Source organism: Streptomyces venezuelae (genome assembly GCF_008642275.1).
Taxonomy (GTDB): Bacteria; Actinomycetota; Actinomycetes; order Streptomycetales; family Streptomycetaceae; genus Streptomyces; species Streptomyces venezuelae_E.
On the sequence record NZ_CP029189.1, the window covers coordinates 7611872 to 7669542 of the forward strand.

The 57671-nt window shown below is 73.1% G+C and carries 48 protein-coding genes (2 of these 48 running past the window's edge); 24 read left to right on the forward strand and 24 right to left on the reverse strand.

Annotated features, from left to right (window positions below):
* The 4 genes from DEJ51_RS33755 to DEJ51_RS33770 form a co-directional block, all read left to right on the forward strand.
* Positions 1–623 carry the 3' end of a phytase gene (locus tag DEJ51_RS33755; RefSeq protein ID WP_150261410.1) on the forward strand. It extends 721 nt beyond the left edge of the window, so the window shows 623 of its 1344 coding nt (coding positions 722–1344); the start codon falls outside the window, past its left edge; the stop codon is at positions 621–623.
* Between the two features lie 83 nt (positions 624–706).
* Complete coding sequence (locus DEJ51_RS33760) at positions 707–1534, forward strand: PaaX family transcriptional regulator C-terminal domain-containing protein (RefSeq protein ID WP_150261412.1); 828 nt, start codon at positions 707–709, stop codon at positions 1532–1534.
* Positions 1535–1613: 79 nt separating this feature from the next.
* The gene (locus tag DEJ51_RS33765) at positions 1614–2039 is read left to right on the forward strand and encodes a secondary thiamine-phosphate synthase enzyme YjbQ (RefSeq protein WP_150261413.1); all 426 of its coding nucleotides are present in this window, start codon (positions 1614–1616) and stop codon (positions 2037–2039) included.
* A gap of 126 nt (positions 2040–2165) precedes the next feature.
* Entirely contained in the window at positions 2166–2555 is a 390-nt protein-coding gene (locus DEJ51_RS33770) for a hypothetical protein (RefSeq protein WP_150261414.1), read from the forward strand.
* Positions 2556–2629: 74 nt separating this feature from the next.
* Here the strand turns inward: DEJ51_RS33770 and katG are convergent, their stop codons facing one another.
* Positions 2630–4861 carry a catalase/peroxidase HPI gene (gene katG, locus DEJ51_RS33775; protein ID WP_150261415.1) on the reverse strand — a complete coding sequence of 744 codons (2232 nt, stop codon included), beginning with the start codon at positions 4859–4861 and terminating at the stop codon, positions 2630–2632.
* A 391-nt stretch (positions 4862–5252) separates the two neighbouring features.
* Between katG and DEJ51_RS33780 the strand changes: the two genes are divergently transcribed.
* Positions 5253–5663 carry a Fur family transcriptional regulator gene (locus tag DEJ51_RS33780; protein ID WP_150261416.1) on the forward strand — a complete coding sequence of 137 codons (411 nt, stop codon included), beginning with the start codon at positions 5253–5255 and terminating at the stop codon, positions 5661–5663.
* 24 nt (positions 5664–5687) lie between these two features.
* On the opposite strand, the gene DEJ51_RS33785 is transcribed toward DEJ51_RS33780, so the two are convergent.
* The gene (locus tag DEJ51_RS33785; protein WP_223836102.1) at positions 5688–6254 is read right to left on the reverse strand and encodes a hypothetical protein; all 567 of its coding nucleotides are present in this window, start codon (positions 6252–6254) and stop codon (positions 5688–5690) included.
* 259 nt (positions 6255–6513) lie between these two features.
* Between DEJ51_RS33785 and DEJ51_RS33790 the strand changes: the two genes are divergently transcribed.
* Both DEJ51_RS33790 and DEJ51_RS33795 read left to right on the forward strand, forming a co-directional pair.
* A complete protein-coding gene (locus DEJ51_RS33790) occupies positions 6514–10425 on the forward strand; it encodes a Pls/PosA family non-ribosomal peptide synthetase (protein WP_150261418.1) in 3912 nt (1303 codons plus the stop codon).
* A gap of 95 nt (positions 10426–10520) precedes the next feature.
* On the forward strand, positions 10521–11921 hold the full coding sequence (locus tag DEJ51_RS33795; RefSeq protein ID WP_150261419.1) for a M1 family metallopeptidase: 1401 nt from the start codon (positions 10521–10523) through the stop codon (positions 11919–11921).
* A 49-nt stretch (positions 11922–11970) separates the two neighbouring features.
* Here the strand turns inward: DEJ51_RS33795 and DEJ51_RS33800 are convergent, their stop codons facing one another.
* On the reverse strand, positions 11971–12819 hold the full coding sequence (locus DEJ51_RS33800) for a MurR/RpiR family transcriptional regulator (protein WP_150261420.1): 849 nt from the start codon (positions 12817–12819) through the stop codon (positions 11971–11973).
* 73 nt (positions 12820–12892) lie between these two features.
* Between DEJ51_RS33800 and DEJ51_RS33805 the strand changes: the two genes are divergently transcribed.
* On the forward strand, positions 12893–13750 hold the full coding sequence (locus DEJ51_RS33805) for a DMT family transporter (protein WP_150262314.1): 858 nt from the start codon (positions 12893–12895) through the stop codon (positions 13748–13750).
* Between the two features lie 19 nt (positions 13751–13769).
* Here DEJ51_RS33805 and DEJ51_RS33810 read toward each other — a convergent pair whose 3' ends face one another.
* Positions 13770–14705, reverse strand: a complete 936-nt coding sequence (locus DEJ51_RS33810; protein WP_150261422.1) for a glycoside hydrolase family 16 protein — start codon at positions 14703–14705, stop codon at positions 13770–13772.
* Between the two features lie 873 nt (positions 14706–15578).
* Here DEJ51_RS33810 and DEJ51_RS33815 point away from each other — a divergent pair.
* On the forward strand, positions 15579–17729 hold the full coding sequence (locus DEJ51_RS33815) for a bifunctional polysaccharide deacetylase/glycosyltransferase family 2 protein (RefSeq protein ID WP_223836103.1): 2151 nt from the start codon (positions 15579–15581) through the stop codon (positions 17727–17729).
* Between the two features lie 2 nt (positions 17730–17731).
* Positions 17732–19009 (forward strand): acyltransferase family protein, encoded by a 1278-nt coding sequence (locus DEJ51_RS33820; protein ID WP_223836104.1) that lies wholly within the window; start codon positions 17732–17734, stop codon positions 19007–19009.
* Positions 19010–19021: 12 nt separating this feature from the next.
* On the opposite strand, the gene DEJ51_RS33825 is transcribed toward DEJ51_RS33820, so the two are convergent.
* The 4 genes from DEJ51_RS33825 to DEJ51_RS33840 all read right to left on the reverse strand — a co-directional run bounded on the left by DEJ51_RS33825 (position 19022) and on the right by DEJ51_RS33840 (position 23725).
* Complete coding sequence (locus DEJ51_RS33825; protein WP_150261424.1) at positions 19022–19681, reverse strand: N-acetylmuramoyl-L-alanine amidase; 660 nt, start codon at positions 19679–19681, stop codon at positions 19022–19024.
* Positions 19682–20055: 374 nt separating this feature from the next.
* Positions 20056–21207, reverse strand: a complete 1152-nt coding sequence (locus tag DEJ51_RS33830; RefSeq protein WP_150261426.1) for a sensor histidine kinase — start codon at positions 21205–21207, stop codon at positions 20056–20058.
* A 207-nt stretch (positions 21208–21414) separates the two neighbouring features.
* On the reverse strand, positions 21415–21798 hold the full coding sequence (locus DEJ51_RS33835) for a VOC family protein (RefSeq protein WP_150261428.1): 384 nt from the start codon (positions 21796–21798) through the stop codon (positions 21415–21417).
* A 46-nt stretch (positions 21799–21844) separates the two neighbouring features.
* Positions 21845–23725, reverse strand: coding sequence for a serine/threonine protein kinase (locus DEJ51_RS33840; protein ID WP_150261430.1), 1881 nt, complete (start codon positions 23723–23725; stop codon positions 21845–21847).
* Between the two features lie 378 nt (positions 23726–24103).
* Between DEJ51_RS33840 and DEJ51_RS33845 the strand changes: the two genes are divergently transcribed.
* From DEJ51_RS33845 to DEJ51_RS33860, 4 genes are all read left to right on the forward strand, one after another.
* On the forward strand, positions 24104–26344 hold the full coding sequence (locus DEJ51_RS33845; protein WP_150261432.1) for a CHAT domain-containing protein: 2241 nt from the start codon (positions 24104–24106) through the stop codon (positions 26342–26344).
* Positions 26345–26471: 127 nt separating this feature from the next.
* Positions 26472–27905 (forward strand): lipase/acyltransferase domain-containing protein, encoded by a 1434-nt coding sequence (locus DEJ51_RS33850; protein ID WP_223836105.1) that lies wholly within the window; start codon positions 26472–26474, stop codon positions 27903–27905.
* A gap of 224 nt (positions 27906–28129) precedes the next feature.
* Positions 28130–29914, forward strand: coding sequence for a VanW family protein (locus DEJ51_RS33855; RefSeq protein WP_317852440.1), 1785 nt, complete (start codon positions 28130–28132; stop codon positions 29912–29914).
* A 181-nt stretch (positions 29915–30095) separates the two neighbouring features.
* Positions 30096–32723, forward strand: coding sequence for a SpoIIE family protein phosphatase (locus DEJ51_RS33860; protein ID WP_317852452.1), 2628 nt, complete (start codon positions 30096–30098; stop codon positions 32721–32723).
* Between the two features lie 42 nt (positions 32724–32765).
* Here DEJ51_RS33860 and DEJ51_RS33865 read toward each other — a convergent pair whose 3' ends face one another.
* Both DEJ51_RS33865 and DEJ51_RS33870 read right to left on the reverse strand, forming a co-directional pair.
* Positions 32766–33653, reverse strand: a complete 888-nt coding sequence (locus DEJ51_RS33865) for a S41 family peptidase (protein WP_150261436.1) — start codon at positions 33651–33653, stop codon at positions 32766–32768.
* 43 nt (positions 33654–33696) lie between these two features.
* Positions 33697–34038 carry an antibiotic biosynthesis monooxygenase family protein gene (locus DEJ51_RS33870; RefSeq protein WP_223836107.1) on the reverse strand — a complete coding sequence of 114 codons (342 nt, stop codon included), beginning with the start codon at positions 34036–34038 and terminating at the stop codon, positions 33697–33699.
* A 115-nt stretch (positions 34039–34153) separates the two neighbouring features.
* Here DEJ51_RS33870 and DEJ51_RS33875 point away from each other — a divergent pair, with 115 nt between their 5' ends.
* From DEJ51_RS33875 to DEJ51_RS33885, 3 genes are all read left to right on the forward strand, one after another.
* Positions 34154–35155 (forward strand): RNA ligase family protein, encoded by a 1002-nt coding sequence (locus DEJ51_RS33875; RefSeq protein WP_150261438.1) that lies wholly within the window; start codon positions 34154–34156, stop codon positions 35153–35155.
* A 66-nt stretch (positions 35156–35221) separates the two neighbouring features.
* A complete protein-coding gene (locus DEJ51_RS33880) occupies positions 35222–35746 on the forward strand; it encodes a hypothetical protein (protein ID WP_150261440.1) in 525 nt (174 codons plus the stop codon).
* A 138-nt stretch (positions 35747–35884) separates the two neighbouring features.
* The gene (locus DEJ51_RS33885; protein WP_150261442.1) at positions 35885–36106 is read left to right on the forward strand and encodes a hypothetical protein; all 222 of its coding nucleotides are present in this window, start codon (positions 35885–35887) and stop codon (positions 36104–36106) included.
* Positions 36107–36145: 39 nt separating this feature from the next.
* Here the strand turns inward: DEJ51_RS33885 and DEJ51_RS33890 are convergent, their stop codons facing one another.
* Positions 36146–37000: a hypothetical protein gene (locus DEJ51_RS33890; RefSeq protein ID WP_190620840.1), complete on the reverse strand. Its 855-nt coding sequence runs from the start codon at positions 36998–37000 to the stop codon at positions 36146–36148.
* Positions 37001–37162: 162 nt separating this feature from the next.
* Between DEJ51_RS33890 and DEJ51_RS33895 the strand changes: the two genes are divergently transcribed.
* The 3 genes from DEJ51_RS33895 to DEJ51_RS33905 all read left to right on the forward strand — a co-directional run bounded on the left by DEJ51_RS33895 (position 37163) and on the right by DEJ51_RS33905 (position 39769).
* Positions 37163–37819 (forward strand): DUF4232 domain-containing protein, encoded by a 657-nt coding sequence (locus DEJ51_RS33895; protein WP_150261444.1) that lies wholly within the window; start codon positions 37163–37165, stop codon positions 37817–37819.
* Between the two features lie 146 nt (positions 37820–37965).
* Positions 37966–38316: a hypothetical protein gene (locus DEJ51_RS33900; protein ID WP_150261446.1), complete on the forward strand. Its 351-nt coding sequence runs from the start codon at positions 37966–37968 to the stop codon at positions 38314–38316.
* A gap of 76 nt (positions 38317–38392) precedes the next feature.
* Complete coding sequence (locus DEJ51_RS33905) at positions 38393–39769, forward strand: pyridoxal phosphate-dependent decarboxylase family protein (protein ID WP_150261448.1); 1377 nt, start codon at positions 38393–38395, stop codon at positions 39767–39769.
* Between the two features lie 55 nt (positions 39770–39824).
* Here DEJ51_RS33905 and DEJ51_RS33910 read toward each other — a convergent pair whose 3' ends face one another.
* From DEJ51_RS33910 to DEJ51_RS33930, 5 genes are all read right to left on the reverse strand, one after another.
* Complete coding sequence (locus DEJ51_RS33910; protein ID WP_223836108.1) at positions 39825–41150, reverse strand: cytochrome P450; 1326 nt, start codon at positions 41148–41150, stop codon at positions 39825–39827.
* 110 nt (positions 41151–41260) lie between these two features.
* Positions 41261–43348 (reverse strand): SpoIIE family protein phosphatase, encoded by a 2088-nt coding sequence (locus DEJ51_RS33915; RefSeq protein WP_150261452.1) that lies wholly within the window; start codon positions 43346–43348, stop codon positions 41261–41263.
* Between the two features lie 157 nt (positions 43349–43505).
* Positions 43506–44882: an LCP family protein gene (locus DEJ51_RS33920; RefSeq protein WP_223836109.1), complete on the reverse strand. Its 1377-nt coding sequence runs from the start codon at positions 44880–44882 to the stop codon at positions 43506–43508.
* A gap of 151 nt (positions 44883–45033) precedes the next feature.
* Positions 45034–45465 carry a VOC family protein gene (locus DEJ51_RS33925; protein ID WP_150261454.1) on the reverse strand — a complete coding sequence of 144 codons (432 nt, stop codon included), beginning with the start codon at positions 45463–45465 and terminating at the stop codon, positions 45034–45036.
* Between the two features lie 129 nt (positions 45466–45594).
* Positions 45595–46683, reverse strand: coding sequence for a DUF5954 family protein (locus DEJ51_RS33930; RefSeq protein ID WP_223836110.1), 1089 nt, complete (start codon positions 46681–46683; stop codon positions 45595–45597).
* 231 nt (positions 46684–46914) lie between these two features.
* Here DEJ51_RS33930 and DEJ51_RS33935 point away from each other — a divergent pair, with 231 nt between their 5' ends.
* The 3 genes from DEJ51_RS33935 to DEJ51_RS33945 all read left to right on the forward strand — a co-directional run bounded on the left by DEJ51_RS33935 (position 46915) and on the right by DEJ51_RS33945 (position 49029).
* Positions 46915–47502, forward strand: coding sequence for a hypothetical protein (locus tag DEJ51_RS33935; RefSeq protein WP_150261456.1), 588 nt, complete (start codon positions 46915–46917; stop codon positions 47500–47502).
* 47 nt (positions 47503–47549) lie between these two features.
* Positions 47550–48344 carry an N-acyl homoserine lactonase family protein gene (locus DEJ51_RS33940; protein WP_150261458.1) on the forward strand — a complete coding sequence of 265 codons (795 nt, stop codon included), beginning with the start codon at positions 47550–47552 and terminating at the stop codon, positions 48342–48344.
* Between the two features lie 331 nt (positions 48345–48675).
* Positions 48676–49029, forward strand: a complete 354-nt coding sequence (locus DEJ51_RS33945; RefSeq protein ID WP_150261460.1) for a hypothetical protein — start codon at positions 48676–48678, stop codon at positions 49027–49029.
* A gap of 64 nt (positions 49030–49093) precedes the next feature.
* On the opposite strand, the gene DEJ51_RS33950 is transcribed toward DEJ51_RS33945, so the two are convergent.
* The 8 genes from DEJ51_RS33950 to DEJ51_RS33985 all read right to left on the reverse strand — a co-directional run bounded on the left by DEJ51_RS33950 (position 49094) and on the right by DEJ51_RS33985 (position 57248).
* A complete protein-coding gene (locus DEJ51_RS33950) occupies positions 49094–49705 on the reverse strand; it encodes a TetR/AcrR family transcriptional regulator (RefSeq protein ID WP_150261462.1) in 612 nt (203 codons plus the stop codon).
* Positions 49702–50664, reverse strand: coding sequence for a 3-hydroxybutyryl-CoA dehydrogenase (locus DEJ51_RS33955; protein ID WP_150261464.1), 963 nt, complete (start codon positions 50662–50664; stop codon positions 49702–49704). Before DEJ51_RS33955 ends, DEJ51_RS33950 begins: the two co-directional genes overlap by 4 nt.
* A 129-nt stretch (positions 50665–50793) precedes the next feature.
* Entirely contained in the window at positions 50794–51966 is a 1173-nt protein-coding gene (locus DEJ51_RS33960; protein ID WP_150261466.1) for an acyl-CoA dehydrogenase family protein, read from the reverse strand.
* Between the two features lie 38 nt (positions 51967–52004).
* On the reverse strand, positions 52005–53201 hold the full coding sequence (locus tag DEJ51_RS33965; RefSeq protein WP_150261468.1) for an acyl-CoA dehydrogenase family protein: 1197 nt from the start codon (positions 53199–53201) through the stop codon (positions 52005–52007).
* 43 nt (positions 53202–53244) lie between these two features.
* Positions 53245–55341, reverse strand: coding sequence for an acetate--CoA ligase family protein (locus tag DEJ51_RS33970; RefSeq protein WP_150261470.1), 2097 nt, complete (start codon positions 55339–55341; stop codon positions 53245–53247).
* Position 55342: 1 nt separating this feature from the next.
* Positions 55343–55534 (reverse strand): ferredoxin, encoded by a 192-nt coding sequence (locus DEJ51_RS33975; RefSeq protein ID WP_150261472.1) that lies wholly within the window; start codon positions 55532–55534, stop codon positions 55343–55345.
* Complete coding sequence (locus DEJ51_RS33980; protein WP_150261474.1) at positions 55531–56835, reverse strand: NADH-ubiquinone oxidoreductase-F iron-sulfur binding region domain-containing protein; 1305 nt, start codon at positions 56833–56835, stop codon at positions 55531–55533. The genes DEJ51_RS33975 and DEJ51_RS33980 overlap by 4 nt, the downstream gene beginning before the upstream one ends.
* Positions 56832–57248: a hypothetical protein gene (locus tag DEJ51_RS33985; protein ID WP_150261476.1), complete on the reverse strand. Its 417-nt coding sequence runs from the start codon at positions 57246–57248 to the stop codon at positions 56832–56834. Before DEJ51_RS33985 ends, DEJ51_RS33980 begins: the two co-directional genes overlap by 4 nt.
* A gap of 403 nt (positions 57249–57651) precedes the next feature.
* On the opposite strand from DEJ51_RS33985, the gene DEJ51_RS33990 reads away from it, so the two are divergent.
* Positions 57652–57671, forward strand: partial view of an aromatic ring-hydroxylating oxygenase subunit alpha gene (locus DEJ51_RS33990; RefSeq protein WP_150261478.1) — the 5' end (the start) only. It continues 1300 nt past the right edge of the window; only the first 20 of its 1320 coding nucleotides appear in the window; it begins with the start codon at positions 57652–57654; its stop codon lies off the right edge, out of view.

The window sequence follows — 57671 nt, forward strand, 5'->3', positions numbered from 1 at the left end:
TGCCGAACGGCGCGACCTGGACGCCGTGCGGGGAGCCGGGGGAGCGGCCCCAGGTCGAGGGCATGGTCGTCGACCCCGACACCGGCGACCTCTACGCCGGTCAGGAGGACGTCGGCATCTGGAAGCTCGACGCCGACCTGCGCTCGCCCGCCCGCCTCATCGAGAAGGTCCGCTCCTTCGGCGTGCCCGGCACCTGGAACCCCGGGACGGAGGAGTGCGACGCGGGCGCCGACCCCGGCTTCGGCGGCCGGCACGTCTCCGCCGACGTGGAGGGCCTGACCATCTGGCGTGACCCGAAGCGGCCGGGCCACGGCGGCTACCTGCTGGCGTCCAGCCAGGGCGACGACACCTTCGCCGTCTTCGACCGCGAGCACGGCAACGCGTACGTCCGCGGCTTCCGCGTCGGGGACGGTGCGGCGCCCGGCTCACCGGACGGCTCCCAGGAGTGCGACGGCGCCGCCGTCACCAGCGCACCGCTGGGCAGGAGGTTCCCGAACGGCCTGCTGGTCGTCCAGGACGGCCACAACACCCCCGCGACCACCGGGGCCGACGGCGAGGCCCGCACCGACACCGACTTCAAGTTCGTCGACCTCGGGCTCCTGAAGCGGGCCGCCCGTCTCTGAAACCGCGACAGGGGGCGTGACCTGGGCGGCGCCGCGTTCGCCCAGGTCGATAGGATCACCACCGCACACGACGGAAGGTGATCATGGCGGACAGTCCCCTCAGGCCCAGCTCGTTGATCAACACGGTCTACGGGGCGTTCCTGCGCCGCCTCGGCGGCTGGATCTCCGTCGCCGACCTGATCACCCTGATGTCCGAGCTGGACGTGGACGGCCCGGCGGCGCGCTCGGCGATCTCCCGGCTCAAGAAGAAGGGCGTCCTCGAACCGGAACGCAGGGGCGCCACCGGGTACCGGCTCAGCCCGGGCGCGCAGCCCGTCTTCGACGAGGGCGACCGGCGCATCTTCGGCAGTCTGGAACCGGCGGAGCTGAGCGACGGCTGGGCCATGGCCGTCTTCTCCGTACCGGAGTCCGAGCGCTCCTACCGCTACCAGCTGCGCACCCGCCTGACCTGGCTGGGCTTCGGGAACATCGCCCCGGGCGTGTGGCTGGCGCCCGGCCGCCTCCTGGGCGACGCCCGCGACATGCTCGTCCGGCTCGGGCTCAGCGAGTACGTGCACCTGTTCGCCGCCGAGTACGCCGCCTTCAGCGACCTGCCCGGCACGGTCAGCTCCTGGTGGGACTTCCCGGCGATCGAGGAGCAGTACGCCGGATTCACCGAGGCCTACGGGCCCGTCGCCGCAGCCCTGGCCGAGCAGCCCGCCATCGACGGCGCCGAGGCGTTCCGCCACTACGTCCCGATGCTCACCCAGTGGCGCCGCCTGCCCTACCTCGACCCCGGACTGCCCGCCGAGCTCCTCCCGGCGGACTGGAACGCGGTCGCCGCGCGGCAGATCTTCCAGCAGCTGAACGAGGTGCTCGCGCCGCCCAGCCTGCGCCACGTCCAGGAGGTCACCGGACTGGCCGAGTCCTGACCGTGCCACCCGACCGGCGCCCGGCGAGTCCCGGCCGGGGCTGCGGGACGGCGGGGAGCCCTCGCGCGAGGATGTGGTCATGGCCGACATCTTCGCCTCACGCACCATCGACGTGACGACCGGTGACCGGGAGACCGTCCATGACCTGACCGATGCCTGCGCGTCGTTCCTCGGGGAGGTGGCGCGGGGCCGGAGCGGGCTGCTCAACCTCTTCACGCCGCACGCGACCGCCGGGCTCGCCGTCATCGAGACGGGAGCGGGCAGCGACGACGACCTCCTGGAGGCCCTGGCGTCCCTGCTGCCTGCCGACGACCGCTGGCGGCACCGGCACGGTTCCCCCGGCCACGGCCGGGACCACGTGCTGCCCGCGATCGTCGCGCCGCACGCCACGCTGCCCGTGATCGACGGACTGCTGGAGCTCGGAACCTGGCAGTCCGTCACCCTCGTGGACACCAACCGCGACAACCCCCGGCGACAGGTCCGCCTGTCCTTCTTCGGCTGCTGACCCGCCCTGCGGGCCACAGAGGTGAATACGTGTCAATCATGACAGGTCAGAGGCCGTTTTCGTAGGACCGAGAGCACAGCGGATTGCCCTTGTTCGGACCCCTGTGCGGCTTTGAGAATCACCGTCATGACTTTCTCAGCGCATGCCGGTCACGACGCCGTACTCCGAGCCCGAGTCGCCCTCCTGGGTTCACAGACCCTGCCCGCCCGGCAGGAGGTCGCCGCCTACCGTGTGCTCGTCCAGGTCAGCCCGAAGGCGTATCTGCCCCTGCTGGCCGAGGCGTTGTTCGAGTACAGCCGTCAGGACTTCGCCCATCTGCCCGACACCGCGCTGGCCCTGCGGGCCGAGTCCGTCGCCGCCGCGCGCCGCATGTACGCCATGGAGCCGGCCAGGGACCTCCTGCTCCTCAAGGCGCTGGACCGCTACCGGGAGCAGCTGGTGCTGATGGACCGCAAGGAGGAAGCCGGCGCCGTGGAGCGGGAGATGGCCGAGCTGGCCGCCGGCTCCGACGGGTAGGCGCCACCCCGGCCACGAGGGCCGGCGGGCGCCGCCGGGCCGGCCGCTGGGGCCGGCCCGGACGGCAGGGCCGCTCAGGCGAGGTCGAACCGGTCGAGGTTCATCACCTTGTCCCAGGCCGCGACGAAGTCCCGCACGAACCTCTCCTTCGCGTCGTCGCTCGCGTAGACCTCCGCGAGGGCGCGCAGCTCCGAGTTCGACCCGAAGACGAGGTCGGCACGGGTGCCGGTCCACCGGACCCGGCCCGTGGCCCGGTCGCGGCCCTCGAACGCGTTCGCGTCCTCGGAGGTCGCCGACCAGGTCGTTCCCAGGTCGAGCAGGTTGACGAAGAAGTCGTTGGTGAGCGACCCGGGGGTCGTGGTGAACACGCCGTGCGGGGACTGCTGGTGGTTCGCGCCGAGTACGCGCAGCCCGCCCACCAGGACGGTCATCTCGGGGGCGCTGAGCGTCAGCAGGTTGGCCCGGTCGAGCAGCAGGTACTCGGCGGGCAGCCGGCTGCCCTTCCCGAGGTAGTTGCGGAACCCGTCGTCGGCCGGCTCCATCGCGGCGAAGGACTCCACGTCCGTCTGCTCCTGCGTCGCGTCCACCCGGCCCGGGGTGAACGGGACCTGCACGGCGAACCCGCCGTCCTCGGCCGCCTGTTCGACGGCGGCCGCACCGGCCAGCACGATCAGGTCCGCGAGGGAGATCCGCTTGCCGCCGCTCTGCGCGGAGTTGAAGGACTCCTGGATCCCGGTCAGGGTACGCAGCACCCCGGCCAGCTCGTCCGGGTCGTTGACCTCCCACCCGCTCTGCGGCTGCAGGCGGATCCGACCGCCGTTGGCACCGCCGCGCTTGTCGCTGCCACGGAAGGAGGAGGCCGACGCCCACGCGACGGACACGAGCCGGGACACCGACAGGTCCGAGGCGAGGACCTGCCGCTTGAGCGCGGCGACATCGGCGGCGTCGACGAGTTCGTGCGACACCTCGGGGAGCGGGTCCTGCCACAGCAGCGTCTCGGACGGGACCTCCGGGCCGAGGTAGCGCACGACGGGGCCCATGTCACGGTGGGTCAGCTTGAACCACGCGCGCGCGAACGCGTCGGCGAACGCGGCCGGGTCCGCGAGGAAGCGGCGCGAGATCTGCTCGTAGGCCGGGTCGAACCGCAGCGACAGGTCGGTCGTCAGCATCGTCGGGGCGTGGGTCCTGGACGGGTCGTGGGCATCGGGCACGGTACCCGCCCCGGCGCCGTCCTTCGGCCGCCACTGGTGCGCCCCGGCCGGGCTCTTGAACAGCTCCCACTCATAGCCGAAGAGGATCTCGAAGAAGGTGTTGTCCCAGGTGATCGGGGTGTTGGTCCAGATGCCCTCCAGGCCGCTGGTGATCGCGTCGCCACCCTTGCCGGTACCGAAGGAGCTGCTCCAGCCCAGCCCCTGCGCCTCCATCGGGGCGGCCTCGGGGTCGGCACCCACGTTTTCCGCCGGGCCCGCGCCGTGGGTCTTGCCGAAGGTGTGGCCGCCCGCGATCAGGGCCACCGTCTCCTCGTCGTTCATCGCCATCCGGCGGAAGGTCTCACGGATGTCGCGCGCCGCGGCGATCGGGTCGGGAGTGCCGTTCGGGCCCTCCGGGTTGACGTAGATGAGGCCCATCTGGACCGCTCCGAGCGGGCTCTCCAGCTCACGGTCACCGGTGTAGCGCTCGTCGTCGAGCCAGGTGGTCTCGGGGCCCCAGTAGACGTCCTCGTCGGGCTCCCAGACGTCCGGCCGGCCGCCGCCGAAGCCGAAGGTCTCGAACCCCATCGATTCCAGGGCCACGTTGCCGGTGAGGATCATGAGGTCGGCCCACGAGAGGGTCTGGCCGTACTTCTTCTTGACCGGCCACAGCAGACGGCGGGCCTTGTCCAGGTTGCCGTTGTCCGGCCAGCTGTTGAGGGGGGCGAAGCGCTGCTGCCCGGCCCCGGCACCGCCGCGGCCGTCGCTGATCCGGTAGGTGCCCGCGCTGTGCCAGGCCATACGGATCATGAAGGGACCGTAGTGGCCGAAGTCGGCCGGCCACCAGTCCTGGGAGGTGGTCAGCACGTCCGCGATGTCGCGCTTGACGGCGGGGAGGTCAAGGGTCGCGAAGGCCGCCGCGTAGTCGAACTCCTCGCCGAGGGGGTTCGCCACGGCGGGGTTCTTGGCCAGGATCTTCAGGTTCAGGCGTTCGGGCCACCACTGGCGGTTTCCGCCGCCCTGGGTCGGGTGCGGAGCTCGCCCGTGGGCCACCGGACAGCCCTCCCCACCCCCGGACGTGGTGTCGGTGACGATTGCATCATGGTTCTCGGACATGGGAATCCTTCCGTACCAGGCGGATCACGGTGTTCAGGAACTGAATGCGACTGCATGCGATGCCGGGGAGCGAGGCTCCGGGGTGAAGGCGCTCGGCGCTCGTCGATCGCCTCCGCACCGAGCGGTCACCGTCCCGGACGGTCGAGCGCGGCGGGACGGAGGCGGCCGGCGCGCACGGGCCGGCACCGGGCAGCTCCTCGGCGGTGATCCGTCACGTTCCCGTCGTCACCTGCCGCTCTGGAGTCTTCCTGTCTCTTGGCCGTCTACGGAACCGATCCTACGATGGACGGAATCCAAGTCAAGAAGAACACCAGATCCTCAGTCCATCGGATTCCGGACGTCTGCCGATAGACTTCCGGACACCCCGTCGAACCCGAACAGGTGGGCCGATATGAGTGACCTGCTGGAACGTCTGCGCGGGCGTGGCTGGCGGATGACGTCCCAGCGGCGCGTGGTCGCGGAGGTGCTCGACGGTGACCACGTGCACCTGACGGCCGACGAGGTGCACGCGCGCGCCGCCCGGCGGCTGCCCGAGATCTCCCGGGCGACGGTCTACAACGCCCTGGGCGAGCTGGTCGCCCTCGGCGAGGTCGCGGAAGTCAGCACCGACGGCCGTGCCAAACGCTACGACCCCAACGCGCACCACCCGCACCAGCACCTGGTGTGTTCCGCCTGCGGCCTCATCCGCGACGTCCACCCGACGGGCGATCCCCTGGCCGGTCTTCCGGCGGACGAGCGCTTCGGCTACACGGTGTCCGCGGTCGAGGTCACCTACCGGGGCCTGTGCCCCGACTGCGCGTAGCCGCGGGCACCGCACGCGCGCGTTCTACTCCTCGCCCTGCTCCTCGTCCGGCCATTCCATCGGTCGGGCGCCGAGCCAGTTCCGCTCGAACTCGTCCTGGCTGATTTCCATGCCCACGAGTTCCGGGTCGAAGAGGTCCACGACGGGCGGGTTGAGGGGCCAGTCGTCGGGTCCGCTGCGCACCCCCGCGCCGTCCGGGGTCAGCTCGACCTGCCGCGTGCGCCGGCCGTCCGCCCCGACTTCCATCAGGGAGAGCGTCCGGTCCTCGTCGTTGTCGTAGTCCCAGCGTCGCCGCAGCCACACGACCTCCCGGTCGGCGAGGGCGCCGAAGCCGTCCAGGCCGCGCTGGGCCTCGCGCTTGGCCCGCAGCTCGTCCAGCCCTTCCGGCGTGGTCGCTCCGTCGACCCGGGCCTCGTCCAGGCCCCAGCCCTCGGCCCGCTCCACGGTCTCCGCCGTGTCGATCACCTCGACGTCCGCGAACGTCTCGCGCACCTCCCGCACCGAGCGTGCGTGGACCCACCACCACGAACCGCCCATGCCGTAGTCGTGCAGTACGAGGAAACGCGACGTCGGCGCAACATGATCAGTCATATCGGCCGACGATATGTGATCGGCCGCTCACGCTCCGCGCGGCCCCCCATCGCCGCTTCGGCCGCCCCGGTCGCCGCCATGGCCCCCGCGATCCACCGCCTGACCACAGTCTTTTCCCGGCCACCCGCGAGGCTTCAACAAGAAAATCCTTGATACCGCACTAGACTGGTGGGTTGTTTGGCGCTGGGCCGGAACAACCTGGGCAGACCCGGGCTCCGCCGGCGACCCGGACGTTGCCGGGAACGAGACGCGAGGGCCGATGGCAGTCACACCTGAGCGCGGTGAACTCACTCTGCTCGACGAGGGGGAGGCGCCGGAGGAGTCCGGCAAGTCCGCCCGCTTCACCGCAGGACCCGCAGCCCCCACCCGCACCCTCGTCGACGTCTTCGAGGCCACCGTACGGACGTACCCCGACGAGCCCGCCCTCGACGACGGAACCACCCGGTTGACCTACCGGGAGCTCGCCGCCGAGGTCGAGCGCCGGCGCCGGGCCCTCGCGGCCGCCGGAGTGGGACTCGGCGACCGGGTCGGCGTACGCGTGCCGTCCGGAACCAACGAGCTGTACGTGGCCGTGCTCGCCGTCCTCGCCACGGGCGCCGCCTACGTCCCCGTCGACGCCGAGGACCCGGACGAGCGCGCCGACCTCGTCTTCGGCGAGGCCGGAGTGCGGGCCGTGCTCGGCGGTGGACAGCGCATCCACGCCGGCCTGGCCGCAGGGCCCGGCCCCCGCGCCGCCGCCTCCCGCCCCGGCCCCGAGCACGACGCGTGGATCATCTTCACCTCCGGCTCCACCGGCAAGCCCAAGGGCGTGGCCGTCAGCCACCGCAGCGCCGCCGCCTTCGTGGACGCCGAAGCCGCGCTGTTCCTCACCGAGGAGCCCATCGGCCCCGGCGACCGCGTCATGGCCGGGCTCTCCGTCGCCTTCGACGCCTCCTGCGAGGAGATGTGGCTGGCCTGGCGCTACGGCGCCTGCCTCGTCCCCGTACCCCGCTCCCAGGTGCGCAGCGGCGCCGACCTCGGCCCCTGGCTCGTGGAGCAGGAGATCACGGTCGTCTCCACCGTGCCGACCCTGGCCGCCCTCTGGGAACCCGAGGCGCTCAACGAGGTCCGGCTGCTGATCTTCGGCGGCGAGGCCTGCCCTCCCGAACTCACCCAGCGCCTGGTCACCGAGGGCCGCGAGGTCTGGAACACCTACGGCCCCACCGAGGCCACCGTCGTCGCCTGCGCCGCCCTGCTGACCGGCGAGGAACCGATCCGCATCGGCCTCCCGCTGAGCGGCTGGGAACTGGCCGTCGTCGACGAGTCCGGGGAGCCGGTGCCCATGGGCGGCAGCGGCCAGCTGGTGATCGGCGGCGTCGGCCTCGCCCGCTACCTCGACCCCGAGAAGGACGCCGAGAAGTACGCCCCGCTCGAAACCCTCGGCTGGCAGCGCGCCTACCGCAGCGGCGACCTCGTACGCGCCGAACCGGAAGGCCTGGTCTTCCTCGGCCGCGCCGACGAGCAGATCAAGCTCGGCGGCCGCCGGATCGAGCTGGGCGAGGTGGACGCCGCCCTCCAGGCCCTGCCGGGCGTCGCGGGCGCCGCCGCCGCCGTCCGCACCGCGCGCAGCGGCAACCAGCTGCTCGTCGGCTACCTCGTCACCCAGGACGGCTGGGACCACGCGGCCGCCGTGACCCGGCTGCGCGCCGAGCTGCCCGCCGCCCTCGTCCCCCTGCTCGCACCCGTCGCCGAGCTGCCCACCCGCACCTCCGGCAAGGTCGACCGGAACGCACTGCCGTGGCCGCTGCCCGACCTGGAGACCTCCGGCCCCACCGAGCAGCTCTACGGGACCGAGGCCTGGCTCGCCGAGCAGTGGAGCGAGACCCTCGGTGTGACCGTCACCAGCGCCACCGACGACTTCTTCGCGATCGGCGGCGGCAGTCTCGCCGCCGCCCAGCTCACCACCCGGCTGCGCACCCGCTACCCGAGCGCGGCCGTCCTCGACATCTACCAGCAGCCCACCCTGCGCAAGCTGGCCCGGCACCTGGAGAGGTCCGTCCAGGACGACGGAGCGGCCCGCACCGTCGCACCCGTCCCGCTGCGCTCCCAGGTGGCGCAGACGTTCCTGCTGCTCCCGCTGTTCACACTGGTGGGCCTGCGCTGGACGGTCGCCCTGCTGGCCCTCGGCAACGTCCTGCACCACTTCGGGCCGTTCCCGTGGGCGCCGACCGCCTCGTGGTGGCTCGTCGCCGCCGGTGCGCTGCTGCTCTACAGCCCGCCGGGGCGCCTCGCCATTGCGGCCGGCGGCGCCCGTCTCCTGCTGCGCGGCGTGCGCGCCGGACGCCACCCGCGCGGCGGCAGCGTCCACCTGCGGCTCTGGACGGCCGAGCGGCTGGTCGAATGCGCCGGCGCCACCTCCCTCACCGGCTCCTGGCTGGAACGTTACGGCCGGGCCCTCGGCGCCAAGATCGGCCCCGAGGTGGACCTGCACTCCCTGCCCCCGGTCACCGGCATGCTCAAACTCGGCCGCGGCTGCGCCGTGGAGTCCGAGGTGGACCTCACGGGCCACTGGCTCGACGGGGACCACCTGGAGATCGGCGCGATCAAGGTCGGCGCGGGTGCGGTGGTCGGCACCCGCAGCATCCTCTTCCCGGGCGCACGGGTCGGCAAGCGCGCCGAGGTGGCCCCCGGCTCCGCCGTCGTCGGACAGATCCCGACCGGCCAGCGCTGGGCCGGCGCACCCGCCGGGAAGCTCGGCAAGGCCAAGCACAACTGGCCGGGGGAACGCCCGCCGCGCGGACTCCCCTGGCGGGCCGCCTACGGAGCGGCCGGCTTCGGCCTCACCGCCCTGCCCGTGCTCGCCGCCCTGCCCGCCCTGCTCGTCGTCAGCCGGTTCGTCCCCGCCGGCGCCGGACTCACCGAAGCACTGCGCGGAACCCTCCTCGCCGTGGTGCCGGCGGCGCTCGCCTACGGGTTCGCGTACGCGGCCCTGCTGCTGGTCTCCGTACGCCTGCTCAGCCTCGGCCTGCGGACCGGCACCCACCCCACGCACAGCAGGGTCGGCTGGCAGGCCTGGACGGTCACCCAGCTGATGGACCTGGCCCGCGAGACGCTCTTCCCGCTGTACGCCGGACTGATCACCCCGGTCTGGCTGCGACTGCTCGGCATGAAGATCGGCCGGGGCGCCGAGGTGTCCACCGTTCTCGCCCTGCCCAGCCTCACCACCGTCGGCGAGGGCGCCTTCCTCGCCGACGACACCCTGACCGCGCCCTACGAGCTCGGCGGCGGATGGATGCGCATCGGACACTCCGAGATCGGCCGCCGCGCCTTCCTCGGGAACTCCGGCATGACCGCCCCGGGCCGCACCGTGCCGGACGACGGACTGGTCGGCGTGCTGTCCGCCACCCCGAAGAAGGCCAAGAAGGGCAGCTCCTACCTGGGCCTCCCGCCGGTCAGGCTGCCCCGGTCCAGCGCGGACGCCGACCAGAGCCGGACGTACGAGCCGCCCGCGCGGCTGCTGTGGGCGCGCGGCCTGGTGGAGCTGTGCCGGCTCGTCCCGGTGTTCTGCTCGGCCGTCCTGGCCGTGCTGACCGGGGCGGCGCTCTGCGCGCTGATCACGCGCAGCGGCCTGGGGATCTGGGGAGCCGTACTGCTCTCCGGAGCGGTCCTGCTCGCCGCCGGACTGACCGCCTGCGCGGTCGCGGTGACCGCCAAATGGCTGCTGGTGGGCCGGCACCGGACGGGGGAGCACCCGCTGTGGAGCGGCTTCGTGTGGCGCAACGAGCTGGCCGACACCTTCGTGGAGGTGCTGGCCGTGCCGTGGCTGGCCGGATCCGTGCCGGGCACGCCGGTGCTGGCCCTGTGGCTGCGCGCGCTCGGCGGCCGGATCGGCCGGGGCGTGTGGTGCGAGAGCTACTGGCTGCCCGAGACGGACCTGGTCGTGCTCGGCGACGGAGTCAGCGTGAACCGCGGCTGTGTGTTGCAGACACACCTCTTCCACGACCGGATCTTGAGGACGGATACTGTGGTGCTCCGCGAGGGCGCCACCCTGGGCCCGGGCGGAATCGTCCTGCCCGGGAGCACGGTCGGGGCCCGCAGCACACTGGGCCCGGCATCCCTCGTGATGGCCGGGGAATCCGTCCCCGCCGACACCCGCTGGCTGGGCAATCCGATCGAGGCGTGGCGGTCCTGACCGGGCCGCCGGCGCCGCGGCGGGCAGCAGGGCGGCGCCGGCACACCGGCACCACAGCACGTCGTACGAGCACAGCGCAGGGAGCGGAAGCGGCAGTGAGCGGCCAGAGAACAGAGCCTTCGGACCCGTACTTCCCGGCCAACGGCGACTCCCGTTACCGAGTGCACCGGTACGAACTCGCCCTGGAGTACCGTCCCGGCCCCAACCGGCTCGCCGGCACGGCCCGGCTGAGCGCGATCGCCGGGCGGGCGCCGCTCACCGAGTTCCACCTGAACCTGGCCGAGTTCAGGATAGGCCGCGTCCTCGTGAACGGCCGGGCACCGCACTACAACCACCGCGGCGGCAGACTCCGCATCCGCCCGGCCAAACCGCTGCCCGCAGGCTCCGCCTTCACCGTGGAGGTGCACTGGGCGGGCAACCCCAAGCCGGTGCGCAGCCCTTGGGGCGGCCTCGGCTGGGAGGAACTGACCGACGGCGCGCTCGTCGCCAGCCAGCCCGTCGGCGCTCCCTCCTGGTACCCGTGCAACGACCGGCCCGCCGACAAGGCCTCGTACCACATCTCGGTCAACACGCCGTCCCCGTACACGGTCGTGGCCGGCGGCCGGCTGCTCACGCGCACGACGAAGGCCAGCACGACCACCTGGGTCTACGAGCAGTCCGCGCCGACCTCCAGCTACCTGGTCGGCCTGTCCATCGGCATGTACCAGACGGTGCTCCTCGGCGACCCCGGACTCGGCGGCGTACCGCAGAGCGCCCACGTGCCGGCGCACCTGCTGCCGCGGTTCTCCCGCGACTTCGCCCGGCAGCCCGCGATGATGGCGCTGTTCGAGGAACTCTTCGGGCCCTACCCCTTCGGCGAGTACGTGGTGATCGTCGCCGACGAGGAGCTGGACGTACCCGTGGAGGCACAGGGCCTGTCCACCTTCGGCGCCAACCACGTGGACGGCGTCCGCGGCTCGGAGCGCCTCATCGCCCATGAACTCGCGCACCAGTGGTTCGGCAACAGCGTGACCATCGCCGACTGGCGGCACATCTGGCTGAACGAGGGCTTCGCGAAGTACGCCGAATGGCTCTGGTCGGAACGCTCCGGAGGCCGCACCGCGCACGAACGGGCGGCCGCCGCGCACCGGCTGCTGGCCACCCAGCCGCAGGACCTGCGGCTGGCCGACCCCGGCCGCAAGCTGATGTTCGACGACCGCCTCTACCAGCGCGGTGGCCTCACCGTGCACGCGATCCGCTGCGCGCTGGGCGACAGCGCGTTCTTCCGCATGCTGCGCGACTGGGCGACGGTGCACCGCCACGGGGTGGTGTCCACCGTGGCTCTCACCCAGCACGTCGCCCGCTACACGGCCGAGCCGCTGGACGATCTGTTCACGGCCTGGCTGCAGGAGCCGGCTCTCCCGCCCCTGCCCGCCCCGCCCCGGCCGCCGATACCGGCGCGGCCCGGATACCCGCCGACGAACGGCGGTTCCAAGGGGGGCCGGGGCAGGGCCTAGTCCGAGGAGGAGCGGGTTCCGCCCGCGCCGGCCGCGCGGCGCGCACCGTTCAGTACGAGTGGTCGACCGTGACGTCGGCCGACAGGCGCAGCGCCGCCTCGGCGGGGGCGCCGCGCACCCCCAGCAGTGTGAGGGTGAGGGCGTCGATCACGGTGAGGTGGGCCAGCCGGCTGGCGACGGTCTCGAGTCCGAACACCAGGTCCTGGCCGCCCGCGACCAGGGTGCAGTCGCTGGTTTCGCTCAGCGGGGAGCGGGCGTAGCTCGTGAGTGCGACGACCCGGGCCCCGGCCCGCCGCGCGCCCCGGGCGGCGTCCACGGTGCTGCGGGTGGCCCCCGTGTGGCTGATGGTCAGGCAGGCATCGGCGGACGTCAGCTGTGAGGCCGCCAGCTGTGCGGTCAGCGGGTCGGCCGGTGCGTCGACCGCGCAGCCCAGCGCGCGCAGCCGGTAGGCGGTGTCCAGCGCGACCGCGCCGGACAGCCCCGCGCCCACCACCAGCACCCGGCCGGCCGTGTCGATCATTCCGGCCGCCGTGCGCAACTGCTCCGGGGTCACCGTCGCCGCCACCCCGTCCAGCGCCTCCCGGGCGGCGCGGACCGTGTCGGCCAGGGCGCGGGCAGCCGGGTCCCGGTCCTGGGAGGGCTCCTGCGCGGGCGCCTGCCGGGCGGCGGCGATCTTCAGCTCCTGGTACCCGCGGAACCCGAGGCGCTGGCAGGCCCGTACGACGGTGGACGGCGCGGTGCCGGCCAGCGCCGCGACGTCGCTGACGCTGAGGTGCACCAGCTCCGCCCCCTTGTCCAGGACGACCTGTGCCACCCGGGCCTCGGTGTCACGCAGCTCGGACAGGTGGGCCCGGACGTGGGCGGCCAGTCCGCCCGTCGCTGTGGAATGAATTTCCATGTGGCTATGCTACCAAGGAATTTTATTCCACATCCTTTCGTGGGGAGCGCCCGTGCCCGCAAACCTGCCACCCATGACGGGCGCGGCCGCCGTGCCCGCCGTCGTCCTCGCCTCGGCGGTACTGCACGCCGCCTGGAACGGCCTCACCCACGGCCTGCGCGACAAACTGGCCGGCTTCACCCTCATCAGCCTGGCCTCCGCCGGCTGCGGAGCCGTCCTGGTATGCCTCGCTCCGCCGCCCGCCCCGGCGGCCTGGCCGTACATCGCCGCCTCCGCCGCACTGCAGGTCGCGTACCAGCTCCTGCTCCTGCGGGCCTACCAGCTGGGCGACTTCGGCCAGATGTATCCCACCGCCCGGGGCGCCTCGCCCGTGGTGGTGGCCCTGGTGTCCACCACCCTGCTCGGCCACTCGCTGCCCGCCGGCCAAGCCCTCGGCATCGCGGTCGTCGCCTGCGGTCTGGCCGGTCTCGCCCTCGCCGACGGGATCCCCGGCCGCGCCCAACTGCCCGCGCTGGCCGCCGCGCTCGGCACCGGCGTGATGATCGCCTCCTACACCCTCGTCGACGGGAGCGGCGTCCGCGTCTCGGGCAGCGTCTTCGGCTACATCGCCTGGCTCTTCCTCTGCCAGGGACTCGTCCTCCCGCTCATCGCCTGGGCCCGGCGGGGTCCGGCCCTGCTCACCGCCCTGCGTCCGCTGTGCGGCCGGGGCCTGGCCGGCGGACTGCTCTCGCTGCTCGCCTACGGGCTCGTCGTATGGGCGCAGTCCCGGGGCGACCTCTCCACCATCGCCGCCCTGCGGGAGACCAGCATCGTCTTCGGAGCCCTGATCGGCGCGGCCGTCTTCCGCGAACGCCTCGGCCACCGACGCATCGCCGCCAGCGTCACCGTCCTGGCGGGCATAGCGGTCCTCCAACTCGCCGGCAACCCCTGAGGTCAGTGCGTTCCGCCGCTCAGGCCTTCGGCACGGTGTCGATGTGGGTGGTGCCCGCGCTGTAGAAGCCGTCCACCGTCTTCTGGACGTCCGCCGGGGAGACGGCCTCATCGGCCTTGTAGTAGACCCAGTTGACCTTCATGTCCCAGGTGCGCGGACCGCCCGGGGCGGGGGTGTCGATGAACCAGTTGCTGAAGTGGATGTCCATCTTCTCGCGCGGGACGTACTTGCCGGAGCTGGTGAACAGCACCTCGCCGTCGAGGGAGTAGGTGACCGTTCCGTTCATGGCGGTGACCATCAGGACGTGCCAGCCCTCGGTGCGCCGCGCGAGCGTGTGGCTGACCCGGTCCGGCGGATCGGCCTTGTGCCAGCTGACGTTGTCGAGACGCGGACCCGTCGTGCCCCAGCCTCCGTTCGGCAGGTACTCGAAGTCGAGCTCGCTGTAGTCCGCCGAATCGTCCGCGGGGGAGATCGGGAAGAAGGTCTGGACGACGTGGTCGCCGTTGCGGCCGGTCGTGGGCTTGCCGCTGAAGTGGACCCGGGCGGCGAAGGTGCCCGTGAAGAGGTTCTTGCCGGTACCCTGCACCTCGACCTGCCGTGTGCCCTGATGGGTGCCGTCGGTGGAGGACTGCAGTCGCAGGACCCTGCCGCCCTGTGCGGTCGCATCCGAGGGGAAGTCGGCGCCGGCGGCGGACCAGGTGTCCTGGATTCCGGGGCCGCCCCCGCCGGTGCGCACCTCCCAGCCGTGGGCGGCGAGCGACGGGTCGCCGGGGCCGCTGTAGTGGAAGCTGTCGAACAGGGTTCCGGGCGGACCGGACGGGGTCGGCGCGACGCTGGGGGCGGGGGCGGCGTCGTCGCCGGGGCCGGCGGAACACGCGGCGAGCACGCACAAGAGGGCGGACAGTGTGAGCGCGGTCCGCGCGCGGCGACGAGGGGTGCGGCGGGGCTGGCTCACGCGGGCTCCTTGGGGGCGTAGAGGCGGTACCTGGGCACGCCCTGTGCGGGGGTGTCGTCACCGGCCGAACCGATGCGGGCGTCATCCTAAGGCGCTCCCCGACCGCCGATGGACCGCCCATGGACCGCCCACGGACCGCCCACGGGCCCGTCCTTACGCGTACGGACCGGCACCCGGCGGCGGTGGGCGCAGCGGCTAACCGGTATGGAAAATTCCGTTTCTATCCGGTCACGACCCACGAGTAGATCGGTTCATATCCCGACATCGGGCCCAAGTCGATCCGGGTCGGTGCACTAGCGTTCGCCTTGCGATCCCGCGCTCTACGTACCCTGCAATGAGAGGCCTCGCAAGGTGCGCCCAGCCATGACTTCCGTCCAGCGCGGATCGGTACCCCGGTCGAATCCTGGAACGTCCGATCCTGCCGTCGAGGAACCCGCCCCCGCACCGGTGTTCGTCGACCAGTCGGGTCTGCGCGGCCGTCTGCTGCGGGGTTTCGGCTGGCCGGTCTCCGTGCTAGGCACGATCCTGGCGGTTGCCATGGGCAGCAGCCTGATCGGTGTGCAGGCGGACGCCCCCGCGATGGGCATCCCCGCACAGCCCTCGCGCTCACCCGTGCCGTCGGGGTCGCCGCCCCGGTCGTCCCCGCCGACCCCGCCGGCCTCACCTCGGGCGGTCACGCGGTCCGCCGAGCCCGTGACGAAGGCAAGCCCGGGCGCCAGGACCTCGGCCACCCCATCGAAGAACTCGGCCGCACCGTCCAAGGCAGCCGTCACCCCGCCGAAACCCGTGACCACCGCGTTGCACGGCGCGAAGCCTTCGAGCCGGCCCGCCAAGCACCCCTGATCGCCGGCACCACCATCTCCAGGAGCACCCTTGTCCCGCCACCAGCGCCGCCGGCAGTCCCTGCTGAGGCCGCGCCGACTGGCCGCGCCGCCGCTGCGCTTCTTCATGCCGCTGTCCCTGCTGGCCTGCCTGCTCGCCCTGCTCGTCCTGCGCGGCCTCGCCACCAACGAGGCGTTCCACGACTCCCGGATCGCCATCTCGGTCGACAAGACGACGGTTCCGGCCGGCCTGCTCAAGGGCGGTCCGGTCATCGACGCGCGCGGCGCCAGGAACGAGCACCCCGTGAGCTACCACATCCCCGACCGCACCGCGGTTCTGAGTTTCGACGACGGCCCCTCACCGGAGTGGACTCCGAAGATCCTCGAGGTGCTCGCGGCCCGCAGGATCCGTGCGGACTTCTTCGTGACCGGCGCGATGGCCACGCGCAATCCGGAGCTGATCCGGCAGATCGTCGCGGGCGGCCATGAACTCGGAGTGCACACCTTCACCCACCCCGACCTGGTGTACCAGTCCCACGCCCGGATCAGCTGGGAGCTGGCGCAGACGCAGCTGGCCCTGGCCGGCGTCGCGGGCGTCCACTCCGCTCTGTTCCGTCCGCCGTACTCCTCCGACGCCACCGCGATGGACGACTGGAACTACCCGGTCATCAAGTACGTGGGCGCACGCGGCTACCTCACCGCGTTCATCGACCGCGACACGGACGACTGGAAGCGCCCCGGCGTGAACGAGATCGTCAAGGCGGCGATGCCGGCCAAGCCCGGTGCGGGCGCGCTGATCCTGCTGCACGACGCGGGTGGCGACCGTACCCAGACCGTCGCCGCCCTCGTGCAGATCATCGACAGGCTGCAGGCCCAGGGCTACCGCTTCACCACCATCTCCGACGCGCTCGGCGCCTCCGGTGCGACCGTGCCCGTGCACGGGTTCCAGCTGTGGGCGGGCAAGGGGTTCGTCTGGGCCACGAGGGCCGCCGTGCTCACCCTGCCGGTGCTGGTCGGACTGCTGGCCCTCGTCGGCTTCCTCAACTTCGGACGGTTCGCGCTGATGCTCGTCCTCGCTCCGATCCACGCCCGCCGCTCCAAACGGAGGGACGCCTGGGGGCCGCCCGTCACCGAGCCGGTCACCGTGCTCGTCCCGGCCTACAACGAACGCGAATGCATAGCCAACACCCTCCACTCCCTGGCCGTCAGTGACCATCCGATCGAGGTGATCGTCATCGACGACGGATCCACGGACGGCACCGCGGACATCGTCGAGGAGATGAACCTGCCGTTCGTCCGGCTGATCCGGCAGGTCAACGGCGGCAAGTCCAGCGCGCTCAACACCGGAATCGCGGCCGCCTCGTACGACATCGTCGTGATGATGGACGGGGACACCGTCTTCGAGCCGTCCACCGTGCGCGAGCTCGTGCAGCCCTTCGCCGATCGGTCGATCGGCGCGGTCGCGGGCAACGCCAAGGTCGGCAACCGCGACAGCCTGATCGGTGCCTGGCAGCACATCGAGTACGTCCTCGGCCACAACCTGGACCGCCGGATGTACGACATGCTGGGCGTCATCCCGACGATCCCCGGCGCCGTCGGAGCGTTCCGCAAGGATGCCCTGCGGCGGGTCGGCGGGATGAGCGACGACACCCTCGCCGAGGACACCGACATCACCATGGCGGTGCTCTGCGACGGCTGGCGGATCGTCTACGCCGAGCACGCCCGCGCCTGGACCGAGGCGCCCGCCAGCCTGCAGCAGCTCTGGTCCCAGAGGTACCGCTGGAGCTACGGCAGCATGCAGGCGATGTGGAAGCACCGCCGTGCCGTGACGTCCCGCGGCCCGGCCGGGCGCTTCGGCCGGGTCGGGCTCCCGCTGGTCGTGCTGTTCGGCGTGATCGCCCCGCTGCTGGCGCCGCTGGTCGACCTGTTCCTGCTGTACGGAGTGCTGTTCGGGGACGCCCCGATCACCCTCACCAGCTGGGGCGGCTTCATCCTCCTCCAGGCCGCACTGTCGTGGTACGCCTTCCGGCTCGACCGCGAGAAGCCCTGGCATCTGATCAGCCTGCCGATCCAGCAACTCGTCTACCGGCAGCTGATGTACATCGTCCTGCTGCAGTCCGCGATCACGGCGATGACCGGTGGCCGACTGCGCTGGCAGAAGCTCCGGCGCACCGGCGAGGTCGCCGTACCGGTGGAGGCCTGACCGTGACCGCATCATTCGACCTCGGTCGCACTCGGGACACCGTGCAGTTGAGAATTCCGGCCGCACTGCGGATCGAGCCGACGCGGGACGAGGAGACCGAGCCGAGGCCTGCGCCGCCGCAGCAGCAGTCGGCTGGGCTCGGGAGCGGCCGCGACCGCTATCTGGACCTACTGCGCGCGCTGGCGCTGGGTCGCGTGCTGCTCTACCACAACTTCGGCTGGTTCTGGCTGCCGCTCGTCTTCCCGTCGATGGGCGTGATGTTCGCCCTCGCCGGCGCCCTGATGGCCCGCTCGCTCAGCCGGCCCGCACTCGGCGTGATCCGCGGCCGGCTGCGCCGCCTGCTGCCCCCGATGTGGCTGTTCGGCGCCGTACTGATCGCCTTCCAGATCCTCGACGGCTGGGGCCCGCAGTCCGAGGGCCACCCCACCTGGTGGTGGTCCAAGCTGGCTTTCTGGATCCTGCCGCTGAGCACCCCGCCGTACGCGGAGGAGCTGTCCGGCTTCCAGCACGTGGAAGCGAGCTGGGCCGTGCAGATCACCGTCCCGCTCTGGTACCTCCGGGCCTACCTCTGGTACGTCCTGCTCTCGCCGCTGCTGCTCCGGGCACTGCGACGCTTTCCGGTGGCGACGCTCTCCGGTCCGCTGACGATGGTCATCGTCATGAACGCGTTCTTCGCCGACCAGGAGTTCGTGTACAGCCGGGTCTGGGAGACCGCCAACGACTTCGCGACCTTCGGCGCCTGCTGGATCCTCGGCATGGCCCACCAGGAGGGCCTGCTCAAGAAGATCCCGCAGTACGTGCTGCCGTCCGTCGCACCGCTGATCATGGTCGCCGGCTTCTGGTACCTGCAGACCCGTCCGGTCGATCCGACGGTGGCGACCGACATCGAGGCCTGGCCGATCGCCCAGGCCCTGTGGTCCTTCGGCTTCGTCGCCGTCCTGCTCCACGCCAGCCCGTCGTGGGCGCGTTGGCCCAGGCCGCTGGAACGCTGGAACGGCCTGGTGGGCCTGCTCAACGCGCGAGCCGTCAGCGTGTACCTCTGGCACCAGGTGGCCCTGGTGGTCGCCGTCCCGCTGATCGACCCCCTCTGGAGCGTCCCGTTCATCTACGACAACCTCCAGTGGCTGCTCGCCAGCCAGTGGTTCACGCTGCTGGTGGCGATCCCGCTGCTCGGGCTGCTGGTGCTGGCCTTCGGCTGGGTCGAGGACGTGGCCGCCAAACGCCCGCCACGGCTCTTTCCGTACCCCCGCCGCCGAGGTCGCCGCCGAGCCGCCGGCTGAGCAGGGCCGTGCCTACCGGGAGTACTTGGTGCGGACCGCGCCGAGGATCTCTCCCGCCTGGGCGGAGCGCAGCGGGCCCGGGCAGGAGTGTCCGCCCCAGTCCCGGCCGCCCATGCGGTGGATGCCCAGCCCCCGGCCCTGCGGTGTGGAGGCGGGTTCGAGGGGCCAGCCGTGCTGGGCCATGCCCCAGGCGTAGATCCGGGCGACGGAGTCCACCTGCTGCGCGGTGAGCGGCCGGCTCGCGAAGCCCGAGGTCTCCACCGAGAGCCACGACGGGTTGCCGGTGCCCTGCGCCCAGGCCCGGTCGTGCGCGGAGACGTACTGTTCGATCTCGCCGGACTGCGAGACCCAGAAGTGCGCCGAGGCCTGGGCCGCGGGGTCGCTGAAGTGGTCGTGGAGCGAGTTCTCGCCCTCCTGTACGTGCAGGACCAGACCCCGCATCTCCCTGAGCCCGCCGGGAGTGAAGTTCACGGCCAGGGGCCTCAGGGTGGCGTCCGGCATCCATGCCTGCTTCCCGGGTTCGGGAGCCGCTTCGGCGGGCGGCTCCGCCGTGCTCTCCTCCTGCGCCTCGGTGTGGACGGGGCCGGGGTCCCCGCCGCGGTCGACGACGACCCCGAAGGCGGTGGCGATCAGTCCACTGCTGGTGCAGAGCATTGCGGTGCGGCGCGACATGAGGCGTGGCTTCGGTTTGCGGTGGGTCACGCGAGCGGCGCCCTGGCGGCGGCTCGTCGGGAACGGAGCATCGGAAGGGTCCCTTGCTGGACTGGCGTTCTCCAGCGGAATGCTTCACGACCATTAGTGTCGGAATGGGACCGGACGATGACCGTTTCGTGACGGCCGCACGCGGCGCGGCCCGTTCAGCGGCCCCGGCCGGCTGCCGGGGCCACGTGCGGGGTGCGGTTCGGGGCCGTCCCCCGCCGAGCGGCAGGGTGCCGCCGACTGGTACGCCCCCCTGCCCGGATCCACCGTAGGCGGGCCGACGGCCGGACGGCCGCCGAATCCCCTTCCGGATGAAGGTGCCCCTGCGCTTGACCCCTGTGCACGACCTAGGCGAGCGGGATGCGGGCCCCTACCTGCCAGTCGCCCTCGGCCGTGGCTCCGGCGCGGAAGGTGCCGCCGGCCAGGAGAACACGCTCGCGCAGGCCCTTCAGCCCGTGGCCCGGACCGGCCGTCCCGTCGCTGGTTATCCACACGGCGGCCTCGTGGGGACGGACGCGCACCCGGACGCTGACGTGGCGGCAGTGACGGGCGTGGTTGCGGATGTCGGTGAGGGATTCCTCCGTCACCCGGTGCAGGGTGGCGGCCACCTCGGCCGGAACGGTGTCCGTCGGGCCTTCCTCGGTCAGGTGTGCCGGCACACCGTTCAGGGCGAACCCCCGCACCAGAGCCCTCAGGTCGTCCATGCCGGCGGGCGCGGCCGCAGGTGCGTCGTCCTCCCCGGTCCGGAGTCCGGCCGCCGTCTGCCGGATGGACGCGAGCGCCTCCGCTCCGGTCTCCTCGATGCGCTGCAGTGCCGACAGGACCATGTCGGGCCGCCTGGCGGCGACCGCACGGGCACCCTGTGCCTGCACCACGATGCCGGTCATGTGGTGGGCGAGGTGGTCGTGCAGCTCCCTGGCCCGCTCGATCCGCTGTTCCAGCCGGATGCGGTGTGCACGCTGCCGCCGGTCCGCCTCCACCATCCGCGCCGTCACGGTCGCCCCCGCCACCAGGACGGTGACCAGTGTGAGACCGAACGCGGCGGTGAGACCTCCCTCCTGCGGGCCGAGGGACAGGGGGCGCACGACGACGGCCGCGGCCAGCAGCAGGGCGACCGGAGCGGCGGAGGCTGCCGGGCCGCGCCGGGTGACGAGGGCCAGCACCACGAGCAGGGCGGCCGGCTCGAACGCCCCGTAGCCGGACGAGGCGCCGACATGGGCATGGCTCAGGTACACGGCCGCGGAACAGGCCAGCGACGCGGCGGCGGCACCCCCGGCACAGGCGTACGACCAGGCCTCGTCGAGCAGGGGCAGGGCGACGAGGACGGCGCCCACGACGACGGCCGACAGCGTGAGGCGGACCTGCGACGCGGGTCCGGCGAACATTCCGGTCCGTACGTCGGCCCAGGCCGCCGCCGCGAGCACACAGGCTGCGAGGGGCCGCAGCAGGACCGCCGCCCTGCCGGGAACGGCAAGGAAGTGGAGGAAAGGAGACCACATAGCGCGCAGAGTAGATCATCCGCCCGCCCGGTCCCCGGTGCCCGGGGGACGTTGGCCGGGGAGTGACGTAGCTTGCCACGGTCGCGAACCGAGACTTTGCCGGGGGAAGCGCCGTACCCATCCTCGCCACCTGCCTGCCGAGCGCTGACAGCAGGCCTTCACTGACGGCGACGCGTGGCTGAGGCCGCCGGTCCGTGCGGGCGAGCCTCAGGAAGACGGCGAGGCGTGGTCGGACTCGCCGCGCAGGACGCAGAATTCATTGCCTTCAGGATCGGCGAGGACCGCCCAGCCCGTACCGTCGGGCTGCCGGCGGTCGGTGACCAGGGTGGCGCCGAGACCCAGCAGCCGTTCGACCTCCTCCTCGCGCGAGGCCGTCGGACGCAGGCACAGGTGGATCCGGTTCTTGACCGTTTTCGGTTCCGGCACCTGGTTGAAGTACAGCAGAGGACCTTCCGCGAGCATCACCGCGGTCTCCCGGTCGCCTCGTCCGGCGCCGGGGTGCAGCGGACTGCCGGTCGCTTCACTCCAGAACCGGGCCAGCTCGTACGCGTCCGAGCAGTCGATCGCCACGTTCTGCACCACCGAAACCATGCGGCACAGCCTGCCCGAGCACCGCTCCGCCCGCCACCGAATAGCCTCAGCTCTGTTTCGTCCAGCGCTGCGAGGCCTGTCCACCGCACGTGTTGGTCACCAGGCCGCTGCTCATGCCCAGGTCGAGACAGCCCCCGCTGAAGTCGTTGCGGAGGCTGCCGTTCGACCCCGTACGCCACAGCCGGGCGGTGCCCTGGGAGCAGTCGCCGACGAAGACCGCCTGGCCGAGCATGTTGGCGTACAGGCAGCCGCCGCCCTGCTGGTTGACGAGCTTGAAGCTGCCGTCCGGTCTGCTCTGCACGGTCCACCGGGCACTCGCGTCCGCGCAGTCGCCGTGGTCCGAGGCTCCGAACACCTGCGTGATGCACCGGCCGTCGTTGCCGTTGCGGAAGCGGTAGGTGCCGGATGCGGGAGGGGCCGGGGGCGCCGGGGTCGTGGGCGCCGTGGAGGTCCCGCCGCCGGAGGCGCGGCTACTGCCGGAGCCGCCCGCGGCGGCGGGGTCGCCGGAGTTCCCGGCGCTGCCCGGGCCGGGCTGGGCACCGCCGCCGGGGAGGGCACCGGTGCCGGTGCCACTGCCGGGACCGGTTCCGCCCGCGCCCCCGGCGGCCGCGCCCTGTCCCGGGTCCTGGGCGGGTGGCTGCACGGGTGAGGCCGTACCGGACGGACTGCCGTCGGGCGGGGCCGCCGTACCCGGTGGCACGACCGGTGTGGTGGGGCTGGCCGGCGCCGAGGGCGGGGCGGACGGGGAGTTCGCCGCGCCGGCCCTGGGCGCGGAGGCGTACGGCAGGTGCTGGAGGGCCAGCGTCGTCCCGCCCGCGACCACGACGACGGGCACGACGGCGAGGAGGACCCGGGTGCGGCGGCGGCGCGCGACCGGCTCCGGACGGGCCGTGACCGGGGGAGCGGGCGCCGCCGGGACCGGTGCCTTCTCCGGATCCGGACCCGCCTCCGGCTTCACCTCGGGCTCGGCCCGCTCACCGGTGAGCGGGAGCGTCGGGACGTCGGCCTCCTGTACGTTCGCGGCGAACGCGGCTCGCTCGGTCAGTCGCTCGGTGACGGCCTCCGGCCACAGCGGTGCTGCGAACGGGCCGTGCCCATCCGCGCGTTCGAGGAGTTCGGCGGCGGTGGGACGCCCCTCGGGGTCCTTGTCGAGGCAGGCCGCGACCAGCTCGGCGAGCTCCGGCTCCAGCTCCCGCAACGGCGCCAGGTCGGGCTCCTCGTGGACGATGCGGTACAGCACCCCGTGCCCCGACTCGTCGCCGAACGGCGGCTGACCGCACGCCGCGTACGCGAGTACGGAGCCCAGCGCGAACACGTCCGTGGCCCCGCTCAACCGCCGTCGGCCCGAGGCCTGTTCGGGTGCCATGTAGGCCGGTGTGCCCACGACCATGCCGGTCCGGGTCAGCTGGCTCTGCTCGGCGGCCCGGGCAACGCCGAAGTCGATCAGGGTGAGACCGTCGAGGGTCAGCATGACGTTGGACGGTTTGAGGTCCCGGTGCACCATGTCCAGCGCGTGCACCGCCGCCAGCCCCGCCGCGGCCTCCCGCAGCAGCAGCCACAGCGCCCGCGCGGGCAGCGGGCCGCCGTGCAGGGCGACGGCCTCCCGCAGGGTGAGCCCGGGGATGTAGGCGGTGGCGAACCACGGGGGAGAGGCGGTGCGGTCGCTGTCGAGCAGCGGAGCGGTGGCGTCCGAGGGCAGCCGGGCGAGGTTGTCCAGCTCGTGCCCGAAGCGGCGCAGGAAGTCCTGGTCCTCTCCGACGACGGAGGACAGGAGCTGCTTGACGGCGACGTACCGGCCCTCACGGATGCCGAGATAGACGCGCCCCATGCCGCCGGCCCCGAGCCGGCCCGCCAGCGGGATCGATCCGATGCGGCGCGGATCCCCCGCCTCCAGCGGTTCGGCCCCGCTCCCCGTCAGCTCTGACACGTCAGCCCCGCTCGAATTGGAGAAGTTTCCAGGAATCTAACCCCGAAGATCCTGGAACGGCAACGCGGGTCGCCGAAAGGCGAGTTGATCGCGGCCCGCCGCGAGTGGCGCGGAATCCGCAAGGCTCCGACCCGCAGGCGACGGGGTCCTGCACACGGCCCGTCAGCTGCCGGCCGCGCGGGTCGAAGCGGAACCGGACCCCTGTCCGCCCGACCCCGCGGCGGATCAGCAGAACTGGCCCGGGCGGCCGACCTGCTGGCCCGGTCCGGGCCGCACGCCCCGCTGGCCGCCCCCGTCGACAGTGGGATAATCCAGTGGGGGAGACAGATGTGACGCACTCGGATCGAGAAGCTCGGGCGACTCGAAGGGAGGAGCGTGGTGAGCACCCCCGCCGCCGCTCGCATCGCTGACCTGCTGGAGGACGTACCGACGGCCTCGAACCCGCCCGCACGGTTCCCCGCTCCGGCCCCCGACCGACCGCCGCGCACCGATGGTCCAACACTCAACATCACCGTGGTCTGGGGCGACATCGCGCAGATCGAGGCAGATCTGCACGTCACGGGTCACTACCAGTCGGTAGTGCCCGCGGCCGCGGAACTGGCGCTGGACCGGGCCATTTCCGTCGACCCCCGCCGGATCATCACGGAGCACACCAAGCTCGGCTGGATCGAAGCCCAGTTGGGCGAGGTCACGTACTTCCCCTGCCGTGAGGGTCCCGTTCGGTGCGCCGCGGTCGTCGGCATGGGACCGATGGGAACGCTGACGGAACGCCGCGCCGTCCAGATGTACGCGTCCCTGCTCGGCGAAGCACTCGGGCTCGGCCACGTCGGGACCATGGCCACCGTGCTCATCGGCTCGGGCACCGGCAATCTGACCGTCAAGCAGGCGGCCCGCGCCATCGCCCGGGGATTCGCCGACACCCTGGCGCCGCTGGGCCCGCCCGCGCCGCCGCCCCGGCTCACCGACGTGCTCGTCATGGAGGTCGACCGGCTGCGCGCGGAGCAGCTGCACCTCGCCCTCACGGAATCCGCCGCGAAGCTCCCGCAGGTACGGATCGTCCCGGGGCTGCGCGAGGAGAGCGGCGGGGAGCTGTTCGGGCCCTCCGCCGCGGTGTACGCCCTGTCGGCGCTGACCGGGCTCGCCGGACCGACGGGTGCGTCCGCCCGTGACGCCGCCCCGGGCGGCCCCGGTCCGCCCACCCCGCCGGGACCGCAGGCGGACGTGCTGCACACCGTGCTGGCCGGCTTCGACGCCGACATCCAGGAGAAGATCCGCGAGCAGCTGGTGGACCTGGCATCGGTGGAGCGCACCGAGCTGTCCCTGACCGTCCGCAGGCCGGCGGAGGCCCAGGACGACGCGGTACCCGTCCGGATGTCCGTCCAGTCGGGGGTCGGCGGCCTGCGCTGGGCGGCGCTGACCGGGCGGGCCACCGTGCCGGAGCGGCTCGTGCCGGTGGACATGGACCTGCTGCGGGAACTCGTGGACCGGCTGACGGAACCGAGCGTCAAGGACGCGTGCGAACTGCCCGACCTGCTGTCCCGGTTCGTGGTGCCGCCGGACTTCCAGCGGCTGCTGACCGACGACTCGACCGTACTCCTGGAACTGGACCGGGACACGGCTTCCGTCCCCTGGGAGTTCCTGGCCGAGATCCAGCAGGCGGGCGTGGAGAAGCGCGATCCCCTGGCGATCCGCACCCAGCTGTCCAGGCAACTGCGCACCACCTACTCGCGGGTGATGACCGAGAGCCTGGCCGACGCGCCGTTGCGTGCTCTGGTGATCGGCGATCCGGGCGACCCGGAGAAGGGGTTCCACCTGCCCGGCGCCCGCCAGGAGGCCCTCGCGGTGGCCTCCCGACTCAAGGAGCTCGGGGCCACCGTCAGTCTCTTCGTCGGCGCCGCGAACTCGCTGCGCCAGCCGGGCGTCGACCCGGCCCGGCGGCTCGACGTGCTGCGGGTCCTGCTGTGCGGGGGCAACCACATCGTCCACTACTGCGGACACAGCGACTTCGACCTCTCCGGTACGGGACGGCGCTCGGGCTGGGTCTTCGCCGACGGGCTGCTGACCGCCCAGGAACTCGCCCTGCTCGAACGGCCGCCCCTGATCGTCGTCGCCAACGCCTGTTACACCGCCCGCCTCGGCGACGGCGAGGGCACCGGCCCCGGCAGCCCGCCCGGAGCGCCCGGCCTCGCGGGCCGCAGCCCCTGGGGCAACCCGCAGGCCGCGCTGGTGCCGAGCCTCGCCGACGAGTTCCTGCGCATGGGCGTGGGCCACTACATCGGGGCGGCCTGGCGGATCCCGGACGACCAGGGGATCTCCTTCGCCGACCAGTTCTACACGCACCTGTTCAACGGCGGTGCCGGTGAGGCGACCCCGACGGTGGGCGGCGCCGTCCGCGCGGCGCGCAGGCGCCTCTACGGGCTGCGCGCCGCAGGGCAGCGGGAGCAGGACCCCGGGGCTCCGGCCGGTCCCGGCGATCGCGACGGCCACGACGGATCCGACGGCCCCGGCCGGCCCGGCAGCCCGCACGTCACGCCGAGTGGGCAGCGCTGGAGTTCCTGGGCCGCCTACCAGCACTACGGCGACGCGGCCGACCCGTTCGTCCGGCCGGCCGGCGGCTAGACCCGCTCTTCGGGATCCTGCCGAGCCCGCCCCGCCCCCGAACCCGCCCCACCCCGAACCCGCCTCGCCCCGGACGCGGCGGGCCCGGCCGACAAGATCAGAAAGAGACGACCGAGGAGGCCCGCTCATGGCCCGGAACCCGATGGCCGATGTCGTCGTACTGCTCCCCGGTATCGGCGGGAGCGTGCTGACCCGGAACGGCAAGGAGGTGTGGGCGCCCTCCGCCTCGGCGGTACTGGGCGCGCTGGCGAGCCTGGGCGGCTCGCTGGAGTCCCTGGAACTCGGCGAGGACGACTGGCTCGTGGACGATCTCGGCGACGGCGTCGCCGCCGACCGGCTGGTGCCCGATCTGCACACCCTGCCCGGACTGTGGAAGATCGACGGCTACACGGCGATCGAGAGGTTCCTGCTGGCGCGGTTCGACCTGCAGAAGGGCCGGAACTACTTCCCGTTCCCGTACGACTGGCGACGCGACAACCGGGCGTCCGCCCGCAGGCTCGCCGAGCAGAGTGCGGTCTGGCTGCGGGACTGGCGGGAGGCCAGCGGCAATCCGGCGGCCCAGCTCGTCCTGATCGGGCACTCGATGGGCGGGCTCGTCTCGCGCTATTTCGTCGAGGTGCTGGGCGGCTGGAAGGACACCCGGGCCATCGTGACCTTCGGGACCCCCTACTACGGGTCGCTCAACGCCGTCGAGTTCCTGTGCAACGGCTTCCACAAGCGGATCGGCCCGTTCGAGAAGGACCTCACACGGCTCCTGCGCTCCTTCACCGCCCTCCACCAGCTCGTCCCCGTCTACAAGTGCGTGTACGGGCCCGACGGCGAGGCGGCCGTCCCCGCCAAGGCCGGGCTGCCCGGCTGGCAGCCGCAGTGGAGCAGCCATCTCACCGACTTCTTCGCCGAGACGGAGCGGGCGGCCACCGCCAACCGGAAGGAATCCGCCTGGGAGTCCAACCAGGTGGTCTACCACCCCATCGTCGGCATGGACCAGCCCACCCGGCAGTCGGCCCGGCTCGCCGACCACACGATCGAGACCCTGCTGCTCCGCGGGGACGCGGACGAGGGGGGCGACGGCACCGTGCCCAAGCTCTCCGCCGCCCTCTCCGGTACCGAGGACGCCCGCACCTTCGTCCCGCAGAAGCACGGCAGCCTGCAGAACCAGGACGCGATGCTCGACCACCTCGGCGGCATCCTCCAGTCCCTGCACGACGTGCGCATCGACGACCTGAGGGCCGCCGTGACCTCCTGGTTCAGCTACCTCGGTGACGACCTCTACCTCGCCGACGAGCCCGTCACCTGCGAGGTCGGTGCCGTCAGCTCGCTGAGCGAGAGCGAACTCCCCGAGGTCCCGGCGCGACTCTCGGTAACCGCACGTGCCACCGGCCGGGCGGTGGTCGCCCGCGACCTCACGGTGGCGCGGTGGCGGCAGCGGGTCGACGTCGGCGTGCTGCCCGCCGGTACGTACGACCTGCTGATCAGCGCCGGCGCCGACACGGCACCCCTGTGCGACGTGTTCGTCGTCGCCGGACCGGACGGTACGGACGCCGTGGACGGGCCACGGTGAGCGACGGCCGAGAACCCCTCCCTGGATGAGTCTCCACCGGGGTCACAATCGTGACAACAATTACATTCATCCCCAAATGGAGTCCCCAGCAGGGATCATTATTTCCCGTAATTGTCGTATATGGCTGCTATGGCGGCCCGCGCCACCTGAGGGACGGTCGGCGCCACGGGAGAGATATGGGACGCGTGCGGAGCTGGGCGGTCAACCGACGGATCACTCTGCCGGTGGCAGCGGCAGGAGCCGTCGTCCTCGGACTGGGCGGTCTCTACGGAACCGCCCTCGCGGTCGGAGGCGACATAGACGAGGGCACCCGGGTCATGGGGGTGGACCTCGGCGGCATGAGCCGGTCCGAGGCACGCCAGGCGCTGACCCGGGAGCTCGGGCCCGCCGCCGCGGCCCCGATCACGGTGAAGGTCGGCGACCGCGTGGAGAAGGCCGATCCCGCCACGCTGGGACTCTCCCTCGACACCGACGCGACCGTCGAACGCGCCGCCCGGAGCGGAGCCGGTCCGGTCGCCGTCATCGGCAGCCTCTTCGCCTCGGGCAGCCACGACGTGGCGCCCGTGATCAGCATGAACGAGCAGACCGCCCGTGCCGCGGTGGACCGCCTCGGCGAGAGCACCGAGCAGCACGTCCGCGACGGGGTGATCACGTTCGAGAAGGGCGCGGCGAAGGCCGTCGCCCCGCTCCCCGGTGTCGCCCTCGTCGAGGACAAGGCCCTCGACACCCTCCGAGCCGCCTACCTGCAGCCCGGCAAGGGCCCTGTCGTCCTGCCCGTCGCGCGCACCGAGCCGCGCGTCGGCGCCGAGGAGACCGGACGGGCCATGCGGCAGTTCGCCGAGCCCGCGATGTCGGGGCCCGTCCAGCTCACCGTCGCCGGCCGGCGCATGTCCGTCACCCCGGCCGTCCTCGGCGAGCACCTGAAGATGCGGGCCGACGGCCAGGGCCGCCTCGTGCCCGCCCTCGACTCCAAGGGCCTGCTCGCGGACCCCGCCGTCGCGCCCACCGTCGACGAGGCCACCCGCCCGCCGCGCAACGCCGTACCCGCTCTCGCCGCGGACGGCCGCGTGGTGATCGCCGACGAGGGCCGTGCGGGCCGCAAGGTCACCCAGGAAGCGCTCGGGCAGGCCGTGCTGCCGCTGCTGACCCGCTCGGGTGCGGCCCGTAGCGGCGAGGTCGCCACCGTCGCGGTCCAGCCGGAGCTCACCGCCGACGAGGCGCGGCGGCTCGGCCTCAAGGAGAAGGTCTCCTCCTTCACCGTGGAATTCCCGGCCGCGCCGTACCGCACCACCAACATCGGCCGCGCCGTGGAGCTCATCAACGGCTCCGTCGTCATGCCGGGGCAGGAGTGGAGCTTCAACCGCACGGTCGGCGAGCGCACCCCCGAGAACGGTTTTGTCGACGGGATCATGATCAATGACGGCCAGTACGTGAAATCGCCCGGCGGCGGTGTCTCGGCGGTCGCCACCACCATGTACAACGCCGCGTTCTTCGCGGGCGTCAAGCCCGTCGAGCACGGCGCGCACTCCTTCTACATCGAGCGCTACCCCGAGGGCCGGGAGGCCACCGTCGCCTGGGGCACCCTCGACCTGCGCTGGGTCAACGACTCCGGCCACCCGCTCTACATCCAGGCCCGGTCCACCGACACCTCGCTGACGATCTCCTTCCTCGGCACGAAGAAGTACGACGAGATACGCGCGACCAAGGGGCCCCGGACCAACATCACGCCGCCCGGGAAGCGGACCGGCAGCGGCGAGACCTGCGAGGTCCAGACGCCGCTGGAGGGCTTCGACGTCACCGTCGGCCGGACCTTCGTCCAGGGTGGCAAGGAAGTCGGGCACGAGGACTTCAAGACCCACTACACGCCCCGCGACGAGGTCACCTGTACCCCGGAGGCCGCTCCCGGGGCCACCCCGGGCGCCACCCCCGCAACCCCGGGGCCCTCGCAGACCCCGTCCCGTGCCGCGGCGGACGGCCTGCAGAGCACGGCCGAGCGCCACACCGGCTGATCTCTTCGGGGACCAGGTGTGACAATCCGGACGCTCATCGTGCATGTCGGGGGCCATGGGCGTCCGGAAGTGCTACAACTGGGTTCGTGACCATTCCTCGCCACCCGTGCCGGGCACGTCGGTGCGGTCACCTCTAGGCAACCGGAACAAGAGCGTCGCCGGACAGGTATTCGTCCTCCAGGTGGCGATCGTGGTGTTGCTCGCGGCCGGGGCCCTGCTGGCCCTGGTCCTCCAGTCGAGGCACGACACCGAACGCGAGGCACGCAACCGGTCGGTGTCCGTGGCCCAGACCTTCGCCCACTCCCTGGGTCTCCAGGACACCCTGAAGTCGGCCGACCCGTCCAAGACGCTCCAACCCCTCGCCGAGACCACGCGCAAGGCCGCCGGGGTGGACTTCATCGTCGTGATGGACACCAACGGCATCCGGTACAGCCACCCCCAGCCGGACCGCATCGGGAAACGATTCGTCGGCACCATCGAGCCCTCGCTCAAGGGCCAGGTCCACACCGAGAGCGTCGACGGCCCGCTCGGCAAGGAGATCCAGGCGGTGGTCCCGGTCACCGGGCCCGACGGCAAGGTCAACGCGCTCGTCTCGGCGGGCCTCACCGTCAAGAACGTCACCGGCGTCGTCGACCGCCAGCTCCCGGTCATCCTCCTGGCCATCGCCACCGGCCTCGCTCTGGCCACCGTGGGCACCGCGCTCATCAGCAGACGCCTGCGCCGCCAGACCCACGGGCTCGGCACGCAGGAGATGACCCGGATGTACGAGCACCACGACGCGGTGCTCCACGCCGTACGCGAGGGCGTACTGATCACCGACGGCGAAGGCCGCCTCCTGCTGGCGAACGACGAGGCCAAACGCCTGCTCGGGCTCCCGGAGGACGCCGACGGACGCCACATCGCCGACGTACCGGGCCTGGACCGCCGGATGGCCGACCTGCTGCTCTCCGGCCGCGAGGCCACCGACGAGGTCCTGGCGAGCGGAGACCGGCTGCTCGTCGTCAACCAGCGGCCCACCCATCCCCGCGGCCGGCCGGAAGGCGCCGCCATCACCATCCGCGATTCCACGGAGATGCAGGTCCTGACCACCCGGGCGGAGACGGCGCGCCGACGCCTCAAGCTGCTGTACGACGCGGGCGGCGACATCGGTACCAGCCTCGACGTGGTGCGCACGGCCGAGGAGCTCGCCGCCGTGGCCGTTCCCCGCTTCGCGGACTTCGTCACCGTCGACCTGGCCGACCAGGTCATCGACGGCGAGGAGCCCCGCGTCGGCTCGGACATGCGCCGCACCGCCGTCAGCGGCATCCGCTCCGACCATCCCCTCTACCCCGTCGGCCGGCTGATCGACTTCCTGCCCTCCACCCCGCAGGCGCGGGGCTACGGCACCGGCCGGGCCGAGCTGGTGCCCCACCTGGCCGACGCGCCGGGCTGGCAGGCTCAGGACCCGCCGCGCGCCCAGGCCATCGTCGACTACGGCATCCACTCGCTCATCGCGGCCCCGCTCATGGCCCGGGGCGTCGTACTCGGCGTGGTGAACTTCTGGCGGTCGGAGAAGCAGGAGCCGTTCGACGAGGACGAGCTGTCCCTGGCCGAGGAGCTCGTCGCCCGGGCGGCGGTCAGCATGGACAACGCCCGCCGCTACACCAGGGAACACGCCCTCGCCGTGACCCTCCAGCGCAGCCTGCTGCCGCGCGCCCTGCCCGAGCAGAGCGCCATGGACGTGGCCCACTTCTACCTGCCCGCGCAGTCCGGGGTCGGCGGGGACTGGTTCGACGTGATCCCGCTGGCCGGCTGTCGCGTCGCGCTGGTCGTCGGGGACGTCGTCGGGCACGGGCTGCACGCCGCCGCCACGATGGGGCGCCTGCGTACGGCCGTACACAACTTCTCCTCCCTCGACCTGCCGCCCGACGAGATCCTGGCCCGCCTCGACGACCTCGTACAGCGCATCGACCACGACGGCGACGGCGACGACGTCAACGGCGGCGTACTCGGCGCGACCTGCCTGTACGCCGTCTACGACCCCGTGTCCCAGCGCTGCACGATGGCGCGCGCCGGCCACCTGCCACCCCTGGTGGTCGCCCCCGACGGGACGACCGAGATCGTGGAGCTGCCGGCCGGACCCCCGCTGGGCCTGGGCGGCATGCCCTTCGAGACCGCGGAGCTGGACCTCGCGGAAGGCAGCCAGCTGGTCCTCTACACGGACGGGCTGATCGAGGAGCGGACCCGGGACATCAGCGAGGGGCTGGAACTGCTGCGCGCCGCCCTCAGCCACCCCGACCGGGATCCGCACGAGAGCTGCCGGGCCGTACTCGACATGCTGCTGCCGCCCCGGCCCACCGACGACGTGGCCCTGCTCATCGCACGGACCCGGACGCTCGGCCCGGACCGGGTCGCGCAGTGGGAGGTACCGTTCCAGCCGAGCGCGGTGGGCGCCATGCGCAACGCCGCGGCGAAGAAGCTCGACGAGTGGGGCCTGACGGACCTGGGCTTCGCCACGGAACTGATCCTCAGCGAACTGATCACCAACGCCCTGCGGCACGGCAGCGCGCCCGTCCGGGTACGCCTGCTCCACGACCACAACCTGACCTGCGAGGTGTGGGACGGCAGCAGCACCGCCCCCCACCTGCGCTACGCCGCCACCACGGACGAGGGCGGCCGCGGCCTGTTCCTGGTCGCGCAGCTCAGCGAGCACTGGGGCACCCGGTACACGCCCGAGGGCAAGGTCATCTGGGCCGAGCTGGCCCTGCCCGGTGCGGCCGGGAGCACGGAGGCCGCCCTGGCGGCCTTCCTGGACGTGGACCCGATCTGAGAGTCGGTACTTCGCGGACACCCCCTGGGGGAGCCGGGGAGGTCAGAGGCCCGGCTGGACGGCCTTGAGCGCGGTTTCGAGCGCCTGCGACGCCGGGACCGGGACGTCGGGAACGACTCCCACACCCTCCCAGTTGCCGCCCGTGACCGTGTTGATCGTCCGGGCCGTCGGCACCGTCACGAGCATGTGCTCGGTGACCGCGTACCGGGCCGTCGGATGCGCGCCGCCCCGCGTGGTCTCACCCACCACCACGGCCCGCCCCTGCGCCTGCAGGGTGTACGCCACGTCCTCGCCCCCCGAGAACGTGTCCGCGCTGGTGAGGATGTGGACCGGCCGGTCCAGGTAGCGGGGCGCGGGCAGGTGCGCGACCGTCCAGTACTGCCGGGTGCTGTCCGAGACCCGGTCGTAGATGTCGTTCAGGTGCACCTGGTCGTCGGGCAGGAAGTAGCTGCACCACATGGCGGCCCCCTCCGGCATGCCGCCGCGGCAGCCCCGGAGGTCCAGCACGAGGGCGGAGCTGTGCGCGACCAGCTGCATCGCCGCGCCGATCGCGCTCGCTCCCTCGACGGCCCCCGCGATCAGCCGGAGCTCTATGAGCCCGACGTTCCCTTCCAGCCGCTCGACGCGCCGGATCCCCTGGTTCTCGGTCCGGAGCACTGCCGAGAACGCGGCATCCCCTCCGTCCTCGTCCACCGGGTCCAGCGACTGCGGCTCGTCCGTCCACAGCAGTCGCAGGTGCTTGTCCGGGCACACCTCCTGGAGGTGCGCCGTCACCGTCTCGCAGAGCGCCGGCCCGGCCAGACCCTCGTACGCACCCGCCGCCAGCCGGCTCCGGATCCCGGCCTCGATGGCGACGGCCTGGTCGGGGAAGACGTAGCCCTCGGTGATCCGGGCCAGGGCGCGTTCGATGATCTCTTCGTTGGTGGTCATGGGGCGGCATGCTAGGGCGCCAACACGCCTTTGGCCAAAGGTGTTATTCCCGGTCGGCGTACGGTCCGGGCAGCACCGCGCCCGGATCGCCGCCGGGTTCCGCCAGCATGTCGTCGACGAGCTGCATCCGGATCTCCGGCAGCCGCTCCTCGATCGCTTCCACCATCATCGCGACCCCCTGGGGGTCGGGCGCGGAACAGCGTTCCCGCGCCTCCTCGTCGGGCCAGCGGGCGTACGCCACCCAGGTACCGTCGTCCGCCCGGTGCAACCGGGACCCGTAACTGCCGCACCGCGCGTGGATGGCCGCCGTCACCCGGTGCCAGCCCTCGGTGAACTGCCGCTCCATGCCCGGACGGAGCCGCCACCGGTAGATCACAGCGAACACGCCTGGAGTCCTCCCGCATCAGGATGTGGATCTTGCCCGGCCACCTTATGGCGGCGTCCTGCGCGAGGGAAACAAACCCCGCGTGCTGCACGGAAGGGCTCGCTAGGATCCTCCGGTGCACCCCGAACCCCGCCCCTGGACCCCGTACCCGAAGATCCCCTCCCACACCCGGCTGGGCGAGGCCCGCGAGCGGAACTGGGTCGCCCACGAGAAGATCCACGGCGCCAACTTCGCCGTCGTGTGCGACGCGTCGGGCGCGCACCCCGCCAAGCGCCGCGAACTGCTCGCGGACGGCGGGCTGGACGACTTCTTCGGCGTCGGCCGGATCTGGCCCGCGCTGGCGGTCGCCGCGACCCGCTGCGCGCGGAGCCTGCGCGCAGACACCGGAGCCCCGGCCTCCGCGGTCGTGACCCTCTACGGGGAACTCGCCGGCGGCCGCTACCCGCACCCCGGCGTACCCGCCACACCGGGGGCGGAGCCCGTCCAGACCGGCGTCTGGTACGCGCCCGAACTCCTCTGGCTCCCCTTCGACGCCGTCGTCACCGACGACGACGGCCCGCGCTGGGTCGGGGACCGGACGCTGCGCGCGGCCGCCGCCGAGGCCGGGCTGCTCTGCGTGCCGCTGCTCGCCGAAGGCCCGCTCGCGCGGCTCCAGGAACTGCCGGCGGTCTTCCCCACCCGGCTGCCCGGACTGCTGGGCCTGCCCGCGCTGCCCGGCAACCTCGCCGAGGGGCTCGTCGTCAAACCCGCCGACGGCTCCCGCGAACCGGGCCGTCCCATGGCCAAGTTCAAGCAGCCCGCCTTCGCCGAGGACGAGCGGTTCGACGGCTCGCGCCCCTACCAGGCGCCTGCCGAAGGCGCGGCCGGAGTCCCCGGCTGGCTGCTCGCCCACGGCACCGGCCTGCTCACCCCGGCCCGGACCGCGTCGGCCGTGAGCAAGCTGGGACCCCGCACCCCGCCGGGCGACGTGGCCGCCGAGATCGCCCGGGACGCCACCGGGGAAGTGGCGCAGGCCCTGGGCGGCCTGGACGCGGCGACCTACCGCGCACTGGAGGCATGCCTGCATCCCGGGGCCCTGACCCTGGCCCGCTTCGACGCCGCCGACCGCCGGGCCTGACACGCCGGAGCGGGGGCGGCCCCGCCGGATTCCTCCCGCGCCGAGGGCGCTGTGCATACTGCTGCCATGAAGTCCCCGGCCGGCGCGCGCATCCACCTGATGATCACCTTCGTCCTGGTGACGTGCGGCGCGGTCGCCGGAGGCTGCCTCGGTCTGCTGGTGTCCGGGAGGCTGATGGCCGTGGTCTTCGCGGCCGTGGCCGGTGTCGGCGCCGGGCTGGGATCGTTCTTCTCCCGCCGGCAGGTCCTCGCCCTCTTCGAGCCCGACCCCGGGGCGGACTCCGGGGCCGACCCCGGGGCCCTCCCGGCCGACGGATACGCCGAGGGGCTCGCCGACGCCGCGCTCGTCTGCATCGCCACGTACCAGGCCGCCGTCTTCCCGCTCACCCCCGACGGGGTGAGCGAGGCCGAGCGCAAGGCCCGCCGCACGATGGCGTACCGGATCTCCGCCTACGAGGGTCTGCCGTACCCGGTGCAGACCTCGGCCGCCGCCGCCCTCGAAGCCATCGACCTCGGGGCGGACCCCAAGCTGGCCGAGACCGCGATGAAGGCGCTCTGCCTCAGCATCTACGACCACCGCCGAGGCCGCTGACCCCGGCACGCCCCGCCGCCCTCCGGTGCGTTCACCTCATTGTGTGATCGGCAGGTCGGCAACGGTTGGGCCTCGGTCCGGCCGTCGGCAGTGGCCTGATGCGGATCATGGCGTTGTCCGGTTATGGAATCTGACGGGATGCTGTTCGCTCGGGCGCCGCTCGACGGTGTCGTCTGGCTCGACACACTGGTCCACGATCCGGCCTGCGGGTCCTGCCCGCGCCGGCGGGAGCCGGAAGAGGAATCGGAGGAGGCCGACCCCGACGGGATCCCGGTGCTGTCGGGCCGGGCCCGTAACTGGATGGTCGCCGCGTCCGCGGTCACGGTCGTCTCGGCCGTACTGACCGTCGTGGCGAACTGACGGCCGTCCCGGCCGGCCCGGCGGTACCGGTTCCGCGCCTCATCCGTCCCGGTGCAGGGTGAGCGTCCAGGTCCGGTGGGCGTACTCGCCGGGCCGGTCGGGGTGTTGTTCCGTCACGGTCACGGTGATCCCGTCGCCGGTGCGGTGGAGCGCGCCGTGGTGGCGCCAGGCGTCCTGCGGCTCGATGGGCTGCAGCTCGGCGAGGACCGTCTCCTCCAGCCGGCGGCCCACGGCGCGCAGCACTCCCGCGTCGAGCACCAGGATGGTGCCGTCCTGCAGGACCAGCGGCTCCGGAGCCTGCGGGTCGGTGAGCGCCGGCCCGCGTTCGACGGTGCCGCCGGGCAGCAGCCGCACCACCCGGCTGGAGGTGGGGACGTTGCGGTCCGTCTCGACGACCCGGATGCCGGTTCCGACGACGTAGTGGCCGTAGCTGCGCCAGGAGTCGTACAGGGTGCCGTCGCGGTCGTACGCCCAGGTGTCGAAGGCCTCGTAGCCCTCCAGTCCGAGGACGAACCGCCCGCCGCCCAGGGCCGCGCCGCGTGCGCCGCGCAGCTCGGCGATCCGGCTCCCGTCCGCCAGGTCGAGCAGCAGGGCGGGGCCGAGGTTGCCCCAGGGCGTGTACGCGAGGGAGTCCGTCGTGACCAGGACCCGCCCGCCGGACACGTGGGCGGCGTTGGGTATGCCGGAACAGAGCGCGGTCCAGCGGGTACGGCCCGAATCGTCCACGCAGCTGATCCGGCCGGCCGTACCGTGGATCCGCAGATCCTGCCGCCGGGCGAGCGGCCGGCCCCCGGCGCTCGGCGAACCGCCGGGCGGCAGGCCGGCCTTGCGCCCCCGTGCACGTACCGTGACCCGCCACGCGCCGGCCCGGCCGTGCTCCCCCGATGTCCCCATGGACCCAGATGCTAAGGGCTGCGCGGACCTGCCGCGCCGGCGACCGTGGTCGATCCGACGACGCACCGTCACCAAGCTGTGAAGCTTCTGCGGGACGCTGGTGCTCACCCAGCCCGGCCCAGCCCGGCGCGTTCCGCGCTTTCCCCAGGGGGGACCACCAACATGAGCACTGTACGCAAGGCCGCCATGGCCCTCGCCGCCGTATCCGTCCTGGCCCTGACGGCCTGTGGACCCACCGAGGACGGCGCCGCGGGCGGCTCCGGGACGCCGGGCGCGAGCCCGACCACGAGCCCCGGCGGCAGCGCGAGCACCGCCCCGAGCCCGACCGCGTCGAAGTCCGCGGCGCCGAAGAAGACCGCGACCCCGTCGAAGCCGCCGAAGCCGGGCTCGACCGACCCCGACTTCGACGTCTTCCCGTGCAGCACGTTCGACGTGACCTTCACGGCGAGCCTGGCCGAGCCCACGACCAGCAGCTACCTCCTGAAGATCACCAACAAGGGCACCAAGGCGTGCCGGGCGCTCGGACATCCGGTCGTCACCTTCGGCGACCTGGACGGCCAGGCAACGGAACGGGGCGCGGCTCCCGGCATCGAGGACGCGCTCCGGCTGGAGCCGGGCCAGTCGGCCTACGCCGGACTCATGGGCGGAGCCCACGACGGCAAGGGCAAGTCGGTCGACTCGATCGCGTTGACCATGAACACCGAGTCCGACCTGAAGCAGACACCGCTGAAGGCGTCGACCCCCGGCCTGTACGTCTCGCCCGACAAGAACTCCGTGACCGCGTGGATGAACAACGCGGAGGACGCGCTGAGCCTGTAGACCGGGCCGCAGGCCCGCGGTGACGGTCCCGGCAGTCCCGGCAGTCCGCGTTCATCCGGTCGGCGGAGCAACGCAGGACGGCCGCGGCCCGCCGGGTCACGCTGTGGACAAGGACCGTCACCACCGCACAGACGAGGACCGAGCCCATGTCCCACAGCCGACGTATCAGCACCATCGTGGGCGTCGCAGCACTGATGCTGACGGCCAGCGCCTGCTCGGGGCTGGGCCGCAGCACCGTCGGCATGCTGACCTTCCGCGGACACGACTCACCGGTCGAGCTGAGCTACTCCAACACGCTGGTCGTCGGCTGCCACAAGATCGGCATCCCGAAGGGGGCCACGCACGTCGAGAACAACACCCTCGTCGACATCGTCTTGTACCGGACCCCGGACTGCCAGAAGACCGACAAGGCCGACGGGATCTACGTGGCCACCACCCTCTCGAACGTCACGGCCCCCGTCAGCCTGCCCTGGCGCAGCTTCAGCGTCATCCACTGACCTGCGCCGACCCCGTACCCTCCTGCCCCGCAGGCCCCGCTTGCGGGCCGGCGGGGCCTGCCGCATAGTCCGAGGTATGGACGAGCGCGAGGCGGCGCTCCGACAGGCGCACGGTCATGCCGTCCGCTGGCTGGCCAGTCTGTCCGACCGCCCGGTTCCCGCCCGCGCCTCGGTCGACGAGATCGTGCGCGCGCTCGGCGCCGAGCTGCCCGACGCGCCGAGCGCACCCGCCGACGTCGTCGACCTGCTGGCCACGGCCTGCGACCCGGGGCTCACCGCCTTCCCCAGCGGCCGCTTCTACGGGTTCGTCGTCGGAGGTACCGAACCGGCCGCGCTCGCGACGGACTGGCTGGTCAGCGCCTGGGACCAGAACTGCGTGATGCGCGCGGTCTCGCCCGCGTACACGGCGGTGGAGGAGATCGCGGGCGCCTGGCTGCTCGATCTGCTCGGCCTCCCGCCCGACAGCGCCGTCGGCTTCGCCACGGGCGCCACCATGGCGAACTTCACCTGCCTCGCCGCCGGGCGCGACGCGTTGCTGCGGCGCGCCGGCTGGAACGTGGCCCACGACGGACTGGCCGGCGGGCCGCCCGTACGCGTGGTCGCGGGCCGGGACCGCCACATGGCCATCGACCTGGCCCTGCGCTACCTCGGACTCGGCCGGCCCGAACTCGTCGCGGCGGACGACCAGGGACGCATGGACCCCGAAGCCCTGCGCCGCACCCTGGGGGCCCACGGCCCCGGTCCCACCCTCGTGATCCTCCAGGCCGGGGACATCCACTCGGGCGCCTTCGACCCCTTCGACGAGACGGTCCGTGCCGCCCGCGAGGCCGACGCGTGGGTGCACGTGGACGGCGCCTTCGGCCTGTGGGCCGCCGCCTCCCCGGCCCACGCCCACCTCACCGACGGCTGCGCACAGGCGGACTCCTGGGCCACGGACGCCCACAAGACCCTGAACGTGCCCTACGACTGCGGACTCGCGATCGTCCGCGACTCCTCCGCACTCCGGTCGGCGATGGGCCAGCGGGGCGACTACCTCATCCAGCACGAACACGGCGACCCCGTCGACAAGGTCCCCGAACTCTCCCGTCGGGGACGCGCCTTCACCGTGTGGGCCGCTCTCCGGTCGCTCGGCCGCCAGGGCGTGGCCGACCTCGTCGACCGGCTGTGCCGGCACGCCCGAGCGTTCGCCACCGGTATCGATGCCATCGACGGGGCGACCGTCCTCAACGACGTGGTCTTCACCCAGGTCTGCGCCGGGTTCGGCGGCGACGACCGTACCGACCGGGTACTGGCCCGGATCCTCGACGACGGTGAGGCATGGATCAGCGGATCCACCTGGCACGGCCGCCGCGTCATGCGCATCTCGGTGAGCAACTGGTCGACGACCGACGAGGACGTGTCACGCACCCTGGACGCGATCCGCCGCGCCTCCACGAGGTCGCTCCGGTTGTGAGGGAAACGGCCGCAAGGACGTGGTGCGCAGGGCCCGGAGCGGTGAGAGGAGACCCTCAGCCCGAGAGCGTGACCGGCGTCGGGCCGTCGGGCCGCACGGTGATGCTGTACGCCGCCCCGGCGGGCACGGCCCGGAAGACCGGGACGTGGGCGGGCAGCAGGAGTTCCAGCAGCGCGACCGACTCCCGCAGGGCGAACTGCTGGCCCAGACAGGCCCGGGGGCCGATGCCGAACGGCAGATAGGCGCCGGGCCGGGCGGGACGGCCGCCGGGCACGGTGAAGCGGCGGGGGTCGAAGCGCTCGGGATCCGGCCACAGCCCGGGATCCCGGTGGGTGAGGTAGGGACAGACCAGCAGATCCGTGCCCGCTTCGACGCGGAAGCCCGCCAGGACGTCGTCCTCGGCGGCGTGGCGCGGCAGGATCCAGGCGGACGGATACAGCCTGAGCGTCTCGCTGACCAGTGCCTGGATCGCCTCGCGCCGCCCTGCCGAGCCTTCCGGGCCGGCCGCGAGCGCCTCCTCACGGGCCGCGGGGTGGCGGTCGAGGAGCAGGTAGAGCCAGGTCAGCGTGGTCGCGGTGGTCTCGTGGCCGGCCACCAGCAGGGTGACGAGCTCGTCCCGCACCAGCCGGTCGGTGTACTCGGGGTGCTCGGCGGAGGCGTCGACGAGCACCTGCAGCAGCCCCGGTCCGTCTGGCCCCGGGACGCCGTCGCGGGCCGTGGCCACCGCACGCCGGGCGACCTCGTCGATCCTGGCCAGATCGTCGGCGACGGCGTCCCGGGCGTCCACCTGGTCGGCGGGCAGACTCGGCAGCGCGGCCACCACGGCGGCCACGGACGTCAGTTCGTCCGCCGTGGTGTCGTCGAGCGGGTGCCCGGTGAGTGCCCGCCAGATGGTGTCCAGGGCGAAGCGGCGCATCTCCTCGCCGAGGTCGAAGGTCCGCCCGGTCCGGGCGTGGCCGGCCCACCGCCCGGCCGTGGTCCGGGCCGCCCCCGCGATCCGCTCCTCGTAGCGGCGCATTCCCTTGCCGGTGAACTGGGACTGCAGCAGCTTCCGTTGACGCTTCCAGGCCTCGCCGGTCGCGGCGAGCACCCCGTCGCCGATGAGCAGCCGGGCCCGGTGGGAGCGCTTGACGTACCGGTCGGCGTGCAGGGCGAGGACGTGCTGCACGGCCTCGGGCCCGGTCACCAGCACGGTGGGCTGCGGGCCGAGCCGGAACGCGGCGACGCCGCCGAGCCGTTCCCGTACCTGCGCCAACAGGTCGACCAGTTCACCCTTGTGGGTGCGCCACCGCTCCACACATCCGGCGTCGGCCTCGGGGAGCGGCCGCCCCGTCCCGGACCGCTGCGCGGCAGGCGTCCCGCTGCCGGCGTCGATGGCCACGGCTCTTCTCCTGTCCGGATGTCGGGACGGCGCCCGAGGTTGCGTCGGCATCACGGACTGTACGGGGACGGACGTGTGCGGTGACAGCGCCGGAGGGCGGATGGCCCGATTCACCCGGGTGGTTGACGGGCGGGCACGCCGATCCGGGCCGCGAGCAGCGCGATGTCGTCATCGGCGGAGGCGGGCACCAGATGCGCGATGAGGGAGTCGCAGAGGTGGTCGAGCGACTGCTCGGGCGCGGCGAGCAGGCCGGTCAGCTCGGCCAGCCGTTCGTCGATGTCCCGGCGGCGTGCCTCGATGAGCCCGTCGGTGTAGAGCACCAGGGTGCTGCCGGGCGGAAGGTCGATGTCGGTGGTGGTGAAGGAGATGCCGCCGACGCCCAGCGGGACGCCCGGCGGGGTCTTCACGAGGTAGACGGTGCCGTCCGGCTGGACCACGGCCGGGGGAGGATGACCGGCCCGGGTGACCGTGCAGCGGCCGGTGGCGGGGTCGCAGACCACGTAGAGGAAGGTCGCGAGCATCGGGTCGGACAGATCGGCGAGGGTCGCTTCGAGCTGGTGCAACAGGGCCGTGGGGGGCATGTCGAGGCGGCCGAGGGCCCGGACGGTCGCGGAGAGCCGTCCCATCACGGCGGCGGCCGCGATGCCGTGGCCCATGACGTCGCCGATCAGGAGCGCGGCCCGGCCTCCGCTCAGGGGCAGGACGTCGTACCAGTCACCACCCACCTCGTTGACGTCGCTGGCCGGCAGATAGCGGTGGGCGATCTCGATGCCGGGCGGCGGCGTGACGTGCTGGGGGAGCATGCTGCGCTGCAGGACGACCGCGGTCTCGTGCTCGTGGTGGTACAGGCGGGCGTTGTCGATGCTGATGGCGGCGCGGGCCGCCAGTTCACCGGCGAGGGTGACGTCGTCGGATCCGAAGGGGCCGGTGCGCCCCGTGCGGTAGAAGGTGGCGACGCCGAGGACCATGTCACGGGCGACGAGCGGGGTCATCATGAACGAGTGCACGCCCAGCTCCAGGAGCTCGGCCGGCTTGGTGGAGTGCCGGGCGGCGGGGGCGACGGACCGTTCGTCGAGATGGGCGATCAGGAACGGCTGACGGGCCGCGAGGGCCTGGGTGTAGGGGGCGGTCGAGGGGAAGATGAGGGTCCGGCCCAGAGGCGCCAGGGTCTGCGTGACGGCGGAACCGGTCAGCGGGGCCTTGCCCAGCCGGCGCAGGGCCACGCCCCCGGCCAGGCCCGTGCCGGGTTCGATACCGCGGGCGAGGGAGTCCAGGACATCGACCGTGACCGCGCTCGCGAGGTGCGGGACGGCGAGGTCGGCGAGCTCCTGAGCCGTGCGCTCCAGGTCGAGACTGGCGCCGATACGGGAGCTCGCCTCGCTGAGCAGGGCGAGGCGGCGCCGGCCCGCCTCGGCCTCGGTGTGGTCGCGCTGCTGCACGGTGATGTCGAGGAGCGAGGCGATCACCCCGATCGGCCGGCCGCCGGGATCCTCGACGCGCACGTACGAGCACGACCACACGTGGTCGTGGTCCGGGTCGGCCGGGGTACGGCCGGTACGGCGCCGGTCGAGGACCGGCTCACCCGTGTCCAGGACCTCGCGCATCGCTTCCTCCATCTCGTCGGCGTTCACCTCGGGCAGCAACTCGGCCAGCCGCCGCCCCACATGGGCGGACTCCGCGAGCCCGTTCATCGCTTCGAGGGCCGGGTTGACCTGGAGGAACCGCAACTGCGTGTCGAGGACCCCGATCCCGACCGGCGATCGGGCGAACAGCCCGTCCCAGACGGCGGAGGACCCGCGGATGCGCCGGGCCGCGTGCGCGTCCGCGGCGAATACCAGCACGGCCGAGGCGCCGTGACGGCGGTCCGGGACCGGGCAGGCCCAGATCTCCAGCTCCAGCGGGTGACCCTTGCTGTGCCAGGCGGTGACCGTACCCATGACCCCGCGCCCGGTGGCCGCCGTCTCCCACAGGGACCGGCCCAGGCTGCGGTCGGCCCCCGGATGGAGGAGGTCGGAGATGTGCCGCCCCAGCACCTCGGGCGGGGCGTAGCCGAGGAGCTGCTGGGCGCCGTGGTTCCAGCGCACGATCATCCCGTCGCTGCTGGTGGCCACGAGTGCGACCGGCAGGGCGCCCAGCCACCCGCCGGCATCCTGGGCGGCGCTGCTGATCAGGTCGTCGAGCGGCATCTCCTCATGCATCCTGCACCCGCTCCTCCGGGGCGGCCCCGGCCTCGCGCTGCGGCAGCCCCGCCAGGGCGGCAGGTGCCGCCACCGACCCGGCGCCGCGGCCGCGCCGGGGTCCGCTCCTGCGGCCGCCGACCCGGTGCGACCTGCGACTGTGCGTGGTCCGCATCTCTCATCGTCGCCCGGATGGTTCCACGGCGCTCCCCGGCTGCCCGGCCGCGGCCGCCGGGGCTTCGGCGCAGCGCAGGCGGTCGGCGGTCACGGGGGCGCCGTCGGCGACGTTGCGGTCGAAGGTCACGCTCCTGACCTGGACCGGCCGTGTTCCGACGGTGACCTCGACGATCGCGTCGAGCTCCGGGTCGCTGCGCAGGCGGGAGCCGGGCAGCGCGGCCGCGACGCTCGCCCCGTCGTCCTCCCGGCCGGTGCCGTACCGGATGACCGGGGGCCCGGACGGGTGTACCGGCGGGGCGGTCGCGGAGGTGTCGGTGACGACGAACCCGTTGCCCCGCAGGGCGGCGGCGACCTCGGCGTCGTCCACACGGACGGCGATCCGGGCCGGGTCGGCGGGGGCCGGGTTCTCCGCGACGGGCTGGATCCGGGTGTCACCCGTGATCGGGCGGTCCGCGCCGAGCGCCTCCCACAACGCGGCGGAACGGGCCTCGTCCCACACCAGCGTGGATCCCACACCCGGTACGCGGTGGTCGAAGAGCCGGATGGGAACGGTCGCGAACTCCGTCCGGTCCGCGCGCAGGTGACCGAGTGCCCAGCCGATGCGGACCAGGTCGTCCAGGCCCGTGCCCGGGTCCGTGCGCACGCTCTTCAGCAGGGTGCGCACGGTCCGCGCCGTGCTGACCGGGTCGGACAGGGCGCCCCGCGCGGTGAGCGTGGCCAGCAGGTCGCCGACCACGCGCTGCTGGCGGCGGACCCTGCCGAGGTCGCCGGGCCGGAGGTTGACGTGCCGCGCCCGGACGTAGCGCAGCGCCCGGTTCCCGTCGACGAGGTGGCGGCCTGCGCCGATGTCCAGTCCGGAGTTCTCGTCCTTCAGCGGCCGGTCCGTGCACACCGTGGCGCCGCCGAGGTCGTTCACCGTCCGCTCGAAGCCCGTGAAGTCGGTCTGCAGGTAGTGGTCGATGCGCAGACCGGTGGCCTTCTCGACGGTCGCCACGGTGAGCGGGCCGCCACCGAGCGCGAACGCGCCGTTGATCTTCCCGCTGCGGGCCGGAGCGGAGGCCGTGGCGCCCGCGTACTCGACGTAGGAGTCGCGCGGGATGGACACGACGCTCGCGCGCCGCCGGTCCTGGGACAGGTGGACGAGCATCATCACATCGGTGCAGTTGCAGCCCTTGCCGCCCACGTGCAGGCGGCGCTTCTCGGCGGCGGAGAGCCCGGCGCGGCTGTCGATGCCGACGACCAGGATGTTGGTGCCCCGGCCGCCGCCACCGCCACCACCGCCAGCCGACGCGCTCGCGGCCGAAACGGCCTGGGAACCCGCGAAGGATCCGCAGGCGAGGGCGGTCAGCAGGGTCAGGGCGACAGCGGTACGACGCACGGCACATCCCCACCATAGAACGGACGGCTGAGATCGGGAATGTACTGGCCCGGCCCGCGACCGGCCGGGCCGGACGCGCCGGTATTCCTCCCCGCAGGGGGCGGGCTTGGTACATCTGCCCGCCGCCGCGGCGTACCCGGTGCCTGCCCCGTCAGCGCTCCGACAGGTCCGAGGGGGCCTCCTGGACCACCCAGCTGTTCCCGTCGGGGTCGTCGAAGGTCATGAAGGAGTTCCAGACGCCGCCCTTGCCCTCCTCCCAGCCCGACGCCCCGAGGTTCCGTACGGGCGACACGTCCACGCCCCGGGCCACCAGCTCCTCGCGGGCCGCTTCGATGTCCGTGACGCACAGCTGGAGGCCGTGCAGGGTGCCGGGCGCCATGCTCCGGCCGCCGGGTACCTCGGGCATCCCCTGGAGCAGGGCGACGGAACACCGGGAACCGGGCGGGGTCAACTGGATGATGCGCACCCCGGCGGAGACCTCGTCGTCGAGGTCGACGCCGAAGCCGACCTGGTCGGCGTAGAAACTCTTCGCACGATCCATGTCGGTGACAGGGACGGGGACGACTTCGAGCGTCCAGTTCATGGTGTCTCCCTCGGAGCATCGGCGGTCGCACAGGGGCGGGTCCACCGTTGCCCATGAGGGTCCGGTGGCGCACGTAGAAACGCCCGGCGGGCGCCGACTTCTGCGGGAAGGGCGCACCCGTGCCGGAGGTCAGGCGTCGGGGAGGACGCGGCCGTCCTCGTCCATCGCGAGGTGGATCCGCGCGGGATCCTGGCTGTTGACGTCCGACGGCCGCGGGCCCTCGGGCCCGTCGGGCCCCCAGCGCAGCAGGCGGCGGGTCCGGACGATCTGGTACACGGCGCCCTGGAACTCCAGCCGGTCGACGCGTCCGGCCCGGAGCGTGTCGGCGGCCCCGGCGTACGCCGCCAGCTGCGCGGCCCGCACGTCCGCGGACTCGGTGCCCGCCGCGGCCTTCCACGTACGGGCGTCCGTGCGCGGGTCGGCGTCCTCGGGGATGTGACCGCGCATCCGGGGCCACATCCATGTCAGTGCGAAGTCCAGCGACTTGCGCGCGGCGTGCGGAGTCGCGTGCGGGCCGCTGACCGGCCGCCAGCCGTCCGTGGTCCGCTCCACGACGCTGAACGTCGACGGCATCAGCAGGACGTCCGGGTGGGTGTCCAGGGCCCGCCGGGAGTCGGCGCGCACCTCCTCGGGAAACCGCGCGCCCGTGTAGCACAGGCCGCGCAGAGCCAGCTGCTCGAACGCCTGCGTCGGGGTGACCGGTGCGTCCGGGTCCACGACCAGACCGTCATCGATCCCGGGCTCCCGGACGGCCCGGTCCCAGTCGCGGACGAGGGGCTCCGGATCCGTCGGGCGCGGCGTCTCGATCCCGCCCGGGCCCGAGGCCGCGTACTCCTCGGCACGCACCACCCGGTACCGGGTCCCGGACACGGCGAGTTCGTCGACGCGCTCGTTCTCCAGCCGGGCGACCGCCGCCAGCAGCTCGCGCCGCTCCGCCCGGTCCTGGGCCTCGTCCTTCGCGTGGAACCACAGCCGTGAGTTCAGCCCGTCGCGCGCCTGCTGCGGGCAGCCGGCCGTCACTTCGAGCACCACCCGCCACCGGGGCCCGTCCGCGGCGCACTGCGCCGCCACCCCGAACAGCGGTCCGCGCACCACCACGTCACCCGCCCGCGCCACGGCGTCGAGCGCGTCGGCTTCCACTGCGGCTTCCACCGGTTCGACCGGCACCCGCACCACCATCGGCCGCGACCCGCGCGGCCTCATGTCCCCACGGTCCATGACCCCATCCTGCCGACCGGCCCGGGACGCCGCCCCCGATTCACCGATTCCCCGGCCGCGGCGGACCCGGTGGCGGTACCGTCCGCGCACCCCTGGTGTGTTCCCGGCACATCCCTGACATTCGTCACTGTCCGCCCCGTCGGACGCGCGCGAGCCTGGGGGAGGGAACGGGGGCAGGACGGCGACGGGCGGGGGGCGGTCATGACGGTGGCGGGACCGACGACGGGGGGCGTGACGTTCCGGCCGGGCCGGGCCGGGATCGTACGGATATGGGCCCGGGCGCTGACGGCGACGGTACTGCGGCGTCCCTCGCCGACGGGGCCCCGGCACTCGGCCGGGACCCGGCAGGTGGTGCTGGTCCTGGCCGTGACGGAGATCGTGGTGGCCTTCCTGTTCTCCTCGATGCTGCCGCCCGCGGTCCGGCCGCTGCACGCGGCGCTGGAGCTCCTGATGATCCTCGGCGGGCTGGGCCTGGTGGCGGCGTTGGTCCGGCACCCGCACGAGGTGGGCGAGGACCGCGTGATCCTGCGGACCGGCTTCCTCGGGGACGTGACCCTGCCACGCTCGGCGGTCCGCTCCACTTCCCCGGTGGTACGCACCGTTCCCGGCCGGGGCCCGAGGCCGGTACCCGGCGAACCGGGGGCGGTGGCCTGCTCGGTGGAGAGCGCCCTGAACGTGGCCGTGCACCTCGACCCGCCTGTACTCCTCGACCTCGGCCCGGCCGGGCCGGTGGAGGCCGCGACGGTGTACGTCTCGGCGGACTCGCCGCCCGCCCTCGCCGAGGCCCTCCGGCGCGTGGTCCCGCCGTACCGGAGCTAGCCTGGACAGGGAGGATCCGCCCGTCGGCACGGGGGTAGGGAGGTCTCGTGGTGACCCCGAGACTGCGCGTGACCACACTGGACGCGGGCCCCTTCACCCTGCCGAAGAGCGACCTGCTGTACGGGGCGGACGGCATGGTCACCGTGCCTTCGACGGTCGCCGTCATCGAGCACGCCACCCACGGCCCGATCCTCTTCGACACCGGCGTCAACCACCGCGTCGCCGACCCCGAGGCCGCCGAGGCCCACTGGGGTCCTGGTCTGCGGACGGCGTACGGCGCCGAGGGGTTCACCCGGGCGCACGCCGTCGACGCGCAGCTGGAGCGCCTCGGCTACCGGCTCGCCGACGTCAGGTACGTCCTCTACTCCCACCTGCACCTCGACCACGCCGGAGGGATGACCTACTTCCCGCACGCCGTGCACGTGGCCCAGCACGACGAACTGCGCCACGCCTGGTGGCCGGACCGCTGGACGGCCCGGGGCTATGCCTTCGGGGACTACGCGGGCGGCCGGAACTACGACTTCCTCGAACTGAGCGGTGACACCGACCTGTTCCTGGACGGCACGCTCACCCTCGTGCGTACGGCCGGACACACGCCCGGCCACCAGGGACTCGTCCTCGACCTCGACCACCACGGGCGGATCGCGCTCATGGGCGACGCGGCGCACCTCCAGCGGGGGCTGGAGCACAACGTGCCCATGCTCAGCGACTGGAACACCGAGGAGAAGATGCTGACCTACGGGCGCCTGCGCGCGCTGTCCCGGTCCGGCATCAGGGTCTTCCTCTCCCACGACCCGGACCACTACGCCGCCCTGCCGCACGACGGCGAGTTCTGGGACTGAGCCGCCCCGGCAGCCGCCGGCGGGTCCGCGCAGGGGACGCGCTCCGCCCCACCGGGCGCTGTCCCCCGAAGGGGTCCGGTGGGGCGGGATCGTGCAGCGAGGCAGCCCGCCTCAACCCGTGAACGGGGATGCTCCGACTGTAGGGCGAGCCACTGACAACGCCCGGAACCCCAGGCCCGGACTCGAACACACATCCGGGTGGCGGGGCGGTCCGGCGGAGCCGGAATGCCGGACCCGCCCGTCCGGCGCACTCTGGGGTTATGCGGGACCGCACCAGAACCGTCCCGCCCCCGGTGCCGCCCCGCGGCGGCCCGACGCGTGGGGAGGCAGCATGGCCAGGTCCGACGAACCGAAGGGCTGGGGGCCGCTTCCGGAGCCACCTCCGGACCTGTTCTACGCGCCCCCGGGCGAGCCGCTCGACAGCGCGCGGCGCACCGCGATCCTCGACTGGACGGTCAACCAGTACATCGCCCTCGGCTGGCGCGTCGAATCACGCTCCCCGACGCAGGCGGTGATGGTGCGCGGCGGGAACGTCAACCACCTCCTGCACGCGATCCTGACCGTCTTCACCTGCCTGCTGTGGGGCGTCGTCTGGATCGTGCTGGCCCTGGGCAACAAGACGGAGCGCGTCGCCCTCACCGTCGACCCGGCCGGCCAGGTCCAGACCGTGCACGGTCCCGGCTGAACCGGACCGCCTGCCCGTACCTGCCGCCCCGTACCTGCCGCCCCGCACCGGCCGGCCGGCCCGGTCACACGTCCGGGAACTCCGGGGCGACGCCCAGCGTGGGCGCGATGGCCCGCCAGACCGTCGACCGGGCCGCCGCGAGATCCACCCGGGGATCGTCGAGCATCAGCCGGATACCGAGGCCGTCGCACAGGGCCAGCACCAGGGTGCCGAGCGCGGCGACGTCACAGTCGGCGAACTCCCCCGACCTGATGCCCCGTTCCACCGCCCCGCCGACCCACGCGTGCAGCTGGTCGTACAGGTCGACGGCCAGGTGCCGGGCCGCCGTGTCGCGCTGGGCCCGCACCCACAGCTCCTGCCAGAGCTTCCAGTCCTGGCGCAGTTCCGCATCGCTCGGCAGCATGCTCCGCAGGATGCGGGCCAGGACGACCGAGGAGGGCACCGCGTCGGGGACGCCCTCGGTGTCCGTTCCGGTCTGGGCGAAGGAGTGCGTCATCGCCTCGGCGAAGAGCTTCTCCCGCGTGTCGAAGTGGTAGTGCAGCAGGGCCTTCGACACACCGGCGTGCTCGGCCACCTTGCGCATGCTGACGTTCTCGAAGCCGATGTCGGCGATGACCTCGCACGCGGCCCGGAGGATTCGCTCACGCGTCTCGAGTGCGCGCTCGGCCTTGGTCACGTTGGCTGCTCCCCGTGTCGGCGCCCGTGGACCGGGCGGGTGGGCCCGGTTGCCGTGGCCACCACACCACCATCCTCGCGCATCGCGCCGCCCCTGCGGTCGCCGTAGGTGTGGAAGCCCCTGCCCGTCTTGCGGCCCAGCCGGCCCGCGGCGACCATCCGCGCCAGCAGCGGCGGCGGGGCGTACAGCGGCTCCCGGTACTCGGCGTACATCGACCGGGCGATGGCCTGCACGGTGTCCAGGCCGATCAGGTCGGCCAGTGCGAGGGGTCCCAGCGGGTGCGCGCAGCCCAGGGTCATGCCCCGGTCGATGTCCTCGGCCGACGCGGCGCCGTACTCGGCCATGCGCACGGCGGCCAGCAGATACGGCACGAGGAGCGCGTTCACGACGAACCCCGCCCGGTCCCGGGCGCGGACGACCTCCTTGCCCAGCACCTCGGAGGCGAACGCGTGCGCCCGCCGGACGGTCTCCTCCCCGGTGAGCAGGGACGGCACCAGCTCGACCAGTGCGAGCACCGGCACCGGGTTGAAGAAGTGCAGGCCCACGACCTGTTCCGGTCGCGAGACGGCCGCGGCCAGCCTGATGACGGGAAGGGAGGAGGTGTTCGTCGCGAGGATCGCGTCCCGGCGCTCCACCACCCGGTCCAGCAGGGCGAACACCTCCAGTTTCGCCCGCTCGTCCTCCGCCACCGCCTCGACGACGAGGTCCCGGTCCGCGAGCCGCGCCGCCTCGGTGGTCACCTCGATCCGGCCGACGGCGGAGTCCCGTTCGGCGGCCGTCAGCTTCCCGGACGCCGCGGCACGTTCCAGGGAACGGACGATCCGCTGCCGCCCGTCGGCCGCGGCCGTACGGGTCGTCTCCACCACCACGACGTCCCGGCCGGCCCGGGTACACACCTCGGCGATACCGGATCCCATCAGTCCGCAGCCCACGATCCCGACCCGTTCGACATCGGTCATCGATCGGTCCTCCCTCCTGTGATGCCTCTGCTGCTCCTGCTGTCGTCGGGTGGGTGGCCCGGACCGTCGGCCCGGGCCACCCGCCCGTCACTGCGCGCCCGTCACCGCCCGCCCGTCACCGCCCGCCCGTCACTGCGCGGACGGCATCCGCAGCACTCCCGTACCGCGCTTGACCAGTTCGCCCGCGATGATCAGGCGCTGGATCTCCGAGGTTCCCTCCCAGATCCGGTCGACGCGCAGTTCGCGGTAGAGCCGCTCGACCGCGTACGAGCGGTCGTAGCCGCGGCCCCCGAAGATCTGCAGGCACCGGTCGACGACGCGGCCCGACGCCTCGCTCGCCGCCAGCTTGGCGATGGCCGCCTTCGCGTGCAGCGTCTTGCGGTCGAGTACGCCCTCGTCGACCTCCCAGGCGACCTGGTGGGTGTAGGCGCGGTTGACGGCGATGTCGACGGCGCAGTCGGCGAGCATCCCCTGGATCAACTGGAAGTCGGCGATGGGGGAGCCGAACTGGCGCCGCTCCACCGCCCAGTCACGGGCGAGCTCCAGGGCCCGCTCCGCCGCACCGATCGTCCGGGCGGCGATCATCAGCCGCTCCTCGGTGAACCACGAGCGTGTGATGTCGTAGCCCTGGCCCACCTCGCCGAGCACCGCGTCGTCGGGGACGAACACCTCGGTGAAGGTGAACTCGGGGTGCTCGTAGACGAAGGTGTGCATCCAGCGCGGCACCCGGGTCATCTCGATGCCCGTGGTGTCCTTGTCGACGAGGAAGAGGGTGGGTGCGCGCTCCTCCCCGGCGGCGGCCAGCACGATCATGAAGTCGGCGTGGTCGCCGACGGTCACGAACCACTTCTCGCCGTTCAGCACCCAGCCGCCCTCGGCCCGCGTCGCCGTGGTCCGCAGGTTCTGCGGGTCCGAGCCGGCCTCGGGCTCGGTCACCGCGTAGCAGTCCCGGCGTTGCCCCCGGATCACGGGGACGAGGTAGCGCTCGCGCTGCTCGGGCGTGCAGAAGGACAGGGCGTTGGCCGGCCGCCACACCATGTCCCACAGGGCCCCGGTGAGCCGGCCCAGCTCCGCCTGGACCGTGACCTGCTCCAGGATGGTGAGACCGGCGCCGCCCCACTCCTCCGGCATGTTGACGGCCTGCAGCCCGCTGTCCAGGACGGCGTCGCGGATCTCGGTGTGGGCCTGCGGGGGCAGCCCGTTGTTCTCCTCGCAGTCGAGCTCGTACTTCTCGATGAAGTCGGTGAGCGCGCGCGCCGCGCTCCGCAGCTCTTCCTGACGGGCGGTGAGGCGGAAGTCCATGTCTGTCTGTCCTCTGGGTCGTGGTGGGGGAGCGGTCGTCAGGAGGCGGTGCGGTCGTCGGACGGGCCGACGGGGAGGGCGAGGGCCCGGGTGCCGCGCTTGATCAGCTCGTTGGCGATGATCAGGCGCTGGATCTCGGAGGTGCCCTCCCAGATCCGGTCGACGCGCAGTTCGCGGTACATGCGCTCGACGGGGTACGTACGGTCGTAGCCGCGCCCGCCGAAGATCTGCAGGCACCGGTCGACGACCCGCCCCGCGGCCTCGCTCGCCGCGAGCTTCGCCGTCGACGCCTTCGCGTGCAGCGTCTTGCGGTCGGTCTCCGGCCGGTCGGCCTCCCAGGCGACCTGATGGGTGTAGGCGCGGTTGACGGCGATGTCGACGGCGCAGTCGGCGAGCATTCCCTGGATCAGCTGGAAGTCGGCGATGGGGGAGCCGAACTGACGGCGCTCGATCGCCCAGTCCCGGGCGAGTTCCAGGGCCCGCTCGGCGGCCCCGACGGTCCGGGCGGCGATCATCAGCCGCTCGTCGGTGAACCACTCCTTGGTCAGCTCGTAGCCGTTCCCGACACCGCCCAGTACGTCCTCGTCGGGGACGAACACCTCGGTGAACGTGAACTCGGGATGCCCGTTGACCGCGGAGTGCATGAAGCGGGGGACCCGGGTCATCTCGACCCCGGGCGCCTGCTTGTCCACGAAGAACAGCGTCGCCGCCCGTTCCGGCCCCGCATCGGCCTGCACCAGCAGGAAGTCCGCGATGTCCCCGCAGGTGACGAACCACTTCTCGCCGCTCAGCAGCCACCCGCCGTCGGTACGGGTCGCGGTGCTCGTGCCCGAGCCGGGGTCGGAGCCCGCACCGGGTTCGGTCACCGCGAACGCGTCGAACCGCTCGCCCCGGATGACCGGCAGCAGGTACTTCTCCCGCTGTGCGTCCGTGCCGTAGGCGAGGACGTTCGCGGGCCGCCAGGGGATGTCCCACAGGCAGTTGGTGGCCTTGCCGAACTCCTCCTCGACGATGACCTGGTCCAGCAGGGACAGCCCGGCACCGCCCCATGTGGCGGGCATGTTGATCGCGTAGACGCCCGCGTCCATCGCGGCGCGGGTCAGCTCGCGGACCGTGTCGGCGGGCAGCGGGCCGCCGGCCTCCTCCGAGCGGTCCTCGTACTGCATCAGCAGCCGTGCGTAGGAGGCGGCGCGCGCCTTCAGGTCGGCCTGTTCGGGTGTGTAGCGGAAGTCCATGTGGGGTCAGTCCTCCAGAGCACAGGTGGTGGGGGTGGAGCGGTCAGCGCAGGACGGCCCGCGCGTCCAGGGCGAGGGCGCCGTCCGGGCGCACCAGCAGGGGGTTGACCTCCAGCTCGGCGATCTCGGGGTGGGCCGCGGCGACGGTGGTGATCCGTTCGACGACGGCCGCCGCCGCGGCCACGTCGACGGCCGGCCGGCCGCGTACGCCGTCCAGCAGCGCCGCGCTGCGCAGACCGCGCAGCAGGGCCTCGGCCCGCGCCGCCGGTACGGGTGCCAGGGCGAAGGCGACGTCGCGGAGGGTCTCGGTGAGGACGCCGCCGAGCCCGACCAGGGCGACCGGCCCGAACCGCGGGTCCTGGTTCACGCCCACGATCAGTTCGATGCCGTCGTCGAGGCCGGCCATCGCCTCGACCGAGTAGGCGGGCGCGCCGAGCCGGGCGTGCATCTCCCGGTACGCGGCGAGCAGCGCGTCCCGGTCGGCCAGACGCAGGGCCACGCCGCCGGCGTCGGACTTGTGCAGGACGTGCAGGGCCTTGAGCACGTACGGGCCGTCGAACTCGGCGGCCGCGGCCAGCAGTCCGGCCTCGTCCGTGATCTCGCGCGCCGCCGGGAACGGGACGCCGGCCGCGTCGAGCAGCGCCCGTACGCCGTGGTAGCCCGGGTCCGCCAGCGGTGCGGCGGCGCTCGGCAGCGGGGGCACGCCGGGCCCGCTGTCCGCCGCCTCCCGGCCGCGCGCCGTCCCTCCGGTCATCGCCGCGAGCGCACGGGCGGCGTCCTCGGTGGCGGCGAACACCGGCACTCCGGCCCCGGCCAGCACCCGGCAGCTCGGCGACTGCGGGTACATCGACTGCACGACCAGCGGCTTCGGCGTGACCGTGAGGTGGGCGACGATCTCCTTGGCGGCCCTGGCCTCGCCCTCCGCGAGGACGGAGCCACCGTTCTGGCCGCCGCCCAGACCGCCGTCGGAGGCGGTGTACCCGCCGAAGTACCCGGTCATCAGGACGGCGTCGACCTCGTCGGCGGAGAGCAGCGCCCCGACCGTGTCCGCGTAGGAGAGGGGCCGCTGTTCACCCATCCCCGCCAGGTCGACGGGGTTGCCGACGGAGGACTGCTCCCACAGCACGGTCCGCAGCGTGTCCTGCGTCGGCCCGCCGAGCTCCGGTACGTCGAGCCCGGCGTCCTCGGCGGCGTCGGCGGCGACCGCGCCGTGGCCGCCGCCGTCGGTGAAGACCGCGGTACGCCGGCCGCGCGGGCGCGGCCCCGGGCCCAGTCCGGCCAGTCCCGCGAGGACCACGGTCATCTCCCGCGGTGTGCGGACGAGTTCGATCCCCGCGTCGCGGCAGGCGGCGGCCACCACGTCGGCCGAGGTGGTGAGGGCCCCGGTGTGCGACTGGGCGCTGCGGGCGGAGGCGGTGCCCCGGCCGGCCGTGAGCAGCACCACGGGCTTGCCCGCGGCGGCGGCCGCGGCCGCGAAGGCCCGGCCGTCACCGAAGTCCTCGGCGTACACGGCGATGGCCGAGGTGGCCTCGTGGCGGGCGCAGTCCTCGACGAGGTCGACGAGGGTGACGTCGGCCTGGTTGCCGAGGGAGACGAAACGGGAGAAGCCGAGGCCGTGCGGCTCGCCGCGGAGCTGGAGTTCGAGGGCGAGGTTGCCGCTCTGGCTGAGCAGGGCGACCCCACCGGGGGCGAAGCGGTCCGAGGCGAGGTACAGCTCGGTGGTGTTGTCGGCGATGCCCAGGCAGTTGGGACCGACGAGGACGGCTCCGGCGGCCCGCACCCGGGCGGCGACCGCCCGCTGCCGGGCCAGGCCCGCGGGGCCGGCTTCGGCGAAGCCCGCCGTGATGGCGACGATCGCTTTCGCCCCGCAGGCCAGGGCCTCGTCGACGGCGGCCTCGAAGCCGGCGCCCGGTACGGAGACCACCACCAGGTCGACGGGTTCGCCCACGGCGGTCAGGGAGGTGGCCGCGGTGCGGCCGAGTACCGTGCCGCCGCGCCGGTTGACCAGGTGTACGGGCCGCCGGCCGGGGGCGCGCAGGGCCTGGGAGGCCACCGCGTGGCCGTACTTCGCGGGGTCGTCGCTGGCGCCGACGACGGCGACCGAACGGGGGTCGAAGAGGGCGGTCAGATCGCGTCCCATGTCATCCCTCCACGCGGAGTGCGGAGTTGGGGCAGCTGTCGACGCAGGCGCGGGCGGCGTCCTCGGTGCCGGCCGGGACGAGGACGGCGATGACGTTCGCGTAGCCCCATTCGTCCAGTTCGACCAGCTCGGGTGCGGGTTCCTGGCACAGTCCGTAGCCCTGGCAGCGGGTGGAGTCCAGCAGGAGTTTCATGGCGTTCCTTTCAGCGCGGGCACGGGGGTGCCTGAGGCGGAGGCGGTGAGGGGGGAGGCGACCTCCGGCACGGCCACGGCGAGACGGCGGCGGCCGTCCTGGTTCGGCGCGTCCGCGCACACCGGGCACGGTGCGGCGAGATGGGAGCGGACATGTCCGGGGAAGGAGCGGAGCAGGCTGCCCGCGATCCCCGCGGCGGCGTCGAGGAGCCCGCAGGCGCCGCGCCCGGTCAGGCCCTGCGACCAGCGGAGCAGGCTGTCCGCGGTGTCCGGGCCGGCGGTCCCGGCGGCGAGGCCGGACAGGGCCTTGGCGACGGCCGCGGTGCCGGACACGCAGACCCCGCACTGCCGGGCGCTTTCGGCCGCGAGGTGGGCGGCCGCGTCGGCGGCCGTGGCCACGGGGCAGCCGCCGGGGGCGAGGAAGCGGATGGCTCCGCATCCCAGGGCGGTGCCGGCGTCGGTGAGCGCGCCGGGTTCGAGAGGGAGTTCCAGGGCGCGGGCGTCGACGAGTCCGCCGAACAGCCCGCCCATCAGCGCTCCGGCCGCGTCCGGGGTCCCGTACCGCCGGGCCAGTGTGCGCAGCGTGATCCCGTAGGGGACCTCGGTGAGCAGCGGGGTGGCCGGGCCGCCGGACAGGGTCACCAGGGTGCTGCGGGCGATGACGCGCCGCAGGCCGGGCCGGGCGGCGGTGAGGGCGATCCGGGCGAGCGTCTCGACGTTGGAAACCAGGGTCGGCTCACCGCCCACCCCGCGCTCGAAGGGGCGGGGCGGCTTGGCGGTGGGCAGCGCCGGGCCACCGTCGATCCGGCGGACCACCGCCGTCTCCTCACCGGCGACGTAGGTGTGGCCGGTCTCGACCACCTCGACCGGCAGCCGCGGCGGGTGTTCGGCGAGGGCCCGGCGCACGCTCTCACCCGCCGCCGGGTCCGACAGGTAGACGAAGCCGCGTACGGCGCCGGTGATCGCGGCGGCGCGGGCGAGGCCGTCGAGGACTAGGTGCGGGCGGGCCCGCAGCAGCCAGCGGTCCTTGGCCGAGCCGGGTTCCCCCTCCTCGCCGTTGGCCACGACGACGGGGGAGCCGCCGCGGCCGCGTACGGAGCGCAGTTTGACCGCGGCCGGGAAACCCGCGCCGCCGCGCCCCCGCAGCCCTGAGGCGGCGAGGTGGGCGAGGAGCTCCTCCGGGCCCGTGGCTCCGTCGTAGCCGCCGGTGGCGCGGTAGGCGTCGGCGCTCTCCGCGACCTGCGGCGCGGCCCCGAGGACGGTGCCCGGCGGCCGTGCCGTCGGGAGGCGGATCGTGGTCATCGGCCGGCTCCTGTCGTGGTGTGGGTGCGCAGGGTCCGTACGGCGCTCTCCAGCGCGGTGCGGTCCCGGGCGGTGCGGCCGTATCCCGGTCCCGGGAGGCCGATGAGCATGTGGTGGTGGTCGAGGACGACCTCGCCGGCGAGCAGGGCGGCGGCGGGATCGCCCGGGCGGGACCCGGCGGCCACACCGGTCACCAGGTCGGTGACCTCGGCGAGGTAGCGGAGCCAGCTGTGCCGGCTCCCGCGCAGGATCAGGCGTTCCACGCGGCACCGCTCCTCGGCCGCCAGGTCATGCGGTGGTGGCTGGGCGCAGGCACCGTGCGACGAGGCGCGCAGGGCGGCCACCGCCGTGGGGAGTTCTCGTTCCGGTTCGGGGGTGAGCCCGAGCCAGTCCAGACGCCGACGACCGCTCATGCGTGCCTCCGGGAGGTGGGAACCGCCGCCGGCCCGCCGCCCGGCGGGGGCCGCGGGCGGGGAATCGGAGGGGATCGAGGGTGCGGGCCCGGGCGGACCGGGCGGGCCGCACGGCTACGTCCGCGCTGCTGAACAGGACGAATGCGGAGGAGGGCCGTGGGGCGACAGGAAAGCACGTTTGCTGACCGATCGGTCAGGCAAGAATCACGCTAGCTGACCGATCGGTCAGTGAACAAGTCTTGACCCGGTGGAAATGAGCCAGCAATGTGGCTGTCCAATCGGTCAGCCTGGTTCCGGCTTCCCCGCCCCTACCGCCTGTCCGCCGCTGGACCGCCTTGCCTCGTCCTGCCTCGCCATCGAACGCCGACACCGAGCGCCGCCCGTCGGCACGGAGGAGTCACCGATGCACTCAAGAGCTCCCGA

What these genes read in the sequence shown, in the direction of transcription:
- katG (WP_150261415.1), bottom strand. Translation starts at nt 4,861, where the DNA reads ATGTCCGAGAACCATGATGCAATCGTCACCGACACCACGTCCGGGGGT.
- DEJ51_RS33970 (WP_150261470.1), bottom strand. Translation starts at nt 55,341, where the DNA reads ATGGGACGCGATCTGACCGCCCTCTTCGACCCCCGTTCGGTCGCCGTC.
- DEJ51_RS33865 (WP_150261436.1), bottom strand. Translation starts at nt 33,653, where the DNA reads ATGACCACCAACGAAGAGATCATCGAACGCGCCCTGGCCCGGATCACC.
- DEJ51_RS33985 (WP_150261476.1), bottom strand. Translation starts at nt 57,248, where the DNA reads ATGAGCGGTCGTCGGCGTCTGGACTGGCTCGGGCTCACCCCCGAACCG.
- DEJ51_RS33885 (WP_150261442.1), top strand. Translation starts at nt 35,885, where the DNA reads ATGCTGTTCGCTCGGGCGCCGCTCGACGGTGTCGTCTGGCTCGACACA.
- DEJ51_RS33900 (WP_150261446.1), top strand. Translation starts at nt 37,966, where the DNA reads ATGTCCCACAGCCGACGTATCAGCACCATCGTGGGCGTCGCAGCACTG.
- DEJ51_RS33980 (WP_150261474.1), bottom strand. Translation starts at nt 56,835, where the DNA reads ATGACCACGATCCGCCTCCCGACGGCACGGCCGCCGGGCACCGTCCTC.
- DEJ51_RS33805 (WP_150262314.1), top strand. Translation starts at nt 12,893, where the DNA reads ATGACGGGCGCGGCCGCCGTGCCCGCCGTCGTCCTCGCCTCGGCGGTA.
- DEJ51_RS33785 (WP_223836102.1), bottom strand. Translation starts at nt 6,254, where the DNA reads ATGACTGATCATGTTGCGCCGACGTCGCGTTTCCTCGTACTGCACGAC.
- DEJ51_RS33905 (WP_150261448.1), top strand. Translation starts at nt 38,393, where the DNA reads ATGGACGAGCGCGAGGCGGCGCTCCGACAGGCGCACGGTCATGCCGTC.
- DEJ51_RS33930 (WP_223836110.1), bottom strand. Translation starts at nt 46,683, where the DNA reads ATGGACCGTGGGGACATGAGGCCGCGCGGGTCGCGGCCGATGGTGGTG.
- DEJ51_RS33925 (WP_150261454.1), bottom strand. Translation starts at nt 45,465, where the DNA reads ATGAACTGGACGCTCGAAGTCGTCCCCGTCCCTGTCACCGACATGGAT.
- DEJ51_RS33850 (WP_223836105.1), top strand. Translation starts at nt 26,472, where the DNA reads ATGGCCCGGAACCCGATGGCCGATGTCGTCGTACTGCTCCCCGGTATC.
- DEJ51_RS33800 (WP_150261420.1), bottom strand. Translation starts at nt 12,819, where the DNA reads ATGGAAATTCATTCCACAGCGACGGGCGGACTGGCCGCCCACGTCCGG.
- DEJ51_RS33765 (WP_150261413.1), top strand. Translation starts at nt 1,614, where the DNA reads ATGGCCGACATCTTCGCCTCACGCACCATCGACGTGACGACCGGTGAC.
- DEJ51_RS33830 (WP_150261426.1), bottom strand. Translation starts at nt 21,207, where the DNA reads ATGTGGTCTCCTTTCCTCCACTTCCTTGCCGTTCCCGGCAGGGCGGCG.
- DEJ51_RS33770 (WP_150261414.1), top strand. Translation starts at nt 2,166, where the DNA reads ATGACTTTCTCAGCGCATGCCGGTCACGACGCCGTACTCCGAGCCCGA.
- DEJ51_RS33825 (WP_150261424.1), bottom strand. Translation starts at nt 19,681, where the DNA reads ATGTCGCGCCGCACCGCAATGCTCTGCACCAGCAGTGGACTGATCGCC.
- DEJ51_RS33895 (WP_150261444.1), top strand. Translation starts at nt 37,163, where the DNA reads ATGAGCACTGTACGCAAGGCCGCCATGGCCCTCGCCGCCGTATCCGTC.
- DEJ51_RS33955 (WP_150261464.1), bottom strand. Translation starts at nt 50,664, where the DNA reads ATGACCGATGTCGAACGGGTCGGGATCGTGGGCTGCGGACTGATGGGA.
- DEJ51_RS33780 (WP_150261416.1), top strand. Translation starts at nt 5,253, where the DNA reads ATGAGTGACCTGCTGGAACGTCTGCGCGGGCGTGGCTGGCGGATGACG.
- DEJ51_RS33760 (WP_150261412.1), top strand. Translation starts at nt 707, where the DNA reads ATGGCGGACAGTCCCCTCAGGCCCAGCTCGTTGATCAACACGGTCTAC.
- DEJ51_RS33965 (WP_150261468.1), bottom strand. Translation starts at nt 53,201, where the DNA reads ATGGACTTCCGCTACACACCCGAACAGGCCGACCTGAAGGCGCGCGCC.
- DEJ51_RS33945 (WP_150261460.1), top strand. Translation starts at nt 48,676, where the DNA reads ATGGCCAGGTCCGACGAACCGAAGGGCTGGGGGCCGCTTCCGGAGCCA.
- DEJ51_RS33975 (WP_150261472.1), bottom strand. Translation starts at nt 55,534, where the DNA reads ATGAAACTCCTGCTGGACTCCACCCGCTGCCAGGGCTACGGACTGTGC.
- DEJ51_RS33835 (WP_150261428.1), bottom strand. Translation starts at nt 21,798, where the DNA reads ATGGTTTCGGTGGTGCAGAACGTGGCGATCGACTGCTCGGACGCGTAC.
- DEJ51_RS33790 (WP_150261418.1), top strand. Translation starts at nt 6,514, where the DNA reads ATGGCAGTCACACCTGAGCGCGGTGAACTCACTCTGCTCGACGAGGGG.
- DEJ51_RS33960 (WP_150261466.1), bottom strand. Translation starts at nt 51,966, where the DNA reads ATGGACTTCCGCCTCACCGCCCGTCAGGAAGAGCTGCGGAGCGCGGCG.
- DEJ51_RS33915 (WP_150261452.1), bottom strand. Translation starts at nt 43,348, where the DNA reads ATGCATGAGGAGATGCCGCTCGACGACCTGATCAGCAGCGCCGCCCAG.
- DEJ51_RS33880 (WP_150261440.1), top strand. Translation starts at nt 35,222, where the DNA reads ATGAAGTCCCCGGCCGGCGCGCGCATCCACCTGATGATCACCTTCGTC.
- DEJ51_RS33890 (WP_190620840.1), bottom strand. Translation starts at nt 37,000, where the DNA reads ATGGGGACATCGGGGGAGCACGGCCGGGCCGGCGCGTGGCGGGTCACG.